General features: G+C 38.1%; 36 protein-coding genes, 1 other RNA gene and 2 pseudogenes. 31 read left to right on the top strand and 8 right to left on the bottom strand.

Annotated elements, in window-relative coordinates; genetic code table 11:
* Nucleotides 1–146 precede the first annotated feature (146 nt).
* Entirely contained in the window at nucleotides 147–905 is a 759-nt protein-coding gene (locus ACFRAK_RS24400; protein WP_394572677.1) for a phospholipase D-like domain-containing protein, read from the top strand.
* A gap of 179 nt (nucleotides 906–1,084) precedes the next feature.
* On the opposite strand, the gene ACFRAK_RS24395 is transcribed toward ACFRAK_RS24400, so the two are convergent.
* Together ACFRAK_RS24395 and ACFRAK_RS24390 are read right to left on the bottom strand one after the other, a co-directional pair.
* Nucleotides 1,085–1,489, bottom strand: coding sequence for a hypothetical protein (locus tag ACFRAK_RS24395; RefSeq protein WP_394572676.1), 405 nt, complete (start codon nucleotides 1,487–1,489; stop codon nucleotides 1,085–1,087).
* Nucleotides 1,490–1,512: 23 nt separating this feature from the next.
* A complete protein-coding gene (locus ACFRAK_RS24390) occupies nucleotides 1,513–2,088 on the bottom strand; it encodes a hypothetical protein (protein ID WP_394572675.1) in 576 nt (191 codons plus the stop codon).
* Between the two features lie 252 nt (nucleotides 2,089–2,340).
* Between ACFRAK_RS24390 and ACFRAK_RS24385 the strand changes: the two genes are divergently transcribed.
* Entirely contained in the window at nucleotides 2,341–3,096 is a 756-nt protein-coding gene (locus ACFRAK_RS24385; protein ID WP_387598718.1) for a uracil-DNA glycosylase family protein, read from the top strand.
* Nucleotides 3,097–3,720: 624 nt separating this feature from the next.
* Here the strand turns inward: ACFRAK_RS24385 and ACFRAK_RS24380 are convergent.
* Nucleotides 3,721–4,839, bottom strand: coding sequence for an NAD(P)/FAD-dependent oxidoreductase (locus ACFRAK_RS24380; RefSeq protein ID WP_394572674.1), 1,119 nt, complete (start codon nucleotides 4,837–4,839; stop codon nucleotides 3,721–3,723).
* Nucleotides 4,840–5,011: 172 nt separating this feature from the next.
* On the opposite strand from ACFRAK_RS24380, the gene ACFRAK_RS24375 reads away from it, so the two are divergent.
* The 3 genes from ACFRAK_RS24375 to ACFRAK_RS24365 all read left to right on the top strand — a co-directional run bounded on the left by ACFRAK_RS24375 (nucleotide 5,012) and on the right by ACFRAK_RS24365 (nucleotide 8,640).
* Complete coding sequence (locus tag ACFRAK_RS24375; protein WP_387707166.1) at nucleotides 5,012–5,605, top strand: branched-chain amino acid aminotransferase; 594 nt, start codon at nucleotides 5,012–5,014, stop codon at nucleotides 5,603–5,605.
* A 669-nt stretch (nucleotides 5,606–6,274) separates the two neighbouring features.
* Nucleotides 6,275–7,213 carry an MBL fold metallo-hydrolase gene (locus ACFRAK_RS24370; RefSeq protein ID WP_394572673.1) on the top strand — a complete coding sequence of 313 codons (939 nt, stop codon included), beginning with the start codon at nucleotides 6,275–6,277 and terminating at the stop codon, nucleotides 7,211–7,213.
* Between the two features lie 200 nt (nucleotides 7,214–7,413).
* A complete protein-coding gene (locus tag ACFRAK_RS24365) occupies nucleotides 7,414–8,640 on the top strand; it encodes an MFS transporter (protein WP_387708413.1) in 1,227 nt (408 codons plus the stop codon).
* Nucleotides 8,641–8,720: 80 nt separating this feature from the next.
* On the opposite strand, the gene ACFRAK_RS24360 is transcribed toward ACFRAK_RS24365, so the two are convergent.
* Nucleotides 8,721–10,328 (bottom strand): FMN-binding glutamate synthase family protein, encoded by a 1,608-nt coding sequence (locus ACFRAK_RS24360; protein ID WP_387598703.1) that lies wholly within the window; start codon nucleotides 10,326–10,328, stop codon nucleotides 8,721–8,723.
* A gap of 391 nt (nucleotides 10,329–10,719) precedes the next feature.
* Nucleotides 10,720–11,028, bottom strand: coding sequence for a hypothetical protein (locus tag ACFRAK_RS24355; RefSeq protein ID WP_387598700.1), 309 nt, complete (start codon nucleotides 11,026–11,028; stop codon nucleotides 10,720–10,722).
* Between the two features lie 222 nt (nucleotides 11,029–11,250).
* On the opposite strand from ACFRAK_RS24355, the gene ACFRAK_RS24350 reads away from it, so the two are divergent.
* The 5 genes from ACFRAK_RS24350 (at nucleotide 11,251) to ACFRAK_RS24330 (ending at nucleotide 17,082) form a co-directional block, all read left to right on the top strand.
* Nucleotides 11,251–12,396 carry a glycerate kinase gene (locus tag ACFRAK_RS24350; protein ID WP_387708120.1) on the top strand — a complete coding sequence of 382 codons (1,146 nt, stop codon included), beginning with the start codon at nucleotides 11,251–11,253 and terminating at the stop codon, nucleotides 12,394–12,396.
* Between the two features lie 526 nt (nucleotides 12,397–12,922).
* Nucleotides 12,923–13,678, top strand: coding sequence for a GTP cyclohydrolase II (locus ACFRAK_RS24345; RefSeq protein WP_387598694.1), 756 nt, complete (start codon nucleotides 12,923–12,925; stop codon nucleotides 13,676–13,678).
* 732 nt (nucleotides 13,679–14,410) lie between these two features.
* Nucleotides 14,411–15,394: an asparaginase gene (locus ACFRAK_RS24340; protein WP_394572672.1), complete on the top strand. Its 984-nt coding sequence runs from the start codon at nucleotides 14,411–14,413 to the stop codon at nucleotides 15,392–15,394.
* Nucleotides 15,395–15,758: 364 nt separating this feature from the next.
* On the top strand, nucleotides 15,759–16,106 hold the full coding sequence (locus tag ACFRAK_RS24335) for a PadR family transcriptional regulator (RefSeq protein WP_387708498.1): 348 nt from the start codon (nucleotides 15,759–15,761) through the stop codon (nucleotides 16,104–16,106).
* Complete coding sequence (locus tag ACFRAK_RS24330) at nucleotides 16,093–17,082, top strand: hypothetical protein (RefSeq protein WP_387708496.1); 990 nt, start codon at nucleotides 16,093–16,095, stop codon at nucleotides 17,080–17,082. The genes ACFRAK_RS24335 and ACFRAK_RS24330 overlap by 14 nt, the downstream gene beginning before the upstream one ends.
* Before the next feature lie 168 nt (nucleotides 17,083–17,250).
* Here the strand turns inward: ACFRAK_RS24330 and ACFRAK_RS24325 are convergent, their stop codons facing one another.
* A complete protein-coding gene (locus ACFRAK_RS24325; RefSeq protein ID WP_387598684.1) occupies nucleotides 17,251–17,784 on the bottom strand; it encodes an IseA DL-endopeptidase inhibitor family protein in 534 nt (177 codons plus the stop codon).
* 647 nt (nucleotides 17,785–18,431) lie between these two features.
* Between ACFRAK_RS24325 and ACFRAK_RS24320 the strand changes: the two genes are divergently transcribed.
* From ACFRAK_RS24320 to ssrS, 4 genes are all read left to right on the top strand, one after another.
* A complete protein-coding gene (locus ACFRAK_RS24320; RefSeq protein WP_387598681.1) occupies nucleotides 18,432–18,824 on the top strand; it encodes a sporulation protein in 393 nt (130 codons plus the stop codon).
* A gap of 21 nt (nucleotides 18,825–18,845) precedes the next feature.
* Nucleotides 18,846–19,727 carry a mechanosensitive ion channel family protein gene (locus ACFRAK_RS24315; protein ID WP_394572671.1) on the top strand — a complete coding sequence of 294 codons (882 nt, stop codon included), beginning with the start codon at nucleotides 18,846–18,848 and terminating at the stop codon, nucleotides 19,725–19,727.
* 640 nt (nucleotides 19,728–20,367) lie between these two features.
* On the top strand, nucleotides 20,368–21,621 hold the full coding sequence (locus ACFRAK_RS24310) for an MFS transporter (protein WP_387598675.1): 1,254 nt from the start codon (nucleotides 20,368–20,370) through the stop codon (nucleotides 21,619–21,621).
* A 342-nt stretch (nucleotides 21,622–21,963) separates the two neighbouring features.
* Nucleotides 21,964–22,150, top strand: a non-coding RNA gene (gene ssrS / locus ACFRAK_RS24305) — 6S RNA.
* Between the two features lie 138 nt (nucleotides 22,151–22,288).
* Here the strand turns inward: ssrS and ACFRAK_RS24300 are convergent.
* On the bottom strand, nucleotides 22,289–22,831 hold the full coding sequence (locus ACFRAK_RS24300; protein ID WP_192204854.1) for a ribonuclease H-like YkuK family protein: 543 nt from the start codon (nucleotides 22,829–22,831) through the stop codon (nucleotides 22,289–22,291).
* 590 nt (nucleotides 22,832–23,421) lie between these two features.
* Between ACFRAK_RS24300 and ACFRAK_RS24295 the strand changes: the two are divergent.
* The 15 genes and pseudogenes from ACFRAK_RS24295 to ACFRAK_RS24225 all read left to right on the top strand — a co-directional run.
* Nucleotides 23,422–23,535, top strand: a pseudogene (locus ACFRAK_RS24295) (MFS transporter); the annotation flags it as partial.
* Between the two features lie 223 nt (nucleotides 23,536–23,758).
* Nucleotides 23,759–25,378: a family 14 glycosylhydrolase gene (locus ACFRAK_RS24290; RefSeq protein WP_387598654.1), complete on the top strand. Its 1,620-nt coding sequence runs from the start codon at nucleotides 23,759–23,761 to the stop codon at nucleotides 25,376–25,378.
* A gap of 588 nt (nucleotides 25,379–25,966) precedes the next feature.
* Entirely contained in the window at nucleotides 25,967–26,392 is a 426-nt protein-coding gene (locus tag ACFRAK_RS24285; RefSeq protein ID WP_387598651.1) for an OsmC family protein, read from the top strand.
* A 331-nt stretch (nucleotides 26,393–26,723) separates the two neighbouring features.
* The gene (locus tag ACFRAK_RS24280) at nucleotides 26,724–27,044 is read left to right on the top strand and encodes a hypothetical protein (protein WP_260284863.1); all 321 of its coding nucleotides are present in this window, start codon (nucleotides 26,724–26,726) and stop codon (nucleotides 27,042–27,044) included.
* A gap of 317 nt (nucleotides 27,045–27,361) precedes the next feature.
* Nucleotides 27,362–27,823, top strand: a complete 462-nt coding sequence (locus ACFRAK_RS24275; RefSeq protein ID WP_387598647.1) for a hypothetical protein — start codon at nucleotides 27,362–27,364, stop codon at nucleotides 27,821–27,823.
* A gap of 916 nt (nucleotides 27,824–28,739) precedes the next feature.
* Nucleotides 28,740–28,979, top strand: a pseudogene (locus ACFRAK_RS24270) (ArsR/SmtB family transcription factor); the annotation flags it as partial.
* A gap of 93 nt (nucleotides 28,980–29,072) precedes the next feature.
* Nucleotides 29,073–29,465 (top strand): SRPBCC family protein, encoded by a 393-nt coding sequence (locus ACFRAK_RS24265; RefSeq protein WP_387599332.1) that lies wholly within the window; start codon nucleotides 29,073–29,075, stop codon nucleotides 29,463–29,465.
* An 82-nt stretch (nucleotides 29,466–29,547) separates the two neighbouring features.
* Nucleotides 29,548–30,141 carry a YdeI/OmpD-associated family protein gene (locus ACFRAK_RS24260; protein ID WP_387598644.1) on the top strand — a complete coding sequence of 198 codons (594 nt, stop codon included), beginning with the start codon at nucleotides 29,548–29,550 and terminating at the stop codon, nucleotides 30,139–30,141.
* A 635-nt stretch (nucleotides 30,142–30,776) separates the two neighbouring features.
* Complete coding sequence (locus tag ACFRAK_RS24255; protein ID WP_387599330.1) at nucleotides 30,777–32,717, top strand: transporter substrate-binding domain-containing protein; 1,941 nt, start codon at nucleotides 30,777–30,779, stop codon at nucleotides 32,715–32,717.
* Between the two features lie 24 nt (nucleotides 32,718–32,741).
* The gene (locus ACFRAK_RS24250) at nucleotides 32,742–34,118 is read left to right on the top strand and encodes a sigma-54-dependent transcriptional regulator (RefSeq protein ID WP_387598641.1); all 1,377 of its coding nucleotides are present in this window, start codon (nucleotides 32,742–32,744) and stop codon (nucleotides 34,116–34,118) included.
* Between the two features lie 228 nt (nucleotides 34,119–34,346).
* A complete protein-coding gene (locus ACFRAK_RS24245; RefSeq protein ID WP_394572670.1) occupies nucleotides 34,347–35,288 on the top strand; it encodes a TAXI family TRAP transporter solute-binding subunit in 942 nt (313 codons plus the stop codon).
* Between the two features lie 19 nt (nucleotides 35,289–35,307).
* Nucleotides 35,308–36,408 carry an ABC transporter substrate-binding protein gene (locus ACFRAK_RS24240; RefSeq protein WP_387598635.1) on the top strand — a complete coding sequence of 367 codons (1,101 nt, stop codon included), beginning with the start codon at nucleotides 35,308–35,310 and terminating at the stop codon, nucleotides 36,406–36,408.
* 45 nt (nucleotides 36,409–36,453) lie between these two features.
* The gene (locus ACFRAK_RS24235; RefSeq protein WP_387599327.1) at nucleotides 36,454–37,587 is read left to right on the top strand and encodes an ABC transporter ATP-binding protein; all 1,134 of its coding nucleotides are present in this window, start codon (nucleotides 36,454–36,456) and stop codon (nucleotides 37,585–37,587) included.
* On the top strand, nucleotides 37,551–38,495 hold the full coding sequence (locus ACFRAK_RS24230) for an ABC transporter permease (protein WP_387598632.1): 945 nt from the start codon (nucleotides 37,551–37,553) through the stop codon (nucleotides 38,493–38,495). The genes ACFRAK_RS24235 and ACFRAK_RS24230 overlap by 37 nt, the downstream gene beginning before the upstream one ends.
* Complete coding sequence (locus tag ACFRAK_RS24225) at nucleotides 38,495–39,301, top strand: ABC transporter permease (RefSeq protein ID WP_387599325.1); 807 nt, start codon at nucleotides 38,495–38,497, stop codon at nucleotides 39,299–39,301. The genes ACFRAK_RS24230 and ACFRAK_RS24225 overlap by 1 nt, the downstream gene beginning before the upstream one ends.
* A gap of 62 nt (nucleotides 39,302–39,363) precedes the next feature.
* On the opposite strand, the gene ACFRAK_RS24220 is transcribed toward ACFRAK_RS24225, so the two are convergent.
* On the bottom strand, nucleotides 39,364–40,005 hold the full coding sequence (locus ACFRAK_RS24220; RefSeq protein WP_192204832.1) for a hypothetical protein: 642 nt from the start codon (nucleotides 40,003–40,005) through the stop codon (nucleotides 39,364–39,366).
* Nucleotides 40,006–40,117: 112 nt separating this feature from the next.
* Between ACFRAK_RS24220 and ACFRAK_RS24215 the strand changes: the two genes are divergently transcribed.
* Nucleotides 40,118–41,524, top strand: a complete 1,407-nt coding sequence (locus ACFRAK_RS24215; RefSeq protein ID WP_387598628.1) for an FAD-binding oxidoreductase — start codon at nucleotides 40,118–40,120, stop codon at nucleotides 41,522–41,524.
* On the top strand, nucleotides 41,521–42,852 hold the full coding sequence (locus ACFRAK_RS24210; RefSeq protein ID WP_387598625.1) for a (Fe-S)-binding protein: 1,332 nt from the start codon (nucleotides 41,521–41,523) through the stop codon (nucleotides 42,850–42,852). Before ACFRAK_RS24215 ends, ACFRAK_RS24210 begins: the two co-directional genes overlap by 4 nt.
* Nucleotides 42,853–42,957 lie beyond the last annotated feature (105 nt).

Genomic DNA, 42,957 nt, shown 5'->3' with positions numbered 1-42,957 from the left:
CAATAAAGTTGTTACATATACAATAAAGTCGCTTAAAACGAATAAAGTTATTTAAAAAGATGGTATGGAATCTAGATTTTTTACACCATCTATTTGTTACTTCTCTGTATAATGAAAGAAAGAAAATTTCGTAAGGAGCTGTATAAATGAAACAACGTGAATTAAAACTCTATTCAACGATGATTGAGACATTAAAATACGATTCGGAAAACTACAAAGATGCAGATGAATTATTAACTATTTTAAGTTATTCAGAGATAGAACTATTAAGCTCAGGAGTTTTTGGGAATAAATATAGACACTTTCAGGAAGATGTAAATATTCGTGTGAAAATCCCATTACTCAAAAAGGCACGTAATCTACAGCAAAGTTTTAGACCTTTGATTTTTGACTGTTATTCCGAAGATAATACATATGAGTTAGAGGACATAAATATTAAACCTAAACAGATATCAAGTCCAGATGACTTAGAAATTCAATCTCACCAGGCAACTTTCTCAAAAATTCGTGAGGAAATTATTCAAAGTATACGAATGGCTAAACATTCAATTTGGATAAGTATTGCATGGTTTACAGATGAAGCACTGTATCAAGAGTTGTATAATCAACAAACTAATGGAGTTCATATCCGTATTCTTATTTCCAATGAAGATTCAAACAGGAATATGATTCCAAAATTGAAGGATAAATTTGAAACAATTGTTGTAAAAAGGTGGGGTTATAAAGATTTTAATCGATTACATTCTAAGTACTGTATTATTGATAATTCTATTGTTTTACAGGGTTCATTTAATTGGACACCTACAGCTAGTCAGAATGAAGAACATTTGACCGTTTCAGTAGATAGACAGTTGGCTGAACAGTATACGGAAAATTTCAAAGAAATATTTCGTAATAATCCCTGATAAATTTAAATGCTTAACGGGGGCGATTATTCATATTCGTTCTCCGAAGATTAAACGACTTTATTATCTCTAGAAAGTCGTCGAATGAATATGAGTTCTTGGTTAACCGGTCGCACGAAAAAGCCATGAGGAACTTATCACTCATGGCAGTCATTTTTTTATTTTGTTGTTAAGATTTCTTAAAGATTATTTAAATCTATATTCCCATAAATACCATTGCCCTTTGCTTTTTCTTCTAATTGTATTTCACTCTTTGTTTCTGCACCTTCCTCTTGGACTAGCTTCTTATCACGCTCATTTTTAATTTCCACCTGTTGAGGACTACTCCCAGTGTCTGCAAATGGATTCACAGGTGCTCCTATGCCGTTTTGGGCAGCTTCAAAAATAAAGGTGTTTCTCATGACTTCTTTTTGTATTTCCGGTGCTAAAAAATCCCCTGTGCCGTAAAGGTCAATTGCATGGTAGATCAAATTTCTTATTGCTATGGTCATATTGGATTGATTATTTAGCCATTGAAAAAACTCGTCTGTTTCAGTTAGTTGGAAACGACAATTGATCGCTTTCTTTTTTTCTTCTGCTTTCATAGAATCATCATTCCTTTTTCACCCTACATTTCTAATTCTTTTGAATAGAATAGGTTTCTGTTTAAATTGTTTAATCCATCAACATTCATTGTGACTGCATACTTTTGTGGAATCCATAAGAGTTTAGCATTTTGTGATTCAGTATAGTTGTTTAATTCAGCATACATTTCATCCTTGAACTCTATACTACCTCCACCATATACAGTAAAAATTTCTGTTTCATTTGACATATCTCTCGCATTTTTAGTAATAATGCTATCTAAAATCGAATCAGACTGTTCTAAACTAGTTTCTGCTAAAAATGTTTTCGCTAGCTCACTATCCTTTGGATATTCATTTGGTTGCTCGATATACTTACTAAACTGCTGCCGATTAATACTTAATCCTTTGCGTTCATCTTTCAATAATTCAATTGCTGCAGCTATAGCATGTCCCATTCCTTGACGTTCACCTGAACAACGATCCGAAACTGGGTTTACTCCATTTGTAAAGATGTATTCAGTGGTTCCTGAACCAATATCAGTATGCATGATTTTTTTATCCGCAAAATCTTTTCCGGTCCAATTCAATTTATAATTCTCATTAAACTCTTTAAACATTTCATTTTCGCCCTCTAAAATAGCGTTCTATATTCTCTTTAACGCTTCACAATCCACGGCACATTCCAATACATGTTTATCAAGCTTTTCTCATCAATTTGAAGAGTAAAAACAACAACAAGTGGCTAATTAATTCGCAAAAGAAAATAGCTTATCCAAATGTCTTCATAACGCAGAACGCACCTTGTGCTCGTTGATGAACCTTCTTTTCTGATATACTGATATGGCCAAAATAATTCGAAGAAAGAGGGGATGGTTTTTATGGGAATCGCTAATTTTTCTAATTTTACGCAATTTAAGGATTTAATTAATGCTTTACCTGCTGACTATTCAGATAAAATGATACAGAGCGAACAATTTTTGCTTGAAAGAGATGAAACGAAAAAACTCGAAATCTATTACGCACCATTCGAATATATAAATGAACGGGCCAAAGTGGTGATTGTCGGAATCACTCCTGGTTTACATCAAATGAAAAAATCATATTCTACCGTAATTAATGCAAGAGGGCACTTACATAGCGATGAAGAGATCCTGCACGAAGTAAAAAGGAATTCCAGTTTTGAAGGAACCATGAGAAAAAATTTGGTTCACATGTTAGATGAGCTTGGATTACACACATACTTAAACATATCGTCCACACAGGATCTTTTTAACGAAGCTAGTCACCTCGTTCATACTGCCTCTGTTTTAACCTATCCAGTCTTTTATAACGGGAAAAACTACAGTGGAACGACTCCGAACATTTTAAAGACCGAGTTGCTTAAAAAAAATATAATGGAAGGCTTTGCTACCGAAATAGGTACCATTGAACGCCCGCTTATTATTCCTTTAGGCGTAAACGTTTCCAAGGTCTTAAACTATTTAGCGGGTCAAGATTATTTGGATGCGAACAACATGCTTCTAGGATTTCCTCATCCATCTGGAGGAAATGGACATCGACATAAGCAATTCGCAGCAAATAAAGAGCAAATGAAAATGATGTTACAGCACTATTTTGCTCAATGAAGCTTTATATAGGTTTTTAAAGATAGGGAATATTTGGTGTTATTCCGTTCATCTAAAGTGTTAAAAGTACAATTAACTATTTACTAGTGATATTTTGGAGATTATAATAAGAACAAATGTTCTTTATTATAGGAGGCATTAACATGGATGAACTAGAGGAATTTTTAAAATCACTTACTATTGAAGAGTTAAAGGTTATTTATGAAGAAGTATGTGGACCTGATGTTAATAAATAGATGAAAAATTAATGGACACACATTTTATACGATTAAAGTAACTGAATCATCAACAGTCATGTATGAGAGAAAAACTGTATGTAATGTTGATGATGCTTATATGTGGCTTCAACAATTTCCTTTAGAGAAAAAACATATCGTATAAACGATGTTTGCTGCGCAAGCAAATATTGTTCAATGGCACATAGATATTTGAGGTAGTTTTGAATTGATGAATTTGTCAAATTTCCACAAGAATGCCCTGCTCGAAAATTAAAGAATTTATAAATCAAGGACCCAATAAAGGTCCTTGATTTTTTTATGAAAGGACCATTTTAAAAAAACTGATCTGGGTATTTTTCAGATCAGTCGATATTCATCATAAAGCCAATAGGTAATGAATGGGGAGTTATGTAAAAAGGGCACCTCTTACATCATAATTTTCTATATCGATTTCGATTTTTCTATCAAGTGCGAGGTTTGCCAATAGGGAGCCTAAATATGGGCCCATTGTTAAACCCGATGCCCCAAGACCATTGGCTACGATTATGCCTTCCCAGTCCGGTAAAGGGCCCATGACCGGAAGGAATCCCGGCGTGAATGGGCGAAAACCGACCCTTGCTTCAACAAACGTACTATCCGTCAAACCGGGGGCGGTTTGCAAGGCTTTGTTGAAAACCTCCTGCAGCCCTCCTGCTGTCATTCGGTTATCGAATACTTCCGTATTTTCATGTGTCGCCCCCGCAACAATTTTATTATTATCGAAAGCCAATAGATATTGATCACTCGGAGGCATGACTACTGGCCAGATATTCGTATTTTCATTTGGCGTTTCCAGATGAATGATTTGTGCCTTTTGGAAGGTGACTTGAAAATTAACGCCCAGTGGCTTCAGTAATTCCGGTGCCCAAGCGCCAGCACAAACGATCACTTTATCAGCAGGTATGAATTCATCTCCAAATGTTACACCTGTCACTTGTGAACCGTTATATGAAAGTATAGCCTCACCATACAAAAGTTTTGCGCCGTTTTTTTGTGATGCCCGCAATAAGGAATCACGAAGTGCGCGTCCATCGACCCGCGCGGCACCACTCACGTGAACGGCTGCATATTCACTGGAAAGAGGCGGGAATAAGGCACGTGTCTCCTCTGCGGTAAGTAAAGTGATTGCCCCAATTTCCGGTGCATCTCCTATCCTTTTTGCCGCCCGGTTCTTCATGGCATTCAATTTAGCTTCATCTGTATGTAGACTTATGGCCCCGACTTGGGCATAACCAGTCTCTGTTTCCCCGTCCCGTTCAAGGTCTTCAATTAAACCGGGATAAAAAGCCGCCCCATTTTTGGCAAGGAGATACCAAGCTTGGTTGCGCCTTTGCGATATCCACGGGCAAACGATTCCTGCAGCTGCAGATGTTGCCTGACCCACATCTTGACGATCAATAATGATCACTTCAGCCCCATTTTTAGCCAACTGATAGGCAGTTGAGGCTCCCAAAATTCCTGCACCAACTACAATGATTTTTTGCATATTCAACATCTCATTTCTCTCATATGTATAAACTCTTACCACTACTATATCGAAGACACGAATTGATTGCTACAATCGATATTGTAATTTCTTTCACAAAGTTATTTTCTCTATATGGAATATGCTATGATTGAAATTGCAAGAGCTTGAAAAGATACTAGGAGGACAAATCATGTTAAAAAAACAAATGGAATCATACATATCAAAATCCGTAACCGAAAAAAAGGTTGAGTTGTTTAAAGAAGAAAAGGATTATGTAGAAAAGCATAAATTAATTGCCGATGATATCATTATAGTGGAAAAAGAAAATGCATCTCGTTTTACAGATGCTTATATGGAGCGCAGTAATAAAGAGAGCGAAGAATTAATCTCTGAAGAGAACTCTGCATTTTTATCACAACCTATCGAGTATTTGAAAAAAAACAAAGATGAATTCCTTTACTTTGAATCACAATGGTTTGAATTAATCGGTGTTGAGGCACTTTCGTTAGAAAACGATGAAGTTTTCGGTACATATAACGCGATGTTCGGATTGAAATTCCAGAAAAAAATGGGTGAAGTATTAAAAGCGTATTTAACAAAGGAACTTCAAGGAGGAATTGGATCGTTCAGTTTAATGTTTAATCAGGGCGACGGGCTATGGGACGTGAATTTTGCCTTGGATAACTTAAAAGGGTTTAAAGAAAACCTGTCATTGGAAGAAGCTTTTAATTTAATCTATCATTTTCTTTTTAGCCTTGTTCAAACAATCGAGGAAGATATGTAAAACTAGGTGGTGCCATTAATAGTAATGACAACAGTTTGTAGACAAAAAGGTTTCGGAATGCTCTCATTCCGAAACTTTTTTGGTTTTTTTGGTTTGTAGCAGTAATAGAGAATAATAAATGGATCCTACCTGCGTGTCCTACCCATGAAACATGTCTTCCACCAAGTCATACATGAAATAGAAAACAATGGCCGTCTCCAGTTTACGAATAAATGGTTCGATGGCACCAGTTGATCTATAGTAATCATTTCAAGTTGATATCGCTGAATAGAATAATGTTTAAAAGCCCCCTTATCACCTCAAATTTTAATTCTTCTATATTTTTATTTTTAAAAAGACTGTAGGCAAAAGGAGTTCTTTCTTAAAAGTTAAAACAAAGTTGAATGGAAAGGAAGGGGTGGGACTCCTTTGGAAAGCGAGTGTCTGCAGTGGGAATAAATAGCATATTTTTACATCCCCAAAAGCTTTGGCCATTAGTTTTAATGGCAGTTTATTCATTTCTTGAGTTAACAAATGCCCAAGGCCATGGGTTCTGGATATTGATTAAAGGAACTTGAAAGAATTCGTCGAATTGATTAATGATATACCTTTATTTAATAAACTTAAATGTTTTGTTTTTTTGATTTTTTGTTCATGTAAATAAAGTTACATCGGAAGGGGAAGTTATAGGTGCTGAATGAATTGGAAGTTACTCAAGTTACCGTTCCATTGCCTTTTAGGTTGGATCATGTCCATTGTTTCTTAGCAGAAGGTAAAAAAGGGTGGACAATCATTGATACGGGTTTAAATAACAAAACGACAAAGGATTTATGGAACCCGATTATCGAAAAACACGATATTACCGATATTATCATCACCCATTATCACCCAGACCATTACGGTTATGCAGGGGCATTACAACAATTAACCGGTGCGGATGTTTGGATGACACAAGTGGATGAACATGCGGGAACTACATATTGGGAAATGGATTCGCTGAATCTGCTTAAAGAAAATTATAAGGCATGTGGAATGGAAGACGAGATAGCCGTCGCCTTATCCAGTGACGAAAGTGGATTCATGCCCCAAGTAAAACCCTATCCTACAGTAAATCATCATCTAGAAGAAGGAATGAATCTGCATTTTGGCAAATATGAGTATGAAGTAATTTTCACTCCGGGGCACTCTGATGGTCTGATATCATTATATAATAAGGAAAAAAGTGTCCTTTTCTCGACAGATCATATATTGCCCAGGGTATCTCCAAATATTTCGTATTGGTTTAAAGGTCTTTGCAACCCATTGGAAGAGTTTTTTACTTCTTTGAAAAAAATACAAAAACTGGACGTTGAATATGTCATCCCTTCACATGGGAAACCGTTTCAAAATGCCAATAAAAGAATTGTTGAATTGTTGGACCACCATCAGGACAGGCTGCATGTAATTCATGAAAATATGAAAGAGCCGATTTCTGTAAAAAGTGCTTGCCATATCTTATTTGGAAATCTGCCCATTCACGAAACCAGGTTTGCAGTTGGTGAAACATTGGCTCACCTTGAATACCTTCTTTTGAATGACCAATGCATAAAGTTTATACGTGATGGCAAATGGTATTATCAATCCATTTGAAAATTGAACATTGATTCTAGCTCATGTCATATGAGCTTTTTTGCATTAAAACGCAAGTCACACTGTCTTAAATATACGTTAATGAATAAGAGTAAGCGGTTTTGTTTACTAAAAAGGAAAAAGTGTTATGATTATTTTTAGATTCTTATGAATATTGAATCGATGGAGAACGTTACTGAAGACAGGTTGGGAGTTTTGGGATGAAGAACACGTATATGAAAACAGCATCAGGAGTGTATATTAATTATTTTCTGTTAGGCATGGTCAATATCATGCTCGCATCGAATATGGCGTATTTAACGGAGCAATGGGATACAGATAGTGCCGGGGTAAGTTATATCATCGCAGCAATAGGGGTCGGGAAATTACTTACATATGCATTTACGGGATATATATCAGATAAAATCGGGCGAAAACCATTAATTATTGCTTCATCTTTGGGAATGGGTATCTTCTTGATAGGTATTCCATTATCACCAAATTATCATTTGGCTTTTATTTTTGCCATCCTTGCAGGTGTCGCTAATTCGTCAATGGATGCAGGTTCATATCCCGGTTTAACAGAGCTTTTCCCAAGAGCTTCCGGTTCTGCCAGTGTACTGGTGAAAGCATTCATGTCTGCTGGAGCATTTCTTCTCCCGTTCATGATATTATTTTTCTCGAATCATGAGATGTTTTATGGATATGCCTTTTTTATTCCTGCTGCCATTTATCTATTGAATTTGATGTTTTTATTCACCGTTTCTTTTCCAAGTACGAATATGTATAAGGAAAAACAAGTGGATGTTCGAACCGGGAGAATGAAATTCACTTCAGAACCGGTATTACGTAAAGAGGGACTTGCTCTTGTGATAATCGGTTTCACATCAACAGGATTATTTACCGTTTCACAGATATGGCTGCCAACTTATGGTCAGCAAGCTGTGGGCATGACGATGGCCAGTTCCATCAAATTACTGAGTTATTATAGTTTAGGGGCGCTTATTTCTGTATTGGTTTTATCCGTATTATTAAAAAAGATTGTACGGCCAATAACGGTTATCATGGTTTATCCGATCATAACTTTTATTTCTATCCTTACGATCCTTTTGGTTAAGGAACCGATCATCGTTTCCATCACGGCATTTTTCATCGGACTTTCCACTGCGGGGATTTTTCAATTAGCCATTACGATTATGACGGAATTGTTCTGGAGAAAAAAAGGAACAGTGACCGGGATCGTGGCAACAGCTGCAGGATTGGCTTCTATAGTCATGCCGCTTGTAACGGGGTGGATGTCGAAAAGCGGGAATATATCAATCATCTTCATATTTGATGCATTCCTATCTGTTACTGGTTTTATAGCTGCAGTTTATGTTTATTATCGCTATGGAAAGCTGATAAGTAAGGGAAAAGACCAAACAGGGGATATTCGTATACATGCCTGATACATTTTGGAGCAGCCTAAAATGGCTTCACTTATTGATAAAGTGAAAACCACCGCCCATCAAACTTGGGCGGTGGTTTTTCATTGCCTGGCACCTATTTGTCCCTTTACTTCTTTCATGATATCTTCAAGGGATGTGACAATTCCTATATCATCCTTATAACTAATGTGCTTAGGTTGAAAATGGATAGGTGAATCCAAACCAGCAGCGGCTGAAATTCGATATAATCCTTTTCTAAGGGTAACAAGAAAATTGACCACACGGTATTTCTTTTCATCGATGACAAGTGCCTTTTGCAATTCCGGATCAGTGGTTGCTACCCCGACAGGACAAGCATTGGATTGACATTTCATCGTCTGAATACATCCTATAGCAATCATGAAACCACGTGCGATATTAACAAGGTCAGCTCCCATGGCTAGGGCAATGGCGATTCTATCTGGCGTGAACAATTTACCGGAGGCGATGATTTTAACCCGATCTCGGACGCCGTATTTTTCCAATGTCGATACTAAAATCGGCAATGCGGATTTTAGCGGTAACCCTACGCTATCGATCAATTCCTGATAAGAAGCACCCGTGCCGCCTTCACCGCCATCCAATGTAATGAAATCGGGACCCTGCCCGGTTTCTTTCATATAGCTAGCAAGCTCTTCGACACTGTCATTGCCGCCGATGACCATTTTGATGCCGACCGGAATGCCTGTATGTTCCCTGATTCTTTCAATAAAATCGCACATGGATTTTACGTCATTGAATTGATGAAACCGGTTTGGACTATCGATCGCTTTGTATGGTACGACCTTACGGATCTCAGCGATTTCAGGATTCACTTTTTCAGCATCGATATGCCCTCCGCGAGTTTTGGCACCTTGAGCCAATTTGACTTCAAATGCTTTGATTTCCGGTATTTCACTTTTTCTTTTTAACTCATCCCAATCCATTTCGCCCTTACTATCACGAACCCCAAACATGGCCGGCCCGATTTGCATGATTATATCGACACCGCCGGTTAAATGATAAGGAGAAAGTCCGCCTTCCCCTGTATTCATCCATGTGCCTTTTGCTGCAGCCAATCCCTCAGAAAGGGCAGTGATTGCGTTCTTCCCCAAAGAACCATAACTCATGGCGGACATGCCGATAAGACCTTTTAATCGAAAGGGATGCTTAGTGTTTGGGCCGATGATCACGGCATCATCATCATCCAATAAGAATGCAGAGGACACTTCATCTCCCCATTTTTCTTCTCGCTGTGAGAAAAGCGGGTCTTTCATTAGAATGTATCTTTTAGTCGTCACTTTTGTTTCTCGATCGTATTTTTCTTCTTCGGCCAATTTTGGGAACATGCTATTCTTAACAAAGAAGCCTTCTTCATCAAAATCCCGTTTTGAACCAAAACCTATTACATCCCGTAAATATTTTGAACTTTTCACCATATGTTCATAGTCATCCCGGGAAAAGGGTTTTCCTTCGTTATCACTGTTGAACCAATATTGCCGCATTTCAGGCCCGATTTTTTCCAGAAAGTAACGTATTCTCCCGAGCACGGGGTAATTTCTTAAAATTGCATGATGCTTCTGCGTGCGGTCAAAGAAAATCATATAAAGTAATAGGAAAACCAAGACGATGATTACGATGAAAATAACGGTAAATCCAAGAATAATTAAAAGATTTGCGATGCCACTCATTCAAATTCCCTCCTGATATGCAAAAAAATCATGTATTGTTAATCTACTCGGTAATTCGATCAATTATACAAATTTCCAATACAAGAATTTAATAGGGATAGAATGAGTTAATTTTAATAACCGACTTGATCTTACTTTATCTTCAGCTTCTCTTTTCCGCCTTAATCCAATGGCAAACTGCAAAGTTATAGCATCATGAGCTCTTCTGGATTATACCCGTTGATTTCCTTGATTTTTTAAATCGGTATATAAGGGGATTACGATGGATATACATTCTTTTTGCACATACCCCGATATTTTAAATTACTAAGGAAAAATTGTTGCAGTGTCTCAACCGACTTTTTCAAATAATCTGACTAGTATGCTTTCCTGAAATTGCCGTTTTGTCCGCTCATCCTCCTTTCCAGCAGTGCTTTTTTGCTTCACCTAGTAAAAGTGCTGATTCAGCTTCCCGGAACGAGTGGCATTTTATAATACCTTTTCCACAATAGAGCCCAAACCGTTTCGAAAACCAAAATGCTTTTAATTGTTTGATGACTGTATCCAGTCTTTGGTCGATACTATTTTCAGCAAGCGCAGTATGGAGAAAGAAAAACCGATTCACATTCAGGAACCCAACAAGGGTATGTTGAGTACCAAAAACAGTTTTCGTCATTTGAATCGGCTCACTCTTATTTAACGGATTTAATTTCGTTTCCATCACCCCAATCAAACAAGCAATGACTTATAATGAAAAAGGGGATGGTCGTTAGCTTACCCCTTTAGCAACCTTATACTTTAGGTAGGTGGGGAAATAACAGAATACGTACTGGTATAACCAAAATAACAAACAACATGTCATACTAATTTTCGTATAGAATGACCAGTGATCAAAATAGTTCAAAAGATTATAATTAAAAATATATTCAAAGGGGGCCTGAGCATGAAAATTGTTATTGCACCAGATTCCTATAAAGGAAGTTTGTCAGCATTAGAAGCTTCCAAAGCCATCGAACGAGGGGTCAGGAAGGCACTGCCGGATGCGAAGACAGAATTGGTTCCTGTAGCGGATGGCGGGGAAGGTACGATGGATAGCCTTGTGGCAGCTACGAATGGTCGAAAAGTTGAAGTGACCGTTAAAGGACCTTTACTTGAAGACGTTCAGGCAGCATATGGGATCTTGGGTGATCAGGAAACATGCGTGATTGAAATGGCCAGTGCATCCGGACTGTGCCTAGTCGATCCAGATGAGCTGAACCCCTTGATCACTACTACATACGGAACAGGGGAGCTTATTCAAAAAGCATTGAATGATGGCTGTCGAAAGTTCATTTTAGCGGTAGGTGGAAGCGCCACCAATGATGCGGGTGTTGGAATGCTCCTGGCTTTGGGAATGAGGGTGCTTGATGAAGATGGTAAACCGCTAGGATTCGGGGGTGCCGAATTATCGCGGATATCAGAAATTAATACGGAAGACTTTGATTCCAGAATTGCAGATTCCAAGTTCTTGATTGCCTCGGATGTCCAGAATCCGTTAGTCGGTCCGGATGGAGCATCAAGTGTATTCGGACCTCAAAAAGGTGCCACTCCTGCCATGGTTGAATTGCTTGATAAAGCTTTATCATCATGGGCTGATTTAGTGGAAATCAAGACAGGCATACACTTGCATGATAAAGCGGGTGCGGGTGCTGCAGGTGGAATCGGAGGTGCATTTCAAGCCTTTTTTCCAGCGGAAACAAAAAGGGGCATCGATATTGTGTTGGAGCATACGAAAATGGGTGAAAAATTATCCGATGCTGATTGTGTCTTTACCGGAGAGGGCCAAATCGATTACCAGACAGCTTCAGGCAAAGCACCAATGGGAATTGCACAAGAAGCCAAAAAGTACGATATTCCAGTATTTGTTTTAGCTGGATCGATCGGAACGGGTATTGAAGTTTTATATGATCATGGAGTAACTAGTGTTCATAGTTTAGTGAACGCTCCAATGCCTTTAAAGGAAGCTATGGATAGAGGAGCTGAATTGTTGGAAGTTTCAGCCGAACAAGTAATGCGGACTTTTTTGGGAGCGATTAAAAATAGTAGGTAGGTTAATTGTTTTCTAAAAGAGCTTAAAGATATAAAGAAAGGGAACTAAATGAAGAAGAGCTTGAAACGATTGGATACTTTTTGAATGGGATCGAATAAATGATTAGCTTAAGAGGTCAGTCCTCAAGGTTTATAAGAATTCCTATTTAGTTAACTGCGGGCTTTTTATAAAATTGGTGATGATGCCTTTCCTATTGATCAAACGGGTACGTTAGCTAGTTCGGAGCTGTCTTTAAGGCAGCTTTTTCTTTTTGCAACTATCGAAGCAGATCATTTCAAGGAACTGAAAAGGCGTGAAGGTGAATGAGTATAGTAAATTAACTAGATTTGCTAATCAAGTGCTAATTGAATTCCTATCTTTAACACCCTTTATCAAAATTCATTGTAGTCGTTTTAAGAAGGTGTACATATGAAAATAAGAAGAAGTATGTTAATTATTCAAATTGACAAGCTTGAAAGCTGAGAAAATTCTATTGGGATAAATTATGAATCGATGCTTAAACTAACTCAAAAAAGGAGTGAAACTTATGACCCAAACAAAGTTTGATTCGAAAGTTCTTTCAGTTATAGAAGATAAAATCCGATTAATTAAAATAGATAAAAAGGCCATTTATTTAGTTGGTCCCATTCGACTACCAGTTAACTTATATGGGGAGACGGTAGTGTTCAATTGGTATTGTTGGCTAAATTGTGACGAGGTAACAGAAAACTATGAGAGAATTATTGAGAAATTATCTTCTGTTAATTTAGCTGAATTACAGCAATCAAGTGTGTTAGTATATGGTGACTTTTCATATAGTGACGATGCCATCATCAGAATGCATTCCATTTGTCATACAGGAGACATTTTTGGCAGTAAGCGATGCGACTGCGGTTATCAATTGAAAAAATCCATGAAAATGATAGTGGAGCACGGTACGGGTGCGTTGTTTTATCTAGCCAATCATGAAGGAAGAGGAATTGGCCTCTTTAGTAAGGCACTGGCATATATCCTTCAGGAAAATGGCTATGATACAGTTGATGCTAATAAAAAACTGGGTTTTGTTGATGATTCCAGAAACTATAATGACGCGATACTAGTATTGAAAGCACTAAGATCCAAACCGGTTACACTTATAACCAATAACCCAAAAAAGTTGGAAGCATTGAAAAACGCTGGTTTGGAGGTTGCAGGTAGAAAGCCTTTATGGGGAGACATTTCGGAGTTTAATGAGAATTATCTCCAGACAAAGATAAAACGTTCAGGTCATTTAGAGGAAGAGAGGATTTGTCCAAATGACTAATCTCATCCTGCTACGCCTATAATAGATCTGGGCTTATATCCTAAACCATTAAGAAAATTTGACCCAAGGGAAATGACACACACAAAATGTTAATAATCGTGAGGATGATTGTATAAAAGTCGTTCTAAAACCATGATCCTCTGGGAGCATGGCATTACAAAGAGTATGCCTCTGTTATGGAAAATTTTTTTTAATAGTATGAAATCAGAACTGACTTTAAGGCGGTTTTTTCTTTAGAAACTAAAGGGTCCGTTTAGTTGAATTAAAAATAGCTAAATAGAACAAATGCGATTCTTAGATTGATGGATCGCTTTTTTTGCGTGATAGCTTTAAGAATACTGTATGTTTTTTATTCTGGTTAGGCGTTATATTTTCCAAGATGGGATAAAATCAATTGTCCCATTTAAAGATATTAAAATTAATGAATCACGTATATAAAAACATTTAGAAAAAAAAATATATAAATACATTAATGATATTAGGCTTAAACATCAAAGTTGTAATGAAGATCTAAATGGAAAAAATTTATTATTTGTAAAATAACTCAGCTAAGATTCAGAAAAAAACATTCTGTTGTTTCAAAAATTGGATGGAGTGTACAAAAATAGAATATTTTCATCTTGAATTATTATATTTTTGTTACTATAATAACATGGAAAGTACGCGAATTGAATAATGAATGCGAAATGAATACTTTCTTTGAAAAACATATTGATAGGGGAGTCATTATCATTGAAAAAATTAATGTTGATTACGACTGGTGGAACAGTAGCTTCACTTGAAGGAGAAAACGGACTTGCGCCTGAACTGAATGCTGATGATTTATTAAGTTACATACCTGAATTAAATGTACGTTGCCGTATTGATACGAGGGAGTTAATGAACATTGATAGCACCAACATGCAACCAGAGTTTTGGATAGACTTGGCGAATGTTATTTACGAACACTACAGTCAGTACGATGGCTTCATTATTACGCATGGCACCGATACAATGGCTTACACCTCAGCTGCACTTTCTTATATGTTACAAAATGCATCAAAACCGATTGTGATTACAGGTTCGCAAATCCCTATTTCGTATAGTAAAACAGATGCAAAGCGAAACATTTCAGATGCCATTCGTTTTGCTTGTGAAGAAATAAGTGGGGTATATATTGTATTTGACGGCAAAGTCATTCAAGGGACAAGAGCGATTAAACTTAGAACGAAAAGCTATGATGCCTTTGAAAGTATTAATTATCCGTATGTAGCATCGATATATGATGACCATATTGAATATAATAAATCCATTCAAATCCCTAAAAAGAAACACATTCAATTAGATACGTCACTTTGTACAGATGTGGCGGTTGTGAAATTACATCCTGGGATAAAACCAGAATTTTTTGACTGCCTAAAAGGTTTGTATAAAGGAGTGGTTGTGGAAAGCTATGGAAGTGGTGGTGTTCCTTTTCAAGTACGCAACATTTTAGCGAAATTAATTGAATTAACAGAGCACGGTGTTTCGATTGTCATTACGACTCAATGTCTAGAAGAAGGAGAAGACATGGGTATATATGAAGTTGGTCGGAAAATTGACCATGATCGTGTAGTACGCTCTAAAAATATGAACACAGAAGCAATCGTGCCGAAATTAATGTGGGTGCTAGGAAAAACAACAGATCCCAAAAAGGTAAAAGAAATGATGGAAACAACGATTGCAGCAGATATTTGATTATATTTTTGAAATCCTGCTAATTAGTCTATCAACTCAAATGTTTGGGGGCTATAAACTCCTGACTTTGGACAGACTTCATCAGTTGATGAAGTTGATCTTGTTTTTACAGTGTAAAAACAAGTAGCAGTGAGGGAACTGCCAATTGCATGATATGTTAGTTCCTTGATAATAAGGGTGATAATAAGGGTCATTCTTGTGTCATATTAATAAAGGAAAAACGGAGAGGCGTGAAACGCTTCTCTTTTTTATGCTTTAAATAAAATATATTTTCATTTTTATGGTGTTGTTAGAACTAAAATAGTGTATGATGCATAGTATAAGGTATGGTGTACGTCACATAGTATAGAGAAGAGGTGATTGGATGAGCATTTTACTGAATTCATTAACCACTGAGTTGCGCAGAGGCACTTTGACGTTAGCTGTTCTAAGTCAGCTCAAAACCCCTCAGTATGGGTACTCGCTTGTCCAGCGTTTAGAGAAGTCGGGAATTACCATTGATCAAAGTACTTTATATCCTTTGCTTCGCCGCTTGGAAAAACAAGAATTGGTCACCAGCAGCTGGGATACTTCTGAAAGTAGACCTCGCAAGTATTATTCTTTAAGCGAGTACGGGGGAGAAATATTCACTCAGCTAAAGGAAGAATGGGAAAAAACTTCTCAAGAGCTTTATATATTATTAAAAGGAGAGGGAGAAGATGGAGCTGATTGAACTTTATATTCAGGAAGTGACCCGCAGGCTGCCAGAAAAAAGCAGGGGGGATATTGCGCTTGAGCTTCAATCTACAATCGAAGATATGCTTCCGGTGGATTATACGGAGCAAGACGTGAAGGCCGTTCTTTTAAAATTAGGAGATCCGGTTACACTGGCAAGTCGTTATCGCGATCGGCCGATGCATCTGATCGGACCGCGTTATTTTGATGTTTATATCTGTCTGTTGAAAATGATTTTACCAATCGCTGCAGTCATTTCATTGATCGGATTAATAGGGGATAACCCTTTTCGGGATATGGAGAATACGGTTGTGGACGCAATTTTAATAATAATCGGGAAAGGGATTGCGGGTATCATCAGTACAGGTATCCAAGTGTTTTTCTGGTTAACGATTTCATTTGCCATTTTAGAACGCGTGGATACGTCAAAAGACCAGTCGCCTTTAACAAAAGACTTGAAACCATGGACACCGGAAAACCTAAAAGATATTCCGAACATTTCAAAGAAAAAAGCGGTTCCTATGATCGAGATTTTTGCGAGTTTGTTAGGTCTTTCTGTCTTCACGGCCCTTTATTTCAATGCAGCAAACCTTTTAGGAGTCTATGAAAAAAGAAATGACAGTCTCATTTTCGTGACACCTTCTTTCAATCAAGAAGTATTGAATTCCTATTGGCTGCTGGTATCATGCGTCGTAATCATTGGGGTGCTCTTGGCGATTTATAAATTATTTTTAAGGCGATGGACCCTGAAACTAGCTTTATTTCATGCCATATACCAGCTGTTATCCACTCTGACTTTCATCATCATCATCAGTAATCCTGATTTATTGAACCCGGAATTCATTGGGTACCAAAGAACACTATTTTCAATCGATGAATGGAAAACCTCGATTTATTGGGGTCTCATACTCATCTCCATCTGTTTTGCCGTCTACGATTCCTATCAAGGCTTCCGTAAGGCAAAAATCCGTTAAGGCACAGCCATCCAGCTGTGTTTTTTGTTTGAAAGTTTCTTGAAGTGAAAGTGAGCTTATAACAAGTCTGTAAGATTATTTCTCAATTTACAACTGAAAATAGAAAAACACCTCATATGAAATATAGTTTTTAACAAACTATACAGCATATGAGGCGTTACATTTTTTTTATTGAACTGCATCGAACTGATTAACTTTCCAAGTGGATCCGGACTTATAAAAGGTAACTGTTCTTTTTACTGAGTCACCGTCGACTGTGGGTACAGTTAAATTGTAGGATCTAACATTAGTTTTTTGATAGACCAATTTAATTTTTGCTTTTCTCCACTCTAACATGCTGTCGCCGTCTCCGATTGGACGGGCTAATTTACCTTTATGTGTAATATAACTATATTTGTTCAGCCCTTTTTCAACTGCATTATTAGTAAATGTCTCTGCTAAGTAGGTAGTCAATTTATCTTTTGTATTAAACTCTTGGCAAAGGTATGAATACTCTGTCCCTTTATAATTGAAAGTTTTTTGTGAACATGAACGGGCTTTGTAACCATGTAAAGCATTCCAAAAATGTTTGCTGGCATTATCGGCTATTTTTAATGCATTTGCGTCAGACAAATTCTGTGATGTCGTTTTAGCGGTAACCTGACCACTTAATGTGAAAAGTAAAATGATAATGGATAATAGCACACCTGAAAATTTTTTCATATTTTATCTCCCCAATCCCTAATAGGATACTTATGTAACGAAAGTGTAATTGATATTACAATTGTTACATTTATATTACAACATGATCAGCATAAGTAAAAGAGAAATCTTGTTAATTTTTAAATAAAATTTTTATATATACATAGTTTGTTCACTTTATTCTTTTTGAAATCCCATTTGTAAGGACTTTGGCTGTTACATACTTATTCCACCAACTGGCCTATTTAAAACCCAGCAGTGTATTTTTTTCCAATAGCGGGACAAGTTAATCCATTATATTTTCATTAATATCAAGATATGTAAAAAGAATCCGAATTTCCCGGGCAGAGCCCGAAAATAATAAATATAAAGGTTTGACAAACTTTCTAGTCCTACCGTATTATAAATTATATACTTGAATATATTCTCCAAAGGGGAGTAGCTTTTACAACAATGTCGTCATTACGGAGCTCTTTGCTCTCGGTGTTGTTGGCAGCATATTGTTGTTAGCCAGACCTTACCTATTGGTAAAGGTCTATTTATTTTTTAGTAAACCTTTACCAAATTGGTAAAGGTTTTTTTGTGCAGGATCATGCAGCCTTTTAGGAAATGTATAAATATATTGGGGATGTAGAATTACAAATAAATATATAAATGGAGTGTATTCTTTGATACTTAGAAAATCTTTATTACTATTAGGGATAGGTTCAGCACAAATAGATTTAATCCTTCCGAAAAACACGTATAAATCTGGTGAATGCATAAATGGATATTTCTTGATTAAGGGTGGTACCCTTTCGCAAAGAATAAGGAGGATCGAATGTGATTTAATTATGGATACTCATTCTACCGGTATTGACGAAATCCTTAAAACGAGCACCATTTTGTCTTCAAGAGAGATAAATTCAGGGGAAAGCAATGAAATTCCTTTTAACTTTTGTCTGCCTATATTGAAAGACCCTTATAAGCAAGGGGTTTCTTATCGTCTTAAAACGAGACTGATACTGGATAAAGGGATAATAGGCAAGGATGATGACTGGATTTTCATCGATTCTGAATAAAGTGGAAACGGAGGTGGGAACATGAATATCTTGAAATTTACTGAGCTTGCCATAGATTATTTGGAAGAATTTCTTTTATTGAGGCTTTTTATATTAGCTTTACTGTTATTGGCGGTTTATTATATTTTGAATAAAATGGTTGAATGGTTCTTTAAAAGGTCCAATTTTTTTGAGGAGGAAGTCGAAAAAACGATACAGGGGGTTACTCGTTCTTCTCTTAGGTACGGCATTTCCGCCCTTTTCCTTATATATTTGATTGGACAGTTTATAGACCTAAAAGGAATTTTAGCTGGAGCTGGGATTTTAGGGGTCGTTATCGGATTTGCCGCTCAGCAAATGCTTAAGGATATCTTATTGGGATTCGTAAGGCTTTCAGATAATGAATTCCGAGTGGGGAATTTTGTGACATTCAATGGGACAAGTTCTGGGACGATTGAGGAAATCGGTATCCGGTTCATGCAGATCAGGGAATGGTCAGGAAAACTACTGACAATCCCACATAGTGAAATTAGGACGATTCAAAATTTCAATAAAGGGAGAATGCGAATCATTGAACGTGTTACAGTAAGTTACCAAGAAAATCCTGAAAAGGTAAAACGGCTGTTGGAAGATATATGCCATATCTGTAATGAGAAGTATGGTGAAACACTTCTAAGGCTAGAGGATGGTACACCTGAAGAGGACTTTAGATATATTGGCATTACGGATTTAAATCCGAATATTAAATATGTTGGTTATGAACTATGCGTAGTGGGACTTGTTAATCCTGAACATTACTTTGAAACAGCGAGAAGTGTGAGGTTTGAAATGATGACAGCTTTACATGAGCATCAAATTAAAATGCCATCTGCCCATTTGCTTGTTCAAGGCAATCCTAATCATGAACGTATTTTGGAGAACTGAAAAGAAGAAGGGATAGGTCATGATAAATTGGTGGAGAAGATAACAGAGGGAAGAAGCATGACTAGCAGTAATCATTTGTAACCTATGGATATAAAAGCGCTTTCTTTTAAAGGGAGGATATGAAAGTTGATTGGAACGTAGAGAACTTGCTTTCCGTGGGCGGTCCGCCCTCGGAGTATTAACGGCTAGGGGGCTTGGCAGACAGTCGGCGAAAAGGGAGCTGATTTCTGAAAACAAATGGAACTTTTTTTGTTTAAAAAAACACAAACAAACTCGCTTATCTTCAAGTTTGTCTACAGTTTGGGCTTTCTTTTAAAGGAAGTCCATTTTTTATACAACATGTCGAAAAATCCTGCCCAAAAAATGGGGTGTTTTTATGGATTTCACCTTGATTTATCAGATTAAATAGATTATTATGGAATTAGCATAAAATGGAAGGGTGACCTTTAAACAATGATCATTTAATCCTATTCTTCAAGAAAAAAATACGTGCTAAATACGAACTTTTTTCTGGATAGGATTAGTCTGTACATTAAAATACAAACAAAGATCATTGTGTTCCGTCCATTAGGGATATTTTGCTCTGTTAATTTTGTATTGTACTGCCTCCTGTCCAGATATCTCACAGGAGGTTTTTATATTGGGGAAACATACATCCGTAACATTGAGTAATAAAGAGCCTAACATATTTAAAAATCGTGTATTCCGGGCCATTATCTTATCAGGCTTGTTTTTACAAATAGGGATATGGGTACGGAATTTTGCAGTTTTGTTATTCGTCATGGAAAAGACAAACGGGAATGCCTTTGCCATCTCCATGATATCAGTAGCGGAATTCGCGCCCATTTTTATTTTTTCATTTATTGGAGGGACGTTTGCTGACCGCTGGAGTCCGAAAAAAACGATGGTTTGGTGTGATATATTAAGTGCAATATCCGTTTTTGCGGTGCTTATCTCGCTTATCTTCGGCAGTTGGAAAATGGTATTCTTCGCAACTTTGATTTCGGCGATACTTTCTCAGTTTTCTCAGCCATCAGGCATGAAGCTATTTAAAATGCATTTGCCAGAAAGTCAAATTCAGACAGGGATGTCTGTTTATCAGACCGTCTTTGCAGTATTTATGGTTTTAGGTCCGATTCTCGGTACATTCGCCTTCCAATCATTCGGGATAAACATTTCGATTGCGATTACTGGCCTGGCGTTTTTACTTTCAGCTGGTGCACTCGCCTTTCTTCCAAAAGATTATAAACTGAATGAAGAGACCGCAAAAACAACGATATGGCAGGAAATGAAAAGCGGAGTGAGGTATGTGTTGCGAAAAAAGGAACTAAGTTTGCTTGGTTTATGTTTTTTGGCAGCCGGGCTCGGACTTGGTTTCATTCAGCCGCTCTCTATATTTCTTGTTACAGAACAACTGGAACTGCCTAAGGAAAATTTGCAATGGTTATTTATGGTGAATGGGTTTGGCATGATTTTAGGTGGAGCCGGTGTGATGATTTTCGCCAAAAAGGTGGCACCTCAAAGATTATTAGCTTTAGGAATGCTTGTGAATGCCATTGGATTAGCGGTAATGGGGCTTTCAACAAATCTTTGGGTTACACTTACAGCCGAGTTCTTTAATGGGCTAATGCTGCCTTGTATTCAAATCGGGATAAATACATTGATATTACAGAGGACCGAAGGCGAGTTCATCGGAAGGGTCAATGGAATCTTAAGCCCGTTATTCACTGGGTCGATGGTGTTGACCATGAGTGCAGCAGGCGTCCTGAAAGAGCAATTTTCACTCGTCGCCATATTTGAAACAGCCGCTTTCTTTTTTATTCTAGGGATGTTTTTCATTTTGCCATTGTACAATCAAAAGGCCGAAACAAAACCCCTGGAAATTCAATCATAATTATCTTGAGTGTGCAAACACCTAAATACAGCTATAGCCATAAGAAAAGCAGCCAATTTTGGCTGCTTTTCTTTATTTTTTCTTCTGACTGTTATTACAACTGACGAAATTTGGATTTACAATTATTTTTAGAGTACTGGTAAATGCTAAAAATGGACTTATTGGTACTTATGCACTTAATTTTCAAAAGTCTGGTGAATAAGGAGATTTTATCGGTTATTTTGATCAATAGTTTGAGTCTAACGAATGCTTTTAGGGCGTCTTTTCCTTCTACAGCCATAGGCGATTTCAAATGGTGATTATTAACATTGTAACTTACTAGGAATTCAGGTAGTATATCAATACAAGCTGCACTGTTCGTATTGATAATAAAGTTTTAACCTTTAAGCTGTAATAGGGAGTTTTATATTGAATCAGGAATGTTATGCCTCGTCACTGACTTGGACAACAGGATTTTTTCTGCAAACACCCACTTTGAGGAGTGGTGGTTTAAAACTTTCTTACTGAATACGGCAATGGCGGCTTATATCTTTAAATGTTCAAACCGGTCTCGTTCTGAGGCCGGTTTTTTGCTGTTTTTCGATTTGTAATGATTATCCATTTTTCAAAATTTTTATTTTGATCAGCCTAAAAAAACCAATGTTGATAACTCTTGCTTATTAAATGTTTACTCTTGCTTCGTATACCGGTTGGCATAACTTGAAGCGACGAAAGCATTGGGTTTGATTTTCGGTTCCACGCCCATGGATTCCATCCTGGCTACCATTTCCTTTACAAATTCACTGGTTTTGTTTCGCTTCCCAATCCCGATATCAATGTGCCCTTCCATTGTGAACGTTGCCCCTTGATATACGGCAGGCAGTACAATATCGATTAATTGATTTTTTCTTTCTTCCGTAAACAATGATACGATCTCCTCTGTTAACGACAATTCTTGGGAAATTCGTTCATGCAAATGCAGCATCCTTCTAGGAATCATCACTTTTCTTATACAACCCCAAACACCATTTCCGACCTGCCGTATCACGATGCCAGTAATGAAAACCGTATGCTTTTTATGTACTTGTGAATCTGTACCGACCATTAAGCGATAATCACCGGAAGGATTTAATTTCATGAACTCAACAATATGAACAAATACATCTTCAAATGACATGTCTTTTTTCTGAAGGTTTTGAAATGGAATGTTATGAAATGGATATTGCGTCATATTATTGCACCCAACCTTTCCCCGGATATAATCAAATTATTAATTATCTCATGCCGCTCATAACACATCATATGAAGGGGGTCCTTGTTTCGTGCGGTGGGAAGTACCCGCAACCTATAGAATGCAGTCGACAAAAGTTAATCTCGCTGAATAGCTATCACCTCAAGTTTTAATTGTTCTATTTTAAACAAAAATGACTCTAGGCAAAAGGTTGTTCTACCCTAATGTTAAAACAAAGTTGATTGGAGCGGGTGTACGAGACTCCTGCTTAGAAAAGCGCGTCCAATGGAGACACGCCGCAGGTACAATGGCTCCGAGGGCGGACCGCCTGCAGAAAGCGAAAATTAACGGACAAATTAAACTGTAAACACACTCAATCATAGTTGGGTTTATCTATAATCTGGAAGAGAAGCTAAAGCATTAGGTTTCTCTTTTTTTGTATGGAAAATATTTAAAAAAACTTATTGGCTTTGGCATATGCCCTTCCATAACTGAAAAGTTAAACATTACATCACCTAAGTAAACCACAATATCATTCAATTTATATAAGAAAAAGGGAATGAAATTATTAAATTTTGACCATTAACGAATTCGGAGGAAGTCTAGCCGAGCTCTATTTAATTGGGATTTTGCTCGGAGTGGCTGGTGCAAGTTTTGCTGCAGCGCTTCCTATGGCTAGTCGCTGGTATCCCCCGCATTTGCAGTTTTATAAAAATATAGATGGCCCGCTGCTCTGGATAGTCTCTTAGACTATCCATTTTTTCTTTCCGGAGCGTTAAACTAAATTCCACTGACGGAATAATTGATAAATATTTCCAAAACAAATATAATTTTCAGTAAAGGAATACCTCTATTAAACGAAGTGAATATAAACGATTTCAATGGTGCACAAATGAAAAAAGTTATTGGGGAAGGGTTGGCATTTTTATGAACAAATTATCTGTTGGCGTTTTTACCTTTATGCTGTATTTTGTTCCTTTATCAAGTACTTCACCTGGATCAGCTGAAGTAAAACCAGATTACAAGCTTTATGTAATGGCTCCATTGGGCGAAATAACAGATTGGGAGGCATTTGAGGCACAGCTAACTCAGTTGAAGGAAAATGGAGTTTATGCAATAACGACAGATATTTGGTGGGGATTAGTCGAGAGTAAAAAAGATAATCAGTTTGATTGGTCCTATTATAAAAAATATGCGGAAACTGTGAAAGCTTCCGGTTTAAAATGGGTGCCCATTTTGTCTACACATCAATGCGGCGGTAATGTGGGGGATGATTGTAACTATTCCATCCCGAGTTGGCTCTGGAATAAAGACACTCTAGAAAACATGGCATTCAAGAGTGAAAGTGGTTTTTGGAATAAGGAGGTACTTGCTCCTTGGTGGGAAGGTACAGCCGATCAGTACAACGAATTGTATAAATCCTTTGCAGAGAACTTTGCTGATAAGAAGGGTTTAATAGCTAAAATATATTTAAGTGCAGGACCAGCTGGGGAACTACGATATCCCTCCTATCAAAATGCTGATGGCTGGGATTATCCTGAAAGGGGACAGCTTCAAGTTTATACAGAAGGTGCGAAACGGGACTTCAGGCTTACCATGAGGGAAAAATATTCAAAGATAAAAAAATTAAATGCTGCGTGGGGCAAAACGTATAAAAACTGGAATGAGATACAGCCGCCAGGAAACGGGGATGAATTTTTCACCAGGGGCGGAGCAATCGATACACAATTTGGATACGACTTTATGCAGTGGTATCAAGGAGCACTCGAAAAGCATCTTGCAAAAATCTCTAAATTCGCCCATAAACATTTTGATGAAGTCTTTGGCGTGCCAATTGGAGCTAAAATCTCAGGAGTACATTGGAAAATGAATGATCCAGTATTGCCGCATTCAGCAGAGTATAGTGCAGGGTACTATAACTACTCCCAATTATTGAATCAGTTTAAAAAATCGAATATGGCCCTCACGTTCACCTGTTTGGAAATGGGAGATCAAGACGCTCATACTGCACCATCCTATAGCGCACCTAAAACGTTGGTTACCCAAATCGCCTCATTGGCCAATGAAAAAGGAATTTCTTTAAATGGGGAAAACGCACTTCCGCTTATCAACAATGAAGGGGGCTTTGACAATATAGCAGAAATGGTTTTTAACCATGATTTTGATGGATTTACCTTGCTAAGGATGTCCTATTTATTCGACGATGAAGGAAAACCAACAAATGAGTTCAGGATGATGGCTGATAAATTGAAAGGCATGTCGATTCCAGTTACATTCACGGTTGAAAATGTACCTACCACACATGGAGTTTACTTAATTGGGGATAGAGGCGAAATCGGCAGGTGGAATCCTGAAGATTACGAATATAAGCTCACTCAAAGCACTGAAGACAGCTGGAGAGGAACATTTCGTTTAGCCGCAGATCGGTTTTATGAATTCAAGTTCGTCCTGAAAGATGAAAATGGCAATATTACTTGGCAAGATGGGGAAAATAATAGGTATAAAACTCCTTTGAATGGAGGAGGAAACTATAAAACTTCATGGTAGATGAGGAAATGGTGTCTTTCATTTTGCAAGCCTAACGGTTTCTATCTAAATATTTTAAACCCTCAAAAAAACATTGCAGTTGATTTCAGAAATCCGCTCCCTTTCCGCCGGCTGTCAGCTAGGGCTCCCTGCCGCAAAGCGTCTGTGGCGTCTTGGCTAGCCAGTTTTTCGGCAGGAGTGTCGCAACTTCTTCAATCTATTCTAGGTTTCATCCATTTAAATTAGTAATTAGAACATGGTTGTGAAAGCTTTCCGAACCTTCATTAGTCAACAAATTGGTTCCTATCTGAATTTTTAATATAAAGTTGATCGAAACTCCTGCGGCGATATCGTTTACTCCTAGGAAGCCTCCACAGGCGAAAGACCGCACTCGGAAAGCAAGTGCCTGAATTCTACAGAATGACTAACTAAGTAGGACTTGTGGGAAGAATATAAGGAATGGAAAGTCATCACAAGTTAGGATCATTAGCACTGACCGCAATATTTGAGGGAATATTATTTTAAGTCTTAAATGATCTGTACTTACATTAAATAAAACAAGCGGACAATTTTTGACCCAAACAACAAGAAAGGGAGGAATTGAAATAAATGAAGACAATGATTACATGGACAGGAGAAATGGCCTTTTCTGGCACAACTCCGTCGGGACATGAAATAAAGATGGATGCATCCGAAGATGTAGGAGGAAAAAATAGCGGAGCAAGACCCACTGAGTTACTTTTGCATTCTCTTGCCGGGTGCACAGGCATTGATATTGTAATGATTTTAAAAAAAATGCGATTTGAAACAAAGTCCTTTCAAATAGAAATAGAAGGGGCACGATCAGAAAATCATCCTAAGCGATTTACCGATTTTCATATCCACTATTTATTGGAGGGTGATCTGCCTGAAGATAAAGTGGTCCGTGCGATTCAATTATCCAAAAATACGTACTGTTCAGTATATCATTCATTAAATGCCAACATTAAAATCAGCTATTCGATAAATGGCGTTAAAGGAAAAAAAGAATTATAATTTATACATTTTTCATTTATAAGTACAGCCTTCATTTCATAAGCAAATGGAGGCTGTATTCGTCTGGAATGGACATACTTGTTCATGGCAAATCATCTATACCAAAACGTTCAAGCCTCAGAAAATGATCCCTCTACATGTTAATCCTAGGCGTATTCTTAAGAAAAAATCATCCCAAAAGTTATTTTCCAGGTAACATTACTCCATTTTTCGGAAGGAAAGGGTTTATTTAGTCAGCAAGTAATCAAAATGTAATGGTTTGTCATTGGAATGCCCTTGATGTTAGGAGTTTATCGATATAAACTTTAGATACAATTGAGGAGTGGATAAGTTGAAAGAGATAACCATTGACAAATTAATTTTTAAAGATCATTTATCGATGATTGAACAATACTCATTGAAAGATTTCATGTTTAAGTGGCTCAACAGCCCTGAAGAAGGATTGGATGATCTTCTTCCGCTTACATACACAGATCAAGTTTTTGCAAAAATGGAAACGACATTGGAGACAAAAATAAAGATCCACGGAGAAGAAACCTTCAGATATGTCACCATTACGGAAGATAACCAAATTGTAATAGGGTGCTTGGACTCTAATCAGGAGTTAAAGTTTAGAATTGTTTCCCTGGAGGAGCGTTTGAAAAGCTACTAAAACTATAGACTTAGCATTGTATACTTTTTAGAGTTGAATCATATTTTCAGATAAATAAATCAAGACCGTTCCTGTTTATTAAAGGAACGGTCTTTTTAAGGTGTTATTATTTTTTCATCACGTCAAGAACAGCGTCAATACTATATAAGATTGTACCCGAAAGTAAAATGAAATTCATACCTTTTGCCAGTTGAACGAGTAATACTATAAACTCGTCATATTCTTGGATTAATATTAACAAAATTTAAACGAATATTGAATTGTCTTAGTGTAATATATAGTAATGAAGTCAATTAAAACACTTGGGGGGAATTGAGTTGAGCGAGACGTTGGCAAGTTCATTAAAAATGCTTTTGAAAGAAACGTTTGAAGGACCGGGAAATGGAGGGAGCTATTATACTGAATCGAAACCGAATACCGGGGTTTTTGGTACAATTGATGGTTTAACCGCAGAAGATGCTTCGTGTTCCATAAATGGATCAACCATTGCTGCTCATTCTGACCACATGCGGTATTATTTATGGGTGATCCGAACAATGATCAGTGGTGCAAACTTTGAAAAAGATTGGGGCGCAAGCTGGACCATTCATCATGTTGATGAGGTGAAATGGGCGGAAATCAGGGAGGGATTACATAAAGAATATGTAACACTTCTCGAAGAAATCGACACAATCGATTTAGGAAAATGGCTGACAAATGTAAATGCGACTATTGCCCACTCGGCTTATCATCTTGGAGCGTTAAGGCAAATGTTAAAAAGCCTTGAAATAGAAAAATAATTTACAATATTGAGGGTTTGTAAAAATGATTGAAGCGATTTGCACCTGCGGGGTCTCCTTTGGACTCGCTTTCCCCGCGGGAGTTTCGTACACCCGTTCCAATCAACTTTGTTAAAAAATTAGATAAAATGGTCCCATTCTGAAGCATGATATTGAAACAAGCCTAGGAAGTCCTTAATGTTTTTTCCTGTAAAACTTATTGGGTTGTAGAAATTTGCGACACTCCGGTTTCATATACCTGAATGAAGTCGTTATTCATTCATGCTTACGTCGAACCGAATATCACGCCGTTATTCTTTGCACTTCAATTCCTTCAGCCTATCGTTTGCCCATTTTTTTACGTTCTTGCTCAGCCACATATGAAAACAGAGTTAAAAATTGGTCCACCAATAACTTTTCAGTATCACCTATACCTCTGGATTACCTACCATCAAAAAATGCCTCATTTTCAGTACCAAAATTTCTCCGTTCAACTCTCAAGTAATGTACTTCCATGCTCGAATGATACCTAGCAATCTTACCCAATCTCTAGTGAATTCAGGAATAACAAACCGCCTTCGCTATTGATTAAGAGCCCCTGATATTGAGGCCGGTTAATAAGCTGCCATTCTGAATTTTGAACTTTTGCCGAAAAACGAGGATTTTCAATTTTAAAAATGGTAGCTAACGATATTGGTCATTTATGTAAAAATATTATTTTATGAAGAAATGTTCTTTAACTAATGGGGAGCAGCTTAGTTGTGAAAGGATTTAATAAGTTTGAAGCTAAATCTATTGAACAAGTAATTAAAAAAGGAACCTATAACTTGATGATAGGAGAATAAAACAAATAAGGTCATGTCAATAATAAAATTGACATGACACCAATTAGTGTCATATACTAAAAGACACCAATTGGTGTCCTATTAAGGGGGGGGTGATTTTGAACGAGAAAAATCAAGATCGTGATATTTATGTAGCCATCGCTGACCCAACAAGACGTAAATTGCTACGTTTGTTGGCGGACGTGGAAGAATTGCCGCTCAATGGAATGACTGTTCATTTTGAAATGGGGCGTACTGCGGTTTCAAAGCATTTGGCAATCCTTAAGGAGGCTGGTCTCGTAATCAGCAGAAAGGTCGGCAGGGAAACGCGTTATCGGCTGAATGCTGCCCCGTTGAAAGAAATTGAGGATTGGGTATCGTTTTACAAGAGATTCTGGAGTGAAAGAATGTTGCTTTTAAACCAAATATTACAGGAGGAACAAAAAATGTCTTTAACAGTATCCCAAGATTTTAATTTTAAGAGCCCGATCGAGAAGGTATGGCTCGCCTTAACAGATGCAAATACTCTTGCAAAATGGGTAATGGCTAATGATATTAAACCTGTCGTTGGTCATAAATTTCAGTTTCGGAATGAACAGTGGAATTTAATTATAGATTCCGAAGTTCTTGAAGTGGAGGAGCCTTATAAGCTATCTTACACTTGGGTAGGTGGTGGGATAAACACTACAGTCACATGGACATTAAAGCACGAGGACGGAACAACATACTTACATCTTGATCAAGCAGGATTCGAAAAAGAAGATCAAGCGTTCAATGGTGCGAAATATGGTTGGGCGAAAATGGGCGAAGATCTTAAAAAAGTGTTAGGGGAAATGTAAGACCAAACTTTTGAACCTGTTTATTGGTATTTAGCTAACGTATAGGAAAAAGCAAACTGCTCGGAAAGAGGAGTGTTCCATGATGACAAATAGTAAAAGGAATCCTAAGGTTGATGAATTTTTGAGTAAAGCCAAAAATTGGCAGGGAGAATATGAGACGTTGAGAAATATCGTTCTGGACTGTGACCTGACCGAAGAATTTAAATGGATGCATCCCTGTTACACGTTTGAGAAAAAAAACATAGTTTTAATTCATGGATTTAAAGAATATTGTGCGCTTCTATTTCACAAAGGTGCCTTGTTACAGGATACCCATGGGATTCTAATCCAACAAACGGAGAATGTACAGGGGGCGCGCCAGATTCGGTTCACCAATGTTCAAGAAATAGTTGCAACGGAAACCATTCTGAAAGCCTATATCCATGAAGCCATTGAAGTTGAAAAAGCGGGTTTGGAAGTGAATTTTAAAAATAATGCAGAATTCATAGTTCCAGAAGAACTTCAAAATAAATTCGATGAAATCCCTGCTTTGAAAAATGCTTTTGAAGCATTGACCCCGGGACGGCAAAGAGCATACATTCTTCATTTTTCTCAACCCAAACAATCCAAAACTCGAGAATCAAGAGTTGAAAAATGCATGCAGAAAATTCTCAATGGAAAGGGCTTAAAAGATTAGTATTTCATTGAAAAAATATAATAATCAAGTTTAAGACCTTACCTCACTTTGCGTTCATCAAACTCTTTTTTGGATCGCAGGAACCACTCAATCAATAATCCAAAAATGGACACCATAAAGTGATCCGTAGAGTATAGAAAACTAACGTGTAATAGGCTTACGCATTCAACCTAGAGTGTACCCTTTGGCTGTTTTTGAAAGGTACGCTTTTCTTGAACTAACGGGGACCTATCTTGAATAAGGTTTAAGCGATGCTCTTCATCAAAACCATCTTATACTAATAAATTTTCACTATATTATAGGAAGGTTTAATGGAGTAACAAAAAATCCAATACAGAGAAATTTGGCTTTTTATTCCGGAATTTCGATTTAGGAAAATGGATGACAATTGCACCTAAAACCCAGCAAAGGTTGCTGGGTTTCTATTTATTCCTTTAAATGAAATCACAAACTTTTTGTAGGTTATTGTTAGATTGTGTCAGATTATACTAAGAATTTAAAGGGTTCAAGACCTGATTGGAGAAGTATATTATCAGGGCGTTTTTAGCCGAGAAATACTGACTGCAAAGATTTTTGACACAGAAGGAGGGCTCTTAATTAAAAAGCAGCTGTTTCTAATAAGTATATTTTGCTTGATGGTCTTTGTTCAAACGCTTTGGTCTCCCACGATTTTTGCTGAACAAAAAAACTTTATAATCGCTGGGGAAAGTGCTCTTCCTCCATTTTCATTTGAAAATGAAGCTGGTGAGCTGACAGGCATCAATATTGATTTAATGGAGGAAATAGCAAAATATAATGGCGTAGATTTCAAATATATTCCGATGAGGATGGAAGAAGCGGAAAAAGCCTTAAACAACGGAACAATTGATGCAATTGTTGGAAGTACCTATAATACCGATAAAGATAATCAACTTGATTTCACTCAATCCTATTTTACAATGTCCCAATCCATAATCATTCCCAGTAAAAGGAAACAGGATATTCATACGTTAACGGATCTACGTGATTCACATGTTGTCCTTGACCAAAACACACCAGTTATCAGTACATTTCTAAATATGAGGAATACAAATTTAACGACCGTTTCGAATCAATACTCGGGTATTTTAACATTAATGAACAACCGTGCAGATGTATTCATCGGGAACAAATGGACTGCAGATTTCTATTTGAAAAAGTTCCGCCAAGAAAAGAATTACATCATTCTCGATGAAGTCATTGAACCAGCGGATTATACGATTGCAGTGAAAAAAGGGAATCAATCGCTTCTTTTCATGATGGATAATACACTCACGGAACTTAAAGCTAACCGGAATATCAATGGGATAATCGATAAATGGGTCATGCCACAATCCAATCAAAAAATTGCCAGGCTGGAGCAATTCATATTCTGGTTGATCATAACCCTAACTGCCGTGGCCTTTATCCTTCTAATCATTTACATATGGAATCAAAAGCTAAAAAAATCCGTTCATAACCAGACGTTAAAATTACATTTATTAAATAAGGATTTAGAGAAACAACGGCAAAACATTGCTAATGCTGAAGCGTTCAAAGATCAAGTCTTAAACAATATCAATAATGGGATCATTACATTCGATCTCGATTTCAAGATTACCAGCTGTAATGCAAAGGCATCAGACATTCTTGACATTTCCAAGGAAATGATTCTGAATTTTATGAATCATTCTCAATTAATGAGGAATTTCGGAGCTTTACATCAAGAACAAAATGGGAATAATCTTACGGGTTCTTTTCGGATCTTGGTATTTGATGAGGAAAATGACCAGAAGGTGATTTCATATTCGATGCATAAGATGTTCAACTCTGAAGATATACAAACCGGATACTTACTTTCCATGAATGATGAGACGGAAAAGAAAACATTGGAGAAAAAATTGGTCACACAAGAAAAGCTGCACGCCCTTGGTCAACTAGTTGCAGGTGTCGCACATGAAATAAGGAATCCTTTGACATCGATTAAAACATTCATTGATTTACTTCCGAGTAAATATGATAATCCTCAATTCCGACAAGTTCTAATGGAGCACTTGCCTACTGAAGTTAACCGTTTGAATGCGATTGTTACCGATTTAATTGAATATGCACGTCCGCGTCCGCCTAATATTACAAATTGCCACGCTCATGAACTTATATCCTTACTTGCTTTTCATAAAGTGACTATGGAAAAAAACCAAATAATTTTCGAGCAAATAATTGAGGAGGACCTTATTTTTTATATAGATTTACAACAAATTCAACAAGTACTTCTTAACTTGGTGTTGAATTCGATTCATGCCGTTGAAGAAACAAAGGAAAAGAACATTAGCATCTCCATTGATAAAGAGAACGAAAAGACTGGGCGGATTATCATATCCGATACGGGAAAAGGGATGAAACAGGAGGAACTGGACCATATTTTCGAGCCGTTTTTTACAAATAAAGAAAAGGGTGTTGGTTTGGGACTAACGTTATCGTATAGGTTAATTAAAGAAAATAACGGAGATATCCATGTAAAAAGTTTTCCTAATACAGGTACGAAATTCACCATTTCACTACCTTTATATATCGAATAAAAGCATGGAAAGAGGGGGAGTTATATGAAAATGCGTGTATTGGTAATTGATGATGAACCTGCTATTTGCACTGCTCTTAGCTTTGCGTTGGAAGATTCCTATCAGGTCGTGACAACCACTGACCCGGATGAGGGGCTCCGGAGGATCGACAATCAACCTTTTGATATTGTATTACTAGATTTGAGAATAGGAAATAAAAGTGGACTTGATGTCCTGCAGAAAATCAAACAAATAGCACCTAACGTAACAGTCATCATGATGACTGCCTATTCATCCATTGAAACTTCCATCGAGGCCATAAAAAAGGGGGCCTACTACTATATTGAAAAGCCAATTAATATTGAAGAACTTTCTTTGCTCTTGATGAGGGCAGCCGAATTCAAACAGATGTCCAATCAATTGGAGACATTACATGAAGAATTAGGGATTCAAAAGGGATTTGGTAACTTTCTTGGTAACAGCAAGGCGATGCAGCGTATTTTCTCAATGATCGAAAGAGTGAAAGATATTGATTCCAGTGTTCTTATCACGGGTGAAAGTGGTACTGGAAAAGAGCTTGTAGCCAGGAACATCCATACGCTAGGAAGAAGGAAAAACAATCCAATGCAGATTGTCAATTGTGCAGCAATTCCTGAGATGCTGCTGGAATCGGAGTTGTTCGGTTATGAGAAGGGAGCATTTTCCGGTGCAACACAAAGGAAGGAAGGGAAATTCGTTGCTGCTAATGGGGGCATCCTTTTTCTCGATGAGATTAGTGAAATGCCCCTTCCTCTTCAGGCCAAATTATTACGAGTATTGCAGGAAAGGGAAGTGACTCCTCTTGGGTCCAATGCAAAAATCTCATTGGATGTCCGTATTATAAGTGCAGCTAATAAAAACTTGGAACAAATGGTGATGGAAGGGGAATTTAGGGAGGATTTGTATTTCAGGCTTAATGTCATACCCATCTCGATGCCGCCTTTAAGAGATAGAAAAGAAGATTTACCGATTCTTATGGATTATTTTATAAAAAAGCACGCTAAGGATATGAATCGTGAGGATAAGACGTTCTCGGCAGCCGCACGTCGGATTTTACTGGATTACCATTACCCTGGCAATGTCCGTGAACTTGGTAACATCATAGAATATGCTGTCGCCCTATCCAACTCGAAAAAAATGGAGGATACCGACTTGCCGCAATATGTTCAAGAACAGAAGTTCATTCTTCAGCAGGGGGGCAATGACGAAGATTTTAATAGTTTCAAAATCCCTATCGGAATATCCATGAAAGAGATAGAAGAAAAAGTCATAACGGCCACACTTCAATACTGTAAAAACCATCGGCAAAAAACAGCTCAAATCCTAAAAATTTCCGAAAGAAGCCTTCGTGATAAAATCAAGCTCATTTCAAAAGGAGAATAAAAGGCTTATCGTGTTAATCGGCATTTTTTTCTGGATAACCGGCAAAAATTGCCGATTTATACGTGTATATCATTCAATAAATCGGCAGGATTTGCGTTTTAAAGCAGAAAATCGACTTGGCATGGTATTTGCATCTAAATACATTAAGAAAGGAGGACCATGATGAAGAATGGAGCACTCTTTATAAAAGTCGCTTTGTTATTTTGTTTCATGACAGGATGTTCTTTTATGAATGAGCAGCAGGAAATATCTAAACCTGCTACTACCTTGATTCAGAGTCAACTAACTTCTGAAGGACAGGATTTAAATAATAGGATGATAATCATTGGAACTGGAGATATGACAGGTGTTTATTTTTTGTTAGGACAAAGATTATCAAATATGTATGAAAAATATAATGGAACCGTGTCAGGTACCCAGGTAACCCATGCTTCCATCGAAAATACTGAATTGGTTAGCAGCCATCGCGCAGAAATTGGTTTTACCACAGTGGATGTACTGGATTTGCCTGAAACCGATAGATCCAAGTTAAGAGCTTTAACGGCTCTATATTCCAATTATGTACAAATTGTTACTACTAAACAAAATGGTATTGATTCCTTAGAAGATTTAGTTGGGAAACGCATTAGTGTGGGAACGGCGGGCAGCGGTACAAGGCTTATTGCAGAGCGGATACTGTTAGAATCTAATTTACCGACTGATCAATTGAATTTATCCTATCTTTCTTTTTCTCAATCTGCAGAAGCATTACGTAATGGTACCATTGATGTGGCTTTCTTTTCTTCGGGGATTCCGAATAATGAAATCGCTTTCATATCCAAGCAGACCGAACTATCTTTTATTCCAATTCCGGAAGACATCATTGAAGGTCTTCAAAAACAATATGGAGTTTATACCCATGATGAAATTCCCAGAGATACATACGGGGGAATGAAAAAAAATGTCCAAACGATTTCAATTAAAAATGTCCTGGTGACCTACAAGGAAATGTCTGATGCTCATGCATACAGTCTCGTGAAAACATTATATGAACATCTGCCTGAACTGCAGCATACACATCCAGCTGCTTCTGATATTTCAATAAATGAAGCAACTAAACAAGTGCCACTTGATTTTCATCCAGGGGCCATGAATTATTTTAACGAACAAGGAATTATTGGAGATCAATGAAAAACGGGAGGTAATGACTATGAAAAAACTGCTGAGTCTTTTATCAATAATAGTATTGATCGCTCTTGCGGGATGTGGTAATCCCACTCCGCAAAAACCGGGGGAATCCGTCCAAACGGGTGCGGGTGAAAAAGGAGAGAAAAAAATAACGATTGCCGGTAATGGCGGTGTCATTGAAAGTGCCATCAGAGATGTGATCGCGCCGAAGTTCAAAGAAGAAACGGGAATCACTGTTAATTATATTTCCGGTTTATCAGGTGAAATTCTATCCAAAGTGGAATTACAGAAGAACGCTCCGCAAATAGATGTTGCCCTTTTTGTACCGGTTGATGTAATTCGCGCTAAGGAGAAGGAACTGATCGTACCAATTGATGAGTCCAATGTTCCCAATATGAAATCGGTGGATCCACGTTTCATTCCGGTTGAAAATGCTGCCGCGCCAGCATTCGGTTTAGTCATTGCACCAGCCTATAATACAGAAACCTTTAAAAAGAATGGGTTAAAACCAATTGAATCTTGGAATGATCTTGTATCACCTGATTACGAGGGTAAAACGGCATTTTCAGATATTACGAATGACTGGGGTTTCAATACCCTTAATGGTCTGGCAATTTCAAATGGCGGCAGTACGGAAGATATGGAACCAGGTCTTGAAAAAGCAAAAGATCTTGCAGCTTATTCCAATACCTTTTATAAAAACTCAACGCAAATGATGCCAGCTGTCCAACAAGGAGCGGCTGACGTAACCGTCATGGGAAGTTACTCCATAGGTGAACTAGCTGTTTCAGGTATTCCCATTAAGATGGCCGTACCTAAAGAAGGTGTACCGCTTCAAGCTTTTAGTGCTGGTCTCGTGAAAAATACGCCAAATAGCAAAGAAGCCCTTGAATTCATCAACTATGTAATCAGTGAAGAAGCGCAAGCATTAATTTCCGAAAAAGGATTTTATCCGACGGTAGAAGGAATGAAAATTCCAAAGAAATATGAAGAGGCAATCGGCCTTAAAGCAAGTGATAAAACATTCAAACCTGACTTCGCCAAGTTTGCCGAAATCCGCGCCGAGGTGTCGGACAGATGGGCGAAAGAGGTTACTCCTGAATTAGGGAAAAAACTCAAATAAAAAGGAGCGTGTTATCACATGGAAGTATTAAAAAAAGATGTGGAAATGAATAGGCAACCCCTGGAGGCAGTCCAGGGGTTTGGGTCAAACAAAAATGATGTTGAGATAAAAGGCGCGTTTAAACAATTTGGAGCGAATGTTGTCCTGAATGGCATTGATCTGGAGGTGAAACAAGGAGAGTTACTTACTCTTCTTGGGCCTTCAGGGTGTGGAAAGTCCACTACCTTGAACCTAATAGCTGGGTTCCTCGATGCAGATCGGGGAGAGGTCCATATTAAAGGCAATAATGTGACGAAGGTTCCGCCTTATAAGCGAGATTTAGGGATGGTTTTTCAAACATATTCGCTTTTTCCTCATATGACAGTCTATGAAAATCTCAGTTTTGGCCTGAAACTGCGCAAAGTTAGTAAAGCTGAGCAAAAAAAGAAGATAAGTAAAGCTCTTGAATTAGTAAAAATGTCAGGATTGGAGAATCGTTATCCAAGGGAATTATCAGGAGGTCAGCGTCAGCGTGTTGCGATTTCCAGAGCTCTTGTAGTTGAACCGGAGCTCCTTTTGCTTGACGAACCGCTTTCAAACCTTGATGCAAAGTTGCGTCATGAACTCAGGGCCGAGATAAAGCGCTTACAAAAGGAAATTGGCGTAACGACCATTTTTGTGACCCATGATCAAGAAGAAGCTCTTTCCATGTCTGATCGAGTCGTGGTCATGAATGCAGGGAAAATTGAACAAATCAGTACTCCGACTGAGATTTACAATCATCCCAAGACTGAATTCGTGTTTCAATTCATCGGGAAATCGAATTGTTTTGAAGGCATTGTGTCTGCTGTGGATAAACGGAAAGTTTCAGTCAAGATAGGGCCTGATATCACTCATGTCGATGCAAACAACATCATGGGAAATGATAGTGATTTAAAAACTGGTGATGAAGTGAAGCTTTATATTAGACCAGAAAAACTGCAAATAGTTTCTCTTGCAGAAAAATCTGCCTCTCCATTGGATTTCCAACATGCTAAGATAAGCCAGATTAACTATCTTGGTACCTCTTGGGAAATCAATGTTCTATTACATGGGAAAAGTATTCAAGTATTGACTTCCGCTTTCGATTCATCATGGCAAAATGGAAGTGAGGTGCTAATTGGATGGAGCCCATCAGAAGTTATGCTAGTCAAGAAATAGAACAGGAAACGAATCCAATCGAACCGCAAAAGGAACCTAAAATCAAGAAAAGGAAAGTCTGGGTGCCTGGATTACTCCTTTTAACGCCGATTCTGCTTTTCATATTTGGTTTCTTTGTCATACCGATGTTATATATTTTATATTTAAGCTTCATATCAACAGATAATCTTGGAGGAGCGGATGCAGTTTATAGCCTGAAAAACTATACACAATTATTTACCGATAGCTATTATTTATCTTCTTTATGGCTGACAGTGAAAATCAGTTTATATTCGGTCTTGGTTGCTTTATTTCTTGGATATCCGGTAGCTTTGACGATGGCCAAAAGTTCAGCGCGGATTAGAGGGTATATCACTCTCTTGATCGTGTCACCGCTCTTGGTAAGTATAGTTGTCCGTAATTTTGGCTGGTACCTACTGCTATTGCCTAATGGAACGATTAATCAAACCTTGATGGCCCTTGGCATAATAGATGCACCAATGAAACTATTGTTTTCGGAAATCGGAGTTGTGATCGGACTATCCAATGCATATCTTCCTTTCATGATCTTGTCCATCGTTGCCAGTTTATATAATATTGATCCTTCTCTGGATAAGGCAGGAGCAATACTTGGGGCAAGTCCATTCAGAAGGTTCTTTTCAATTACATTACCGTTAAGTATCCCTGGTATCGTATCTGGCTGCATTCTCGTATTCAGTTTATCAATGAGTGCATATGTTACACCTGCCCTAATGGGGGGAGCCAATGTGCCCGTGATGCCTGTTGTCATCTATGATCAAATAAACAACTTGCTGCATTGGACATTCGGTTCTGCTCTTTCTTATATTCTATTAGCAACCACTGTCATATCAGTGGCTGTCTTTACCAGGGTGTTTGAAAAAGGGAAATTCAAGGAGGTATTCCGATGATGAAAACGTTTGGAGGCCTTCGGATTGCTGTAGCCGTGTTGGCAATTATCTATATCTTGATACCGCTTATTGTCGTTATTCCCGCTTCTTTTACTAGTGCCAATTATCCAAGCTTTCCGGCTGAAGGCTTCTCACTGCAATGGTATGCCAAGATATTGGAGCGTCCTGAATTTTTGGAAGCCTTTTTGAACAGTGCGAAGTTCGCAGCATTGGCAGCCCTTTTCTCCGTCATATTCGGAACTTTGGGTGCCCTTGGCATCGCGAAGTATGATATACCTGGAAAATCAAATATTACGGCCCTTTTAACTTCTCCACTAAGTGTGCCGCAATTAGTATTGGGGATTGCACTTTTAATGTACTTTACACCAATGATGCTTGCCGGTACGTCTACAGGATTTTTAATTGCCCATATCGTCATTTGCATACCCTATGTTATGCGGCTCGTATTAACCGGTTTAAGTGGATTTGATTATAATCTCGAAAGGGCCGCGGCCATACTTGGAGCGAATCCACTAACAGTATTCATGAAAGTGACACTGCCGCTAATTGGATCCGCGGCCATCTCAGGCGGATTATTCGCATTTTTGACATCTTTTGATAATGTAACGGTCTCTCTCTTTATGGTATCACCGGAAATGAGAACGCTGCCGATCGAAATATTCTCGCAAATGCAGGATGCCTACAATCCAATTGTTGCATCCGTATCAAGCGTGGTTATTTTCATATCAGTCCTTCTGATCGTCATACTTGAAAAAATTCAAGGTGTCGGGAAAGTTTTTGGTGGTTCCCATCATACTAACGGGTAAAAACGAGATGAATGATATGACAACCGATCATGGTGGCTAAGTTCTGATTTTACGAAGAAAACTCATCCAAACGTTCCATTCAAATGAGCCAAACACCTTTTGGCGGCTAATAGTGGAGCCGTTAGGACAGGGACAGAGGGATTAACCTGCTTTGCGATATGTTCCATACTATATTGTGAAAGCAAAATCACTTCTGTCTTTCCGTCCAATTGCTCCACCATCTTTTTAACCCGATCGTCATGTTCCTTTCTTTTTCCTTGTGATAATAAATGGATGATCCCGGGATCCACCAATGATTCGATCATACAGTCAGGATTCTTATTTAATAAGTAATTTTGAAGGGCGATCGGCGTTTCTTTTACGGTTGAAACCAGGCCGATGCTAGCATAGCGAAGTGCTTCATCAAGCATGGCCTCATCTGAACGAAATAACTTAACAGGGTATAGAGGTTGCAAGATTGAAGTGATGTCATTAAAAGCAGAGCATGTAAGTTGAATGCATGAAACATCAGAATCATGGGCTATATTCACTAATGCAGAAAAGCGGCGGATGATTTCCGGAGTCAACTTGCCGCTCTTTTCCATCAAGGCGAGAAGACCTGTGTCCATGAAATGAAGGAGTTCAATGTTTGGAGCAACAGTCTGAAAGGCCACTTCAATTGGTTGTAGTGCAGTTGTGGTTGCGTGAATCAGTGCGATTTTCACAAAAAAACCTCCTTTTTCTTTCATCATTATATCTAGCAGAATCATAAAATTCCATTATATAACATGCAGATGGTTCTTTTCCAATTTACTATTATGAAAGGAAGTGAGAAGCATGGAGAAAGAGGCCCTGGACGACCTTAGGCAGGTAATTCCAAATGACAGAATGTTCCTTGATTTGGCAGAAAGGTATTGTTATAGCTATGACGCTTCTTTCGGGGAATATTTACCTGAAATCGTTATACAGCCAAAAAATGCGGAGGAAATCAGTGAAGTGATTAAATTGGCCAATACTCACAGAATACCTGTTTACCCAAGGGGATCTGGAACTTCGTTAAGTGGAGGCCCATTACCTGTTAAAGGAGGAATGGTTCTTGATATGACCCTTTTACGGGATAAATTGATCATTGATCGGGAAAATATGCTTGCCATTGTTTCTCCAGGTGTGATTACGGCAAATATCCATAAAAAGGCTGAAGAAGCCGGCTTGTTCTATCCCCCAGATCCAAGCAGTTCCAACGTTGCCACTATAGGCGGGAATCTATTAGAAAATTCCAGTGGCCCAAAGGGATTGAAATACGGAACGACAAAAGAATATGTGATAGGCCTGGAGGTGGTCACCCCTACGGGAGAGATCATTCGTACGGGCGGAAAGACCGTAAAAAATGTAACAGGGTATGATTTGACCCGATTGATCGTAGGATCGGAAGGTACCCTTGGCATCGTTACTGAGGCAACCATCCGCTTAATACCAAAACCTCAATCTAAACAAACATTTGTCGCCCACTTCAATCATTTGATAGACTCTGGCCATGCCATTAGCAGCATTTTATCGTCAGGGATTCTACCATCTGCCCTGGAACTGATGGATAACGCGTGTATCCGTGCTGTCGAAAGCTATCGGCCTTCAGGATTGCCTCTACAGGCAGAAGCCATTCTGATCATCGAAATAGATGGTCACCCATTGGCGATCGAGGAAGAAATCAATAAATGCGCCGATATTTGCAAGGCGGAGGGTGCTTCCTACGTCAAGATAGCGGAGACAGAGGAAGAACGCCAAACTATTTGGAGTGCGCGTAAATCTGTTTCCCCGGCCATTACACAAATGGGTCCTACAAAAATTTCTGAAGACGCGACCGTTCCACGCAGTCAAATACCCGCGATGATGGAGAGATTAAACAATATCCGGGAGAAATACGGGTTGAACTTGGTTGTATTCGGCCATGCAGGGGATGGCAATTTACATCCGAACATCATTACCGATAAACGAAATATTACGGAAATGAAAAAAGTGGAACTTGCAGTCAGTGAAATTTTTGAAGCTGCAATCGAACTAGGTGGGACACTTTCCGGGGAACATGGTATCGGTACTTTAAAGTCACCTTATATGGAAATGGAATTAGGAATAACAGGGGTGAATATGATGAAAAAAATTAAAGAAGCATGGGATCCCAATAATATCCTGAATCCAGGAAAGATTTTTCCTGATAAAGGCCAGACGAGGGTCGTGTTGGTTACATGAGTCCTTCCGTCAAACCGAACGAGACAAATGCAGTAGCCCATAATTTATATTCAGATGCCTATGATTGGACAAACCAATGCGTAAAATGCGGTTACTGTTTACCAGCTTGTCCTACATATGAATCAATGGGAGTGGAATCCGCCTCTCCACGCGGTCGAATCAATCTAGTGAAAATGGCAGCCGAAGGGAAAATAGATTTCCAAAAAGATTTAGCTGAACCGATTGATCTATGTTTAGGCTGCCGTGCTTGTGAAACGGCATGTCCTGTCGGTGTGCCATACGGACATATACTGGAAGCGGCAAAAGAAGCCATTGAAAACTCCCCGTCAGCCAACAAAAAAATCAAAATGAACAAGATCAAAAAACTTGCTTTGGTTCATCTTTTTCCATTTCCAAATCGGATGAACAGGATTGGCAGTGCAGTAAAGTTCTATCAAAAAACAGGGTTATCCAAGCTTATCCGTTCATCGAATGTACTGCAAAAGGTTTCCCCAGCCCTTGCACAATTAGAACAAGCACTTCCAGCCATCGAGTCGTCCTCCAAACGAATTCGGACAGGTACGATAATGCCGGCAAAAGGGGAAACGAAATTAAAAGTGGCATTTTTTGCTGGGTGTATCATGGATTCTATGATGTCACGAATAAATCGTCTCACCATTGAGCTGCTCACCTTAGCAGGTTGTGAGGTCATTCTCCCTGAAAATCAGAATTGCTGCGGGGCACTGCATTCCCATCAAGGTCAAACAAACCAAGCGAAAGCATTGGCAAAGAGGAATATCCAAGCTTTCATGCAATCAGATGCTGATGTAATTGTAAATAACGCAGGAGGCTGCGGCGCTTCGCTTCTTGAATATGGACATTTATTGGCAGATGATCACGAATGGGCTGGGGCGGCAAGGGCTTTCTCGGAAAAATCAAAAGACATCAGTCAAATTCTTTATCAATTGGGGCCACTCCCCTTTACTGAAGAATGGCAAGGCATCGTTTCCTATCAAGATTCATGTCATTTACGCAATGTTCAAAAGGTCCAAAAGGAACCTCGTTTACTATTGCAATCCATACCTGGAGTTTCCTATGTGGAAATGGAAGGGTTTGACCGTTGCTGTGCATCTGGAGGCATTTACAATCTTCTTCACTTCGATGAATCAATGAAAATTCTAGATGATAAAATGAAGAACCTAAAAGATACAAAAGCCACTACAGTAGTGACCGTTAACCCTGGCTGCCAAATGCAAATGAGCATTGGCATTCAAAGGGAGGGGGCAGCAAACCAAATCAAAAGTATGCACCTTGTTGAAATACTTGCCAAGGCCTGCGGCTTGGATTGATAAAGAGGATATTAAAACTTCATAAGACAATACTCGTCAGCATTTTCGCACTTATGGGAAAATGCTGGCGTTTTTATTTTTCAATTAATTAATTAATTAATTAAT

It is taken from the genome of Peribacillus sp. NPDC056705, from assembly GCF_043656335.1.
This window is presented reverse-complemented; position numbering and strand designations above follow the sequence as displayed.

Coding starts and splice junctions, on each gene's coding strand:
- ACFRAK_RS24240 (WP_387598635.1), top strand. CDS start 35,308: ATGAAAAAACTGCTGAGTCTTTTATCAATAATAGTATTGATCGCTCTT.
- ACFRAK_RS24375 (WP_387707166.1), top strand. CDS start 5,012: ATGTTAAAAAAACAAATGGAATCATACATATCAAAATCCGTAACCGAA.
- ACFRAK_RS24395 (WP_394572676.1), bottom strand. CDS start 1,489: ATGAAAGCAGAAGAAAAAAAGAAAGCGATCAATTGTCGTTTCCAACTA.
- ACFRAK_RS24250 (WP_387598641.1), top strand. CDS start 32,742: ATGAAAATGCGTGTATTGGTAATTGATGATGAACCTGCTATTTGCACT.
- ACFRAK_RS24265 (WP_387599332.1), top strand. CDS start 29,073: ATGTCTTTAACAGTATCCCAAGATTTTAATTTTAAGAGCCCGATCGAG.
- ACFRAK_RS24335 (WP_387708498.1), top strand. CDS start 15,759: ATGAGCATTTTACTGAATTCATTAACCACTGAGTTGCGCAGAGGCACT.
- ACFRAK_RS24230 (WP_387598632.1), top strand. CDS start 37,551: ATGGAGCCCATCAGAAGTTATGCTAGTCAAGAAATAGAACAGGAAACG.
- ACFRAK_RS24330 (WP_387708496.1), top strand. CDS start 16,093: ATGGAGCTGATTGAACTTTATATTCAGGAAGTGACCCGCAGGCTGCCA.
- ACFRAK_RS24385 (WP_387598718.1), top strand. CDS start 2,341: ATGGTTTTTATGGGAATCGCTAATTTTTCTAATTTTACGCAATTTAAG.
- ACFRAK_RS24245 (WP_394572670.1), top strand. CDS start 34,347: ATGAATGAGCAGCAGGAAATATCTAAACCTGCTACTACCTTGATTCAG.
- ACFRAK_RS24380 (WP_394572674.1), bottom strand. CDS start 4,839: ATGCAAAAAATCATTGTAGTTGGTGCAGGAATTTTGGGAGCCTCAACT.
- ACFRAK_RS24260 (WP_387598644.1), top strand. CDS start 29,548: ATGACAAATAGTAAAAGGAATCCTAAGGTTGATGAATTTTTGAGTAAA.
- ACFRAK_RS24400 (WP_394572677.1), top strand. CDS start 147: ATGAAACAACGTGAATTAAAACTCTATTCAACGATGATTGAGACATTA.
- ACFRAK_RS24325 (WP_387598684.1), bottom strand. CDS start 17,784: ATGAAAAAATTTTCAGGTGTGCTATTATCCATTATCATTTTACTTTTC.
- ACFRAK_RS24255 (WP_387599330.1), top strand. CDS start 30,777: ATGGTCTTTGTTCAAACGCTTTGGTCTCCCACGATTTTTGCTGAACAA.
- ACFRAK_RS24300 (WP_192204854.1), bottom strand. CDS start 22,831: ATGACGCAATATCCATTTCATAACATTCCATTTCAAAACCTTCAGAAA.
- ACFRAK_RS24345 (WP_387598694.1), top strand. CDS start 12,923: ATGACCCAAACAAAGTTTGATTCGAAAGTTCTTTCAGTTATAGAAGAT.
- ACFRAK_RS24350 (WP_387708120.1), top strand. CDS start 11,251: ATGAAAATTGTTATTGCACCAGATTCCTATAAAGGAAGTTTGTCAGCA.
- ACFRAK_RS24290 (WP_387598654.1), top strand. CDS start 23,759: ATGAACAAATTATCTGTTGGCGTTTTTACCTTTATGCTGTATTTTGTT.
- ACFRAK_RS24360 (WP_387598703.1), bottom strand. CDS start 10,328: ATGAGTGGCATCGCAAATCTTTTAATTATTCTTGGATTTACCGTTATT.
- ACFRAK_RS24210 (WP_387598625.1), top strand. CDS start 41,521: ATGAGTCCTTCCGTCAAACCGAACGAGACAAATGCAGTAGCCCATAAT.
- ACFRAK_RS24355 (WP_387598700.1), bottom strand. CDS start 11,028: ATGGAAACGAAATTAAATCCGTTAAATAAGAGTGAGCCGATTCAAATG.
- ACFRAK_RS24365 (WP_387708413.1), top strand. CDS start 7,414: ATGAAGAACACGTATATGAAAACAGCATCAGGAGTGTATATTAATTAT.
- ACFRAK_RS24315 (WP_394572671.1), top strand. CDS start 18,846: ATGAATATCTTGAAATTTACTGAGCTTGCCATAGATTATTTGGAAGAA.
- ACFRAK_RS24285 (WP_387598651.1), top strand. CDS start 25,967: ATGAAGACAATGATTACATGGACAGGAGAAATGGCCTTTTCTGGCACA.
- ACFRAK_RS24225 (WP_387599325.1), top strand. CDS start 38,495: ATGAAAACGTTTGGAGGCCTTCGGATTGCTGTAGCCGTGTTGGCAATT.
- ACFRAK_RS24390 (WP_394572675.1), bottom strand. CDS start 2,088: ATGTTTAAAGAGTTTAATGAGAATTATAAATTGAATTGGACCGGAAAA.
- ACFRAK_RS24215 (WP_387598628.1), top strand. CDS start 40,118: ATGGAGAAAGAGGCCCTGGACGACCTTAGGCAGGTAATTCCAAATGAC.
- ACFRAK_RS24235 (WP_387599327.1), top strand. CDS start 36,454: ATGAATAGGCAACCCCTGGAGGCAGTCCAGGGGTTTGGGTCAAACAAA.